The organism is Tsukamurella paurometabola, assembly GCF_900631615.1.
Taxonomy (GTDB): Bacteria; Actinomycetota; Actinomycetes; order Mycobacteriales; family Mycobacteriaceae; genus Tsukamurella; species Tsukamurella paurometabola_A.
Genome location: NZ_LR131273.1, coordinates 2,071,491 through 2,128,269, shown reverse-complemented (window position 1 = coordinate 2,128,269; position 56,779 = coordinate 2,071,491). Strand labels below are relative to the sequence as shown.

Annotated in this window: 53 protein-coding genes (2 of these 53 only partly in view); 35 read left to right on the top strand and 18 right to left on the bottom strand. The window is 71.5% G+C overall.

Going from position 1 to position 56,779, the window contains the following annotated elements; translation table 11 throughout:
* From pta to ELY19_RS10595, 4 genes are all read right to left on the bottom strand, one after another.
* Positions 1-623 carry the beginning of a phosphate acetyltransferase gene (gene pta / locus ELY19_RS10610; protein ID WP_126196166.1) on the bottom strand. The gene continues 1,501 nt to the left of window position 1, outside the view, so the window shows 623 of its 2,124 coding nt (coding positions 1-623); it begins with the start codon at positions 621-623; its stop codon lies off the left edge, out of view.
* A gap of 24 nt (positions 624-647) precedes the next feature.
* On the bottom strand, positions 648-1,658 hold the full coding sequence (gene fgd, locus ELY19_RS10605; RefSeq protein ID WP_126196165.1) for a glucose-6-phosphate dehydrogenase (coenzyme-F420): 1,011 nt from the start codon (positions 1,656-1,658) through the stop codon (positions 648-650).
* Between the two features lie 84 nt (positions 1,659-1,742).
* The gene (locus ELY19_RS10600; RefSeq protein WP_126196164.1) at positions 1,743-2,651 is read right to left on the bottom strand and encodes a SpoIID/LytB domain-containing protein; all 909 of its coding nucleotides are present in this window, start codon (positions 2,649-2,651) and stop codon (positions 1,743-1,745) included.
* 101 nt (positions 2,652-2,752) lie between these two features.
* Entirely contained in the window at positions 2,753-3,712 is a 960-nt protein-coding gene (locus tag ELY19_RS10595) for a dipeptidase (protein WP_126196163.1), read from the bottom strand.
* 101 nt (positions 3,713-3,813) lie between these two features.
* On the opposite strand from ELY19_RS10595, the gene ELY19_RS10590 reads away from it, so the two are divergent.
* Positions 3,814-5,682 carry an ABC transporter ATP-binding protein gene (locus ELY19_RS10590; protein WP_126196162.1) on the top strand — a complete coding sequence of 623 codons (1,869 nt, stop codon included), beginning with the start codon at positions 3,814-3,816 and terminating at the stop codon, positions 5,680-5,682.
* A gap of 10 nt (positions 5,683-5,692) precedes the next feature.
* On the opposite strand, the gene ELY19_RS10585 is transcribed toward ELY19_RS10590, so the two are convergent.
* Together ELY19_RS10585 and ELY19_RS10580 are read right to left on the bottom strand one after the other, a co-directional pair.
* A complete protein-coding gene (locus ELY19_RS10585) occupies positions 5,693-6,055 on the bottom strand; it encodes a VOC family protein (protein ID WP_126196161.1) in 363 nt (120 codons plus the stop codon).
* 1 nt (position 6,056) lies between these two features.
* Entirely contained in the window at positions 6,057-6,881 is an 825-nt protein-coding gene (locus ELY19_RS10580; protein WP_126196160.1) for a MerR family transcriptional regulator, read from the bottom strand.
* Positions 6,882-6,947: 66 nt separating this feature from the next.
* On the opposite strand from ELY19_RS10580, the gene ELY19_RS10575 reads away from it, so the two are divergent.
* Both ELY19_RS10575 and ELY19_RS10570 read left to right on the top strand, forming a co-directional pair.
* Complete coding sequence (locus ELY19_RS10575; RefSeq protein ID WP_126196159.1) at positions 6,948-7,439, top strand: nucleoside deaminase; 492 nt, start codon at positions 6,948-6,950, stop codon at positions 7,437-7,439.
* On the top strand, positions 7,436-8,170 hold the full coding sequence (locus ELY19_RS10570; protein ID WP_126196158.1) for an ankyrin repeat domain-containing protein: 735 nt from the start codon (positions 7,436-7,438) through the stop codon (positions 8,168-8,170). Before ELY19_RS10575 ends, ELY19_RS10570 begins: the two co-directional genes overlap by 4 nt.
* Positions 8,171-8,177: 7 nt before the next feature.
* Here ELY19_RS10570 and ELY19_RS10565 read toward each other — a convergent pair whose 3' ends face one another.
* Positions 8,178-8,741: a hypothetical protein gene (locus tag ELY19_RS10565; RefSeq protein ID WP_126196157.1), complete on the bottom strand. Its 564-nt coding sequence runs from the start codon at positions 8,739-8,741 to the stop codon at positions 8,178-8,180.
* A 49-nt stretch (positions 8,742-8,790) separates the two neighbouring features.
* A complete protein-coding gene (locus ELY19_RS10560; protein WP_126196156.1) occupies positions 8,791-9,753 on the bottom strand; it encodes an alpha/beta hydrolase in 963 nt (320 codons plus the stop codon).
* Between the two features lie 151 nt (positions 9,754-9,904).
* Between ELY19_RS10560 and ELY19_RS10555 the strand changes: the two genes are divergently transcribed.
* From ELY19_RS10555 to ELY19_RS10525, 7 genes are all read left to right on the top strand, one after another.
* Positions 9,905-13,813, top strand: coding sequence for a Pls/PosA family non-ribosomal peptide synthetase (locus ELY19_RS10555; protein WP_197716012.1), 3,909 nt, complete (start codon positions 9,905-9,907; stop codon positions 13,811-13,813).
* Positions 13,814-14,092: 279 nt separating this feature from the next.
* Complete coding sequence (locus ELY19_RS10550) at positions 14,093-15,076, top strand: hypothetical protein (protein ID WP_126196154.1); 984 nt, start codon at positions 14,093-14,095, stop codon at positions 15,074-15,076.
* Entirely contained in the window at positions 15,073-15,483 is a 411-nt protein-coding gene (locus tag ELY19_RS10545) for a GntR family transcriptional regulator (RefSeq protein WP_126196153.1), read from the top strand. Before ELY19_RS10550 ends, ELY19_RS10545 begins: the two co-directional genes overlap by 4 nt.
* A gap of 34 nt (positions 15,484-15,517) precedes the next feature.
* Positions 15,518-15,994: a GNAT family N-acetyltransferase gene (locus ELY19_RS10540; RefSeq protein WP_126196152.1), complete on the top strand. Its 477-nt coding sequence runs from the start codon at positions 15,518-15,520 to the stop codon at positions 15,992-15,994.
* 37 nt (positions 15,995-16,031) lie between these two features.
* Positions 16,032-17,396 (top strand): M1 family metallopeptidase, encoded by a 1,365-nt coding sequence (locus tag ELY19_RS10535; protein ID WP_164711710.1) that lies wholly within the window; start codon positions 16,032-16,034, stop codon positions 17,394-17,396.
* A 138-nt stretch (positions 17,397-17,534) separates the two neighbouring features.
* The gene (locus tag ELY19_RS10530; protein WP_227966731.1) at positions 17,535-17,906 is read left to right on the top strand and encodes a YciI family protein; all 372 of its coding nucleotides are present in this window, start codon (positions 17,535-17,537) and stop codon (positions 17,904-17,906) included.
* 34 nt (positions 17,907-17,940) lie between these two features.
* Positions 17,941-19,239, top strand: a complete 1,299-nt coding sequence (locus tag ELY19_RS10525; protein WP_227966730.1) for an RNA polymerase sigma factor — start codon at positions 17,941-17,943, stop codon at positions 19,237-19,239.
* Between the two features lie 27 nt (positions 19,240-19,266).
* On the opposite strand, the gene ELY19_RS10520 is transcribed toward ELY19_RS10525, so the two are convergent.
* Complete coding sequence (locus ELY19_RS10520) at positions 19,267-19,839, bottom strand: dTDP-4-dehydrorhamnose 3,5-epimerase family protein (protein WP_126196149.1); 573 nt, start codon at positions 19,837-19,839, stop codon at positions 19,267-19,269.
* Complete coding sequence (gene rfbA, locus ELY19_RS10515; protein ID WP_126196148.1) at positions 19,836-20,705, bottom strand: glucose-1-phosphate thymidylyltransferase RfbA; 870 nt, start codon at positions 20,703-20,705, stop codon at positions 19,836-19,838. Before rfbA ends, ELY19_RS10520 begins: the two co-directional genes overlap by 4 nt.
* A 65-nt stretch (positions 20,706-20,770) precedes the next feature.
* Here rfbA and ELY19_RS10510 point away from each other — a divergent pair, with 65 nt between their 5' ends.
* From ELY19_RS10510 to ELY19_RS10435, 16 genes are all read left to right on the top strand, one after another.
* Positions 20,771-21,835 (top strand): alpha/beta hydrolase family protein, encoded by a 1,065-nt coding sequence (locus ELY19_RS10510; RefSeq protein ID WP_126196147.1) that lies wholly within the window; start codon positions 20,771-20,773, stop codon positions 21,833-21,835.
* Positions 21,832-22,992: a saccharopine dehydrogenase family protein gene (locus ELY19_RS10505; RefSeq protein ID WP_126196146.1), complete on the top strand. Its 1,161-nt coding sequence runs from the start codon at positions 21,832-21,834 to the stop codon at positions 22,990-22,992. The genes ELY19_RS10510 and ELY19_RS10505 overlap by 4 nt, the downstream gene beginning before the upstream one ends.
* The gene (locus ELY19_RS10500; RefSeq protein WP_126196145.1) at positions 22,977-23,816 is read left to right on the top strand and encodes a PaaX family transcriptional regulator C-terminal domain-containing protein; all 840 of its coding nucleotides are present in this window, start codon (positions 22,977-22,979) and stop codon (positions 23,814-23,816) included. Before ELY19_RS10505 ends, ELY19_RS10500 begins: the two co-directional genes overlap by 16 nt.
* Positions 23,817-23,825: 9 nt before the next feature.
* Entirely contained in the window at positions 23,826-24,827 is a 1,002-nt protein-coding gene (rfbB, locus tag ELY19_RS10495) for a dTDP-glucose 4,6-dehydratase (RefSeq protein WP_126196144.1), read from the top strand.
* Positions 24,828-24,974: 147 nt separating this feature from the next.
* Positions 24,975-25,598, top strand: a complete 624-nt coding sequence (gene kstR / locus ELY19_RS10490) for a cholesterol catabolism transcriptional regulator KstR (protein WP_126196143.1) — start codon at positions 24,975-24,977, stop codon at positions 25,596-25,598.
* Positions 25,599-25,726: 128 nt separating this feature from the next.
* Positions 25,727-26,545 carry an MlaE family ABC transporter permease gene (locus ELY19_RS10485; protein ID WP_126196142.1) on the top strand — a complete coding sequence of 273 codons (819 nt, stop codon included), beginning with the start codon at positions 25,727-25,729 and terminating at the stop codon, positions 26,543-26,545.
* Entirely contained in the window at positions 26,545-27,405 is an 861-nt protein-coding gene (locus ELY19_RS10480) for an MlaE family ABC transporter permease (protein ID WP_126196141.1), read from the top strand. The genes ELY19_RS10485 and ELY19_RS10480 overlap by 1 nt, the downstream gene beginning before the upstream one ends.
* A 9-nt stretch (positions 27,406-27,414) precedes the next feature.
* A complete protein-coding gene (locus ELY19_RS10475) occupies positions 27,415-28,446 on the top strand; it encodes an MlaD family protein (RefSeq protein WP_126196140.1) in 1,032 nt (343 codons plus the stop codon).
* Between the two features lies 1 nt (position 28,447).
* On the top strand, positions 28,448-29,452 hold the full coding sequence (locus ELY19_RS10470) for an MlaD family protein (protein ID WP_126196139.1): 1,005 nt from the start codon (positions 28,448-28,450) through the stop codon (positions 29,450-29,452).
* Positions 29,449-30,441: an MlaD family protein gene (locus ELY19_RS10465; RefSeq protein ID WP_227967314.1), complete on the top strand. Its 993-nt coding sequence runs from the start codon at positions 29,449-29,451 to the stop codon at positions 30,439-30,441. The genes ELY19_RS10470 and ELY19_RS10465 overlap by 4 nt, the downstream gene beginning before the upstream one ends.
* Positions 30,441-31,523 carry an MlaD family protein gene (locus ELY19_RS10460; RefSeq protein WP_126196137.1) on the top strand — a complete coding sequence of 361 codons (1,083 nt, stop codon included), beginning with the start codon at positions 30,441-30,443 and terminating at the stop codon, positions 31,521-31,523. The genes ELY19_RS10465 and ELY19_RS10460 overlap by 1 nt, the downstream gene beginning before the upstream one ends.
* On the top strand, positions 31,523-32,548 hold the full coding sequence (locus tag ELY19_RS10455; RefSeq protein ID WP_126196136.1) for an MlaD family protein: 1,026 nt from the start codon (positions 31,523-31,525) through the stop codon (positions 32,546-32,548). Before ELY19_RS10460 ends, ELY19_RS10455 begins: the two co-directional genes overlap by 1 nt.
* A complete protein-coding gene (locus ELY19_RS10450; RefSeq protein WP_126196135.1) occupies positions 32,545-33,627 on the top strand; it encodes an MlaD family protein in 1,083 nt (360 codons plus the stop codon). The genes ELY19_RS10455 and ELY19_RS10450 overlap by 4 nt, the downstream gene beginning before the upstream one ends.
* Before the next feature lie 19 nt (positions 33,628-33,646).
* A complete protein-coding gene (locus ELY19_RS10445) occupies positions 33,647-35,737 on the top strand; it encodes an acyl-CoA dehydrogenase family protein (RefSeq protein ID WP_126196134.1) in 2,091 nt (696 codons plus the stop codon).
* Between the two features lie 44 nt (positions 35,738-35,781).
* Positions 35,782-36,567, top strand: coding sequence for a 2-keto-4-pentenoate hydratase (locus tag ELY19_RS10440; protein WP_126196133.1), 786 nt, complete (start codon positions 35,782-35,784; stop codon positions 36,565-36,567).
* A gap of 21 nt (positions 36,568-36,588) precedes the next feature.
* The gene (locus tag ELY19_RS10435) at positions 36,589-36,777 is read left to right on the top strand and encodes a ferredoxin (RefSeq protein WP_126196132.1); all 189 of its coding nucleotides are present in this window, start codon (positions 36,589-36,591) and stop codon (positions 36,775-36,777) included.
* Between the two features lie 73 nt (positions 36,778-36,850).
* Here ELY19_RS10435 and dmpG read toward each other — a convergent pair whose 3' ends face one another.
* Both dmpG and ELY19_RS10425 read right to left on the bottom strand, forming a co-directional pair.
* Positions 36,851-37,900, bottom strand: coding sequence for a 4-hydroxy-2-oxovalerate aldolase (gene dmpG, locus ELY19_RS10430; RefSeq protein ID WP_126196131.1), 1,050 nt, complete (start codon positions 37,898-37,900; stop codon positions 36,851-36,853).
* Complete coding sequence (locus tag ELY19_RS10425; RefSeq protein WP_126196130.1) at positions 37,897-38,805, bottom strand: acetaldehyde dehydrogenase (acetylating); 909 nt, start codon at positions 38,803-38,805, stop codon at positions 37,897-37,899. The genes dmpG and ELY19_RS10425 overlap by 4 nt, the downstream gene beginning before the upstream one ends.
* A gap of 149 nt (positions 38,806-38,954) precedes the next feature.
* Here ELY19_RS10425 and ELY19_RS10420 point away from each other — a divergent pair, with 149 nt between their 5' ends.
* From ELY19_RS10420 to ELY19_RS10410, 3 genes are read left to right on the top strand one after another with little or no spacing between them, the layout of a single operon-like run.
* Positions 38,955-40,172, top strand: a complete 1,218-nt coding sequence (locus ELY19_RS10420; RefSeq protein WP_126196129.1) for a cytochrome P450 — start codon at positions 38,955-38,957, stop codon at positions 40,170-40,172.
* Positions 40,173-40,177: 5 nt separating this feature from the next.
* Positions 40,178-40,744: a TetR/AcrR family transcriptional regulator gene (locus ELY19_RS10415; RefSeq protein ID WP_164711576.1), complete on the top strand. Its 567-nt coding sequence runs from the start codon at positions 40,178-40,180 to the stop codon at positions 40,742-40,744.
* A gap of 39 nt (positions 40,745-40,783) precedes the next feature.
* Positions 40,784-41,539 carry an IclR family transcriptional regulator gene (locus ELY19_RS10410; protein ID WP_126196127.1) on the top strand — a complete coding sequence of 252 codons (756 nt, stop codon included), beginning with the start codon at positions 40,784-40,786 and terminating at the stop codon, positions 41,537-41,539.
* Between the two features lie 97 nt (positions 41,540-41,636).
* On the opposite strand, the gene ELY19_RS10405 is transcribed toward ELY19_RS10410, so the two are convergent.
* The 3 genes from ELY19_RS10405 to ELY19_RS10395 are packed head-to-tail and all read right to left on the bottom strand — an operon-like array spanning position 41,637 to position 43,984.
* A complete protein-coding gene (locus tag ELY19_RS10405; protein WP_126196126.1) occupies positions 41,637-42,323 on the bottom strand; it encodes a nuclear transport factor 2 family protein in 687 nt (228 codons plus the stop codon).
* The gene (locus ELY19_RS10400; RefSeq protein WP_126196125.1) at positions 42,324-43,085 is read right to left on the bottom strand and encodes a glucose 1-dehydrogenase; all 762 of its coding nucleotides are present in this window, start codon (positions 43,083-43,085) and stop codon (positions 42,324-42,326) included.
* 8 nt (positions 43,086-43,093) lie between these two features.
* Positions 43,094-43,984: a 3-oxoacyl-ACP reductase gene (locus ELY19_RS10395; protein WP_126196124.1), complete on the bottom strand. Its 891-nt coding sequence runs from the start codon at positions 43,982-43,984 to the stop codon at positions 43,094-43,096.
* A 120-nt stretch (positions 43,985-44,104) separates the two neighbouring features.
* Here ELY19_RS10395 and ELY19_RS10390 point away from each other — a divergent pair, with 120 nt between their 5' ends.
* Genes ELY19_RS10390 through ELY19_RS10375 form a run of 4 tightly spaced genes read left to right on the top strand, consistent with a single transcriptional unit; the run spans position 44,105 to position 49,616 of the window.
* Complete coding sequence (locus tag ELY19_RS10390; protein WP_126196123.1) at positions 44,105-45,286, top strand: acyl-CoA dehydrogenase family protein; 1,182 nt, start codon at positions 44,105-44,107, stop codon at positions 45,284-45,286.
* A gap of 16 nt (positions 45,287-45,302) precedes the next feature.
* On the top strand, positions 45,303-46,385 hold the full coding sequence (locus ELY19_RS10385; protein WP_126196122.1) for an acyl-CoA dehydrogenase family protein: 1,083 nt from the start codon (positions 45,303-45,305) through the stop codon (positions 46,383-46,385).
* Positions 46,382-48,025 carry a GMC family oxidoreductase gene (locus ELY19_RS10380; RefSeq protein ID WP_126196121.1) on the top strand — a complete coding sequence of 548 codons (1,644 nt, stop codon included), beginning with the start codon at positions 46,382-46,384 and terminating at the stop codon, positions 48,023-48,025. Before ELY19_RS10385 ends, ELY19_RS10380 begins: the two co-directional genes overlap by 4 nt.
* A gap of 1 nt (position 48,026) precedes the next feature.
* A complete protein-coding gene (locus ELY19_RS10375) occupies positions 48,027-49,616 on the top strand; it encodes an AMP-binding protein (protein ID WP_126196120.1) in 1,590 nt (529 codons plus the stop codon).
* On the opposite strand, the gene ELY19_RS10370 is transcribed toward ELY19_RS10375, so the two are convergent.
* Entirely contained in the window at positions 49,602-51,119 is a 1,518-nt protein-coding gene (locus ELY19_RS10370; protein WP_126196119.1) for an ATP-dependent DNA ligase, read from the bottom strand. The genes ELY19_RS10375 and ELY19_RS10370 overlap by 15 nt on opposite strands.
* A gap of 100 nt (positions 51,120-51,219) precedes the next feature.
* Here ELY19_RS10370 and ELY19_RS10365 point away from each other — a divergent pair, with 100 nt between their 5' ends.
* Both ELY19_RS10365 and ELY19_RS10360 read left to right on the top strand, forming a co-directional pair.
* Complete coding sequence (locus ELY19_RS10365; protein WP_416222737.1) at positions 51,220-52,254, top strand: efflux ABC transporter ATPase subunit, DrrA-related; 1,035 nt, start codon at positions 51,220-51,222, stop codon at positions 52,252-52,254.
* Positions 52,251-53,072 carry an ABC transporter permease gene (locus ELY19_RS10360; RefSeq protein WP_126196117.1) on the top strand — a complete coding sequence of 274 codons (822 nt, stop codon included), beginning with the start codon at positions 52,251-52,253 and terminating at the stop codon, positions 53,070-53,072. Before ELY19_RS10365 ends, ELY19_RS10360 begins: the two co-directional genes overlap by 4 nt.
* Before the next feature lie 25 nt (positions 53,073-53,097).
* Here ELY19_RS10360 and ELY19_RS10355 read toward each other — a convergent pair whose 3' ends face one another.
* Both ELY19_RS10355 and ELY19_RS10350 read right to left on the bottom strand, forming a co-directional pair.
* A complete protein-coding gene (locus tag ELY19_RS10355; RefSeq protein WP_126196116.1) occupies positions 53,098-56,340 on the bottom strand; it encodes an AfsR/SARP family transcriptional regulator in 3,243 nt (1,080 codons plus the stop codon).
* 52 nt (positions 56,341-56,392) lie between these two features.
* Positions 56,393-56,779, bottom strand: the final stretch of a protein-coding gene (locus tag ELY19_RS10350) for a succinic semialdehyde dehydrogenase (RefSeq protein WP_126196115.1). It continues 1,194 nt past the right edge of the window; only the last 387 of its 1,581 coding nucleotides appear in the window; the start codon falls outside the window, past its right edge — the gene reads right to left on this strand; its stop codon occupies positions 56,393-56,395.

The following is a 56,779-nucleotide window of genomic DNA, read 5'->3' as shown; positions in this document are numbered from 1 at the left end:
GTGAGCACCGGCTCCTCCGGCAGCACCCAGACGGGCAGGCCGGTGTCGGCCTTGAGCGCCTCGCACACCGCGTCGAGCTGCTGCGGCGCACACCGGTTCGCGATGATCGACGCCGTGTGGGCGTGGTTGGCCCGGATCTCCGCCATCGACTGCTCGGCGACCGCGACCACCTGTTCGGGGGTCCGGTCGAGCGCCTTCACCGCCAGCAGGATCGACGAGCCGAGGTTCGCGGCGATGCGGGCGTTGAAGGACAGCTCCGTCGGCGTGGTCACGTCGGTGTAGTCCGAGCCCAGCACCAGCACGAAGTCGCACTTGTCGGCGACGGCGTGGAACCGGCTCACGATCTCGGCGATCGCGGCGTCCGGATCCTCGTGGACCTGCTCGTAGCTGACACCGACGCAGTCCTCGTAGTCGAGATCGGCGGTGGCCTGCTCGATGAGCAGTTCCAGGATGTAGTCGCGCTGCTCCCCCGTCGAGCGTGGAATCGGCCGGAACACGCCGATCGTCCAGCCCGTGGACGTGAGGAGGTTCATCGCGCCCAGCGCGATGGTGGACTTGCCGGTGTCCCCCTCGGGGGAGGCGATGTAGATGCTGGTCGTCTTCGGTGCTCGATCCGCGGCCATGGGCTTTACTATCGCAGCTGCGGCTCAGCCGAGCGCACGCAGGCGGGGCTCGAGATCGCGCTGGAAGTTGTCCAGGAACCGGCGCTGATCGTGGCCGGGCGCGTGGAACACGAGGTGGTTGAGGCCCGCGTCGACGTACTGCTTCACGGCGGCGACGGCCTCATCGGGATCGGAGGCGACGATCCAGCGCTTGGCGACCTGCTCGATGGGCAGCTCGTCGGCGAGGCGCTCCATCTCGGCACTCGAGTTCACCGAGTGCTTCTGTTCCGCGGTGAGCGACAGAGGTGCCCAGAAGCGCGTGTTCTCCAGCGCCAGCTCGGGATCCGGGTCGTAGCTGATCTTGATCTCGATCATCTTGTCGAGCGCGTCGAAGTCGCGGCCCGCGAGGCCGGAGCCCTCCTGCGCGGCGGGGATCAGCTTGTCGGTGTAGAGCTCCATGCCCTTGCCGGAGGTGCAGATCATGCCGTCGCCCACGCGCCCCGCGTACTTCGCCACGACGGGGCCGCCCGCGGCGATGTACACGGGCACCGGCTTCTCCGGGATGTCGAAGAGGACGGCGTCCTTGGTGTGGTAGTAGTCGCCCTCGAAGTTGGTGATCTCGCCGGACCAGAGCTCGCGCATGAGCCGCACGGATTCGCGGAGCCGGGCGAAGCGCTCCTTGAACTCGGGCCACTCGCCCTGGAAACCGGTGGCGTACTCGTTGAGCGCCTCTCCGGTGCCGGCACCGAGGAAGATGCGGTCGGGGTACATGCAGGCCATGGTCGCGAAGGCCTGGGCGATCACGGCGGGGTTGTAGCGGAAGGTGGGCGTCATGACCGAGGTGCCGATCTTCACGCGCTCGGTCCGCTCGCCGACGGCCGCCATCCAGGCGAGGGAGAACGGGGCGTGGCCGCCGTTGACGCGCCACGGCTGGAAGTGGTCGCTCACCGCGACCGAATCCATGCCCGCGGCCTCCGCCGCGACCGCGATCTCCACCAACTCGCGGGGCCCGAACTGCTCCGCCGATGCCTTGTACCCCAGCTGCAACTTCGCCATGTGACTCACACTACTGCGTCCCATCGGGCACCGTCAGCGCGCGGGGCGACCTGGGACTTCAGCGGCCGTCGCGGGTTTCGACGCCTACGGCGAGGCGGGATCGTCGGCCCGGGAGGCGCCGTACTCGGTCTCGAAGACGCGGCCGTCCTTGGCCATCACCAGTCCGTAGGTGCTGACGATGACGGCGTCGGTCCGCGGGTCCTCCTTGTCGACGCCGCCGTACACCTGCGACGCCTGGGTGTCGTCGAACGTCTCGCCGCGTTCCGCGCCGCGGACCAACACGTAGGAGCGCGCCGCGATCGCCTGCGCCTGGAGCGCGGCGACGCCACCCTGATCGGCCCAGCCGGGTGAGTTCTCCACGGGGACCACACTGCGCACGTAGTCCTCGATGCCCACCACGTTGAGCACATTGCCGCCGCGGGCGACGAGCTTGCCCCGGTAGCCGGCGTTGTCGCTGCAGAAACGCAGCACCTGGTCCTTGGGGACGCCCTGGTCGGCCGTCAGCGGCCCGACGGTGCTGTCCGGCGCCTCGACGGTGCCGAGCACCTGTCCCCCGCAGCCCTGCCGGATCGTCGCGGTGGTCCCGTCGATACTGACCGCCTGGCCCGGCGCGACCTGCTTGCCGCCGACGAGCGCGCCGGCCGGGGCGAGCACGTCGACCCGGTTGCGCTCACTGAGGCGCACGGTGACGGGGAGCCCCGTGTGGACGGTGCCGAGCGTGGTGCCCGGGTAGTAGTAGGCGAGGATCCGCTGGGCGTCCCACCCCTGCTTCGCGTACGTGAGCGCGCCGAGCTGGCTCATGCCGCGGCCGTGCCCACCGGCGGCACCGGGAGCGACGTCGCCCGGGGCGTCGACGAGCATCGTCTCCGGCAGGGCGCCCGTCCCCGCCAGGACACCACCGATCGCCAGGACGGGCACCGTCGCGACGAGTGCGGCGCGGAGGGCGCGGCTGCGCCGCGACCGCCTCGGGCCGCCGTCGATCCACACGGGCATCCTCGGGTCTCCTTCGTCGTCGGCCACGCACCGTGGGGCTGACGTGACTGTTGTTACTAATGAGACTCAAGTAAAGATCGAGGGTTGTCAAGCGGGCGGAGTCATCGGCGCGCCCAGGACCGCTCCGCGACCCGCAGGAAGTTGCCACCCGTCACGGCCTCGATGTCCGACGGCGACCAGCCCCTCCCCGCCAGGTGGGCACCGAGGCGGATGACGTCCTCCGGAGGCATCCACCGGATCGGGCCCCACCGCGTGTACGACTCGTCGAAGACGTCGGGGTTGGCGGCGAGCTCGGCGAGGAAGTCCTCGGAATCGAAGGAGTGGTCCGTGCTGACGCCGACGTGCTCGATGCCGATGAGTTCCACCGCGTACTCCAGGTGTCGTGCCATCGCCTCGAGCGTCGGGGTGTTCGGCCCGAGGAAGATCCCCACGCCCGTGATGCCCACGACGCCACCCGTCTCGGCGCACGCCCGCGCCTGGTCGTCGGTGATGTTGCGAGGATGCTCCCAGACGGCCGCCATGCAGGAGTGGCTGTACACCATCGGGCCGGACGTCGCGGCTGCGATGTCCAGCCCGGCCCGGCGACCGCAGTGCGAACCGTCGGGAACCACGCCCGACGCGTTCAGGCACGCCACCAGGTCCCGCCCCCATCGGGTCAGGCCCGCATCGGCCGCATCGAGGCAGCCCGAACCGGCCCGGTTCGCGGAGTTGTAGGTCGGCGCGACGGTGCGCACTCCCAGGTCCGCGAGCCGAGCCACGTTGTCGAGGTCGCCGTCGAGGGGAGCCGCGTCCTCGAGATCGAAGGCGACCGCGATCTCACCCGCGGCCCCCGCGGCCCGCAGTTCGTCGACGGTGCCGACCGTGCGGAGGCCGGCACACGCGTCGATCGACGAGCGGAAGGAGCCGAGCAGGGCCGCGGAGTCGGCGAACGACTGCGGCCGGTACCCGGCGTTGACCGAGACGTAGGTCGGCGAGGACGAGGCGAACCGCAGCAGCGGAGCGACGTCGGTTCCGACGGTGAGCGGCAGGCAGGCGTGCTGGTCCCACACGAGGCTCTTCATCGGTGCAGTCTCCCCCGGATCGACACCCTGGCGCGAGTGCGTATTCGCCCACGGCGAACGGACTGGACATCAACGTAACTTGAGGTCCTAGCCTTGTATGCATGAGCATGGAATCGGTCGCGTGGAGCACGCTGTATCAGACCAACCGGTCGCTGGACGCACCGTCGCGCCGCCCGAGCGAGACGCTGCGTCGGATGGGTCCCTTCGTCCGCCCGCACCGCGGGCGCCTGACCGCGTTCCTCCTGCTCTCCGTCTTCTCGGCGCTGCTCGCGGTCGCCACGCCGCTGCTCGCGGGCAAGGTGGTGGACCGGATCGTCGGCGGTGGCCCCACGAGCACCGTCGTCCGATTGGCGTTGCTCATCGCCCTCATCGCGATCGTCGGCGCCGGTGTGGACCTGCTCTCGCGATGGTTCTCGTCGCGCATCGGCGAGGGCCTCATCTACCAGCTCCGCACCGCGGTCTTCGACCACGTCCAGACGATGCCGGTGGCCTTCTTCACGCGCACCCGCACCGGAGCGCTGGTCAGCCGCCTCAACAACGACGTGCTCGGCGCGCAACGCGCCTTCTCCGACACCCTCGCCGGTGTCGTGACCAACGTGGTCACCCTGGCGCTCACGCTGGGTGTCATGCTCAGCATCTCATGGCAGATCACGCTGCTCGCGCTGGTGCTGCTGCCGGTCTTCATCATCCCGTCGCGCAGCATGGGCCGGAAGATCGCCGCGATGTCGCGCCGCGCGGCCCGGCACAACGCCTCCATGAGCGACCAGATGACCGAACGCTTCTCCGCTCCCGGCGCCACGCTGGTCAAGCTGTACGGCCGACCGGAGATCGAGTCGCACGAGTTCGCCTGGCGCGCAGGGGCGGTCCGCGACATCGGCGTCCGCACGGCGATGGCCCGCATGACCTTCGTGACCATGCTGACGCTGGTCAGCTCGCTCGCACTGGCCCTGGTCTACGGCCTCGGGGGCTTCTACGCGATCCGCGGCGACCTGCAGGCCGGCGCGGTCGTCGCCCTCGCGCTGCTGCTCACCCGCCTGTACGTGCCGCTCACCGCGCTCGCCAACGCCCGGGTCGAGGTCATGACGGCCCTGGTCTCGTTCGAGCGGGTCTTCGAGGTGCTCGACCTGGAGCCGATGGTGCGCGATACCCCGGACGCGCGCACCATCGCCAAGGGCCCGACGGAGCTGCGCTTCGACGGTGTCGACTTCGCCTACCCGTCCGCCGAGAAGGTCTCCCTCGCCTCGCTGGAGGAGGTCGCGCAGCTCGACACCCGCGGCGGCGAGACGGTGCTGCACGGCATCGAGTTCACGGCGGCGCCCGGCTCGATGGTCGCACTGGTCGGCAGCTCGGGCGCCGGGAAGTCGACGATCGCGCAGCTCGCCACGCGGCTGTACGACCCGGACGCGGGCTCGATCACCCTGAACGGCGTCGACCTGCGCGACATCACCGCCCGGAGCCTGCATTCCGCCGTCGGCCTGGTGACGCAGGACGGCCACCTGTTCCACGACACCATCCGGGCGAACCTGCTGCTCGCGAATCCGGACGCGACCGACGACGAGATCCGCGACGCCCTGCGCCGAGCTCGCCTCGAGGATCTCGTCGAGCACCTCCCGGACGGTCTGGACACCGTCGTCGGCGAGCGCGGCTACCGGCTCTCGGGCGGCGAGCGCCAGCGCCTCACGATCGCGCGACTGCTGCTCGCGCAGCCGTCGGTCGTGATCCTCGACGAGGCGACGGCGCACCTGGACTCGACGTCCGAGGCCGCGGTGCAGGCCGCGCTCGGCGAGGCGCTGGCGGATCGCACCTCCCTGGTGATCGCGCACCGGCTGTCGACGATCCGCGCCGCGGACCAGATCCTGGTGCTGGAGGCCGGCCGCATCGTCGAGCGCGGCACGCACGAGACGCTTCTCGCACGCGGCGGCCGGTACGCGGAGCTCTACCGCACCCAGTTCGCCGACCAGGCGGCCTGATCGGCCCGCCTCAATGTCCCGCGGCGGCCGCGACGCAGAACTCGTTGCCCTCCGGGTCCTGCAGCACGGTCCACTGGAAGCCCCACTCGTCGTGCTCCCGCACGGCGGTGGCGCCCAGTGAGACCAGGCGCGCGACCTCGGCGGCGCGGTCGTCGGCCACCAGATCCAGGTGCATGCGATTCTTCACGGTCTTCCCCTCGGGGACCGCGAGGAACATCATCCGCGGCAGCGCGGGGCTGCCGTAGCCGACGGTGCGCATGAAGGCGTTGCCGTCGTTCTCGTCGACGGGGACGCCGAGCGCCTGCGACCAGAACGCGGCCTGTCCGGCGACGTCGGCGCAATCGAGGTTGATCATCTGCAGGGTCAGGGCCATGTCAGCTCTCCTTCGTCGCGGCGGCCTGGACGGGCCACCAGATCTCGGTGCGCAGGTCCGCGGGGTCCGCGGCGGCGCAGGGGTCCACGAGGTAGCGCTCGATGATCGAGCCGCGCGCGTCGGTCGCATTGCGCGCGACCCAGGCACCGAGCTGGCCGTAGGTCTCGTCGAACCGCTCGTACGCGCCGTGGTGGACGGCGACGGCGCACAGCGCTCGGCCCAGCCGCCGGTTGCGCACCCGCCCCGTCGCCGCGCCCGGACCGGAGACCGGGATCAACGCCGCGACCTGCTCGACCTCGGCGACCTGTGCCGGGTACTCGGCGAGGGAGGGCCCCGTCACCGTCAGGCCCGCGGCGGCCGCGCACGCCTCCAACTCGTCGTAGGCGGCGTCGAGGAACTCGGCGAGCCGCGCGTGCTCGACCGTGCCGACGATCTCCAACGCGTCGACCGCCTCGAACTCGCGCAGGTGGGTCGGGGTGTGCGCGACGGGGGCGGTCGCGTCCTGCAGTGCGACGATGGCCCGCTCCAGGCCGGCGCGACGCTCGCGCAGCGTCGCCTCGTGCTCCGCGAGGATCTCGCGGGTCACGTCGGGGTCGCGCGCCTCGAGTACGCGGGCCACCGCCGCGAGCGGCACATCGAGGTCGCGCAGCCGGGTGAGCACCGCGGCGTCGTGCACCTGCGCCGCGTCGTAGTGGCGGTATCCCGTCGCGGGATCGATCGCGGCGGGCACCAGCACGCCCTGCTCGTGGTAGCGGCGCAGCTGCTTGACGGAGAGCAGGGTTGCGCGGGAGAACATCCCGATCGACATGAGGCCCGGTGTGGTCACGGGTCGAGTATGGGGTCTCCCCCCGAGGGGAGGGTCAAGTCCGGGACGGCGGGCTACGGTCGAACGATGATCGTCTCCGCGCCCACCACCGCCGACCTTCCGTACCTCCGCCGCTGCGTCGACCTCGCCCGCGCCGCCCTCGACGAGGGCGACGAACCCTTCGGCTCACTACTCGTCCACGAGGGCGTGATCGTCTTCGAGGACCGCAATCGGGTCTCGGGCGGCGATGCGACGCGGCACCCCGAGTTCGAGATCGCCCGCTGGGCGGCGGAGCACCTGACACCGGCGCAACGCGCCGCCGCGCTGACCTACACGTCGGGCGAGCACTGCGCGATGTGCAGCGCCGCGCACGCCTGGGTCGGACTGGGCCGCATCGCCTACGCGGGGAGCACGGAGCAGCTCGTCGCCTGGCACGCCGCGTGGGGACTCGCCCCGTCCCCGGTGACGCCGCTGCCGATCAACGCCGTCGCGCCGGGGGTGCCCGTCGCCGGCCCGGAGCCGTCCCTCGCGGACGAGCTCCGCGCGCTGCACGCCCGCGCCGCGGGCGTCGACGCATGAGGCGCCTCGCCGCGATCGGCGCCGCCGTGCTGCTCGCCGGATGCTCGGTCGAGCGCCTCCCACCGGCGCCCTCGAGCGCGCCGGCGGCCCCGTCGAGCCCGGTCGCGGCACCGTCATCGACGGTGCGCCCCACCCCGAACCCGGAGGCGACCCGCGCCCTGGTGCGCGCCGTGACCGGTGGTGACCTCGCGGCGACCCGCTCCGCCATCGCCGACGGCGCGGACCTGGAGGTCCGCATCACCCGCGCCCGGACGGCGGTCGTGGCGGCGACGAAGGCCGGCCACACGCAGATCGCGCTGGCGCTGCTGGACGCGGGCGCGGATCCGAACGCCAAGGACGACATCCAGGACTCGGCCTACCTCTACGCCGGCGCCGAGGGCATGACCGAGATCCTGGCCTCGACCCTGCGGCACGGAGCAGACGTGCGCAGCCTCAACCGGTACCGCGGCACCGCGCTGATCCCGGCGTGCGAGCACGGGCACGTCGAGAACGTGAAGCTGCTGATCGCGGCCGGGGTGGACGTGGATCACGTCAACGATTCGGGCTGGACGTGCCTGTTGGAGGCGGTGATCCTGGGCAACGGCGACGCGAACCACGTGGAGACGGTCCGCCTCGTCCTCGACGCCGGCGCCCGGCGCGACCTCGCGGACCGGCAGGGCGTCACGGCGCGCGAGCACGCCGTCGCGCGCGGGCAGAGCGCCGTCGTCGCGGAGATCGATCGCCGCCGCTGAAGGCGGATCAGGCGCGGCGGCGGCGCCACACCACGCTCGTGATGACGGCGATCGCGAGCACCGCCACACCGATGGCGAGTCCCTCGAACGTGAGCCCCGAGTAGAACCACGACATCGGCGGTCCGGGCAGGCGGTGTTCCTCCGCTCCCGGACCGGGCGGCGAGCCGGTCACGTCGGGCGCATCAGCGCGGCCGAGGACCGCGTTCGCGCACGTCGCGTATTCCCACCGTGGGCCACCGCGTTCGACGACCAGGCGGACCGTCTGTCCGTCGCGGAACTCGCTGCCGCACGACGAGCTGCTGCCCGACTCGGCGCGGATGACGGTCACCTTCTCCGCCGGCGCGCCGTACATCGACGTGACCTTGACCTGGATGTCGACGGTGCGCGCGCCCACCAGCTGTTTCTCGACCACTCCGTGGATCACGACGAGGTCCTTCGGGACCTCCAGGGCCGCGCACGAGCACGCGGAGGCGATGCCGCTCACGCCCGGTGCCACAACGCCGATCCCGAGAACCATGAACAGCATGGCGAGCGCCGCTGCCGGCCCTCGGACAGTCCATCGACCAGCCATGCGACGAGTTTACGATGAGCAATGATCGATTGACGATATTTCGGGAGTGTCAGGCCGCTTCGCTGCGCGACTCCTCGGCCTCGGTGAGGTGATCGGAGAGGAAGGCGACCGCGGTCTTGTACGCCGCCCACGACTCCGGTGTGAGGCCCGCGCTCACGACGAAGGCGTGGACCTGGCCGTCGTAGACGTGCACCTCGTTCTCGATGCCGGCGCGGTCGAGCGCCGCGTGCAGTTCCAGCGAGTCCAGCTCGAGCGCCTCGCGGCTCGCCGCGAACAGGATGCTCGGCGGGAAGTACCGGGCGGTGGCATCGGTGGTCATGTTCTCGGGGCCGCGCAGGTCCTCCGGGCCGCGACCCAGCACCCGGCGCAGTTTGCGGATCTTGCCGAGCGGGAGCATCGCGTCGTGCCGCGAGGTGCGCGGCAGCTCGGCGCTGATGTCGAGGAACGGGGAGAAGCCGGCGAAGGCCGTCGGCCCCTGGACGCCGGCCTCGGCCGCGTACTGGATCACCTTGGCGCACACGAAACCACCGGCGGAGTCGCCCGCCACCAGGATCCGGTCGAACTCGCCCGAGTCCAGCAGCTCGCGGTAGGCGGCGAAGCCGTCGGCGACCGACGTCCCGACGCCGCCGTCCGGGTACTGCCGGTACTCGACGTTGTAGACGGGCACGCGCAGGCCGCGGGCGAGCAGCACCGCGATCCGACGGTGGGTGTCCAGGTTGCAGCCGATGAACGCGCCGCCGTGGTAATAGACGAGGGCGGCACGAGGGTGCGGGTCCGCGTCACCGTCGGGAACGATCCGCTCGGTGGGCACGCCGCCGAGCGTGATCTTCTCGATCCGGACGCCGCGCACCGACTGGGGCACGCGGCTCAGATAGGGCTCCGCGGCGCGGAGGACCGGGAGCGTCCGGTCACTCATGGGGAAGACGCGGAACACCGTCTTCATCACGATCCGGACGAACCACAGCACGATCAGGGCACGCACACTGCGGCCGCGATGGGCGATGACGGCCATGTCGAGCACTCCTTGTTACTGGCCAGTAATCTATGTCTCCAGCTTAGCCCCGCCGGTCCGTGCTGCGGCATTCCTGTGACCTGACACAATCAACGCGAAGTTCTGTGTTCTCTGTCGTGCCCGTCTGCATAACCGGAGGAAGTCGGCCACCGTGGTCCCGAACGCGATCCCCCCGCAGTACCTGCTGTCCGCCTCGGCACCCGAGCCGCGGACCCTGATCGACATCCTCCGGGCGACCGTGGACGCCTTCCCCGAGGTGCCCGCCATCGACGACGGCGACGTCGTCCTCACCTACTCCGAGCTGTGGGAGGAGGTGCTCGAGGGCGCAGACTTCCTCGGCCGCAGCGGCGTGCAGGCCGGTGACCGCGTGGGCATCCGCATGCCGTCGGGGCACCGCTCGCTGTACGTCGCGATCCTCTCGACGCTCGCCGCCGGCGCGGCGTACGTCCCGGTCGACGCCGACGACCCGCAGGAGCGCGCCGACCTCGTCTTCGGCGAGGCGCACGCCGCGGCGATCTTCACCGGCGACGGGCTGTGGCGCGCACCGTCGACCAAGGAGCGGGCGGCCGCGATCGAGGCCGGCACCGTGGAGCCCGGCAACCGGCTGCCCGTGCCCTACGACGACTCCTGGATCATCTTCACCTCGGGATCCACCGGCACCCCGAAGGGCGTGGCCGTCACGCACCGCAACTCGGCGGCCTTCGTCGATGCCGAGGCGCGCCTGTTCCTGCAGGACGAGCCGTTGCGGCCCGGCGACCGCGTGCTGGCCGGGCTGTCCGTCGCGTTCGACGCGTCCTGCGAGGAGATGTGGCTCGCGTGGCGTCACGGCGCCTGCCTCGTACCCGCGCCGCGGTCGCTGGTGCGGTCCGGAATGGACCTCGGGCCCTGGCTCGTCTCGCGCGACATCTCCGTGGTGTCGACGGTGCCGACCCTCGCCGCCATGTGGCCCGCCGAGGCCCTGGAAGCCGTGCGGCTGCTCATCTTCGGCGGCGAGGCCTGCCCGCCCGAACTGGCGCAGCGGCTCGCCGTGGACGGCCGCGAGGTGTGGAACACTTACGGCCCCACCGAGGCCACCGTCGTGGCGTGCGCCGCACCGCTGGACGGTAAGGGCCCCGTCCGGATCGGCCTGCCGTTGCAGGGCTGGGACCTCGCGGTCGTGGACCCGGCCACATCGCTGCCGGTGGCCGTCGGCCAGTCCGGCGAGCTGGTGATCGGCGGCGTCGGCCTGGCCCGCTACCTCGATCCGGCCAAGGACGCCGAGAAGTACGCGCCCATGGACACTCTCGGCTGGGAGCGCGCCTACCGCTCGGGCGATCTCGTGCGGCTCGAACCCGAGGGCCTGCTGTTCGAGGGGCGCGCCGACGACCAGGTCAAGGTCGGCGGCAGGCGCATCGAGCTCGGCGAGGTCGACAACGCGCTGCAGAACCTGCCGGGCGTGTCCGCCGCGGCCGCGGCGGTGCGGAAGAACTCGGCGGGAACGTCGATGCTCGTCGGCTACCTCGCCTCGACGGATCCCGCCTTCGACCTGAAGGCCGCCCGCGAGCTGCTCGCCGAACAGCTTCCGGCCGCGCTGGTCCCGCGCCTCGCGCTCATGGACGAGCTGCCGACGCGCACGTCGGGCAAGGTCGACCGGAACGCGCTGCCCTGGCCCCTCCCCGGCGCCGACGAGACCGATACCGGCGATCTCGTGGGTACCGCGGCGTGGGTCGCGGAGCGCTGGTCGGGAATCCTCGGCGCGTCGATCACCAGCGAGGACGCCGACTTCTTCGCCGAGGGCGGCGGATCGCTCAGCGCGGCCCAGCTGGTCACGGCGCTGCGCGAGCAGTACCCGTCGGTCACGGTCGCAGACCTGTACGACCACCCGCGGCTCGGCTCGCTCGCCGCGTACCTGGACTCGCTGCGGCCCGCGGAGGTTGCCGAGCCGCGCGAGGTGCGGCCGACGCCGCGGTCGACGGGGATCGCGCAGATCCTGCTGTCGGTGCCGCTCACCACCCTCACGGGCCTGCAGTGGCTCACGTGGATGGCGATCGCCAACAACGTCTTCGCCTGGGCCACGGGATCGACGCTGCTGCCCACGCTCAGCTGGTGGGTCGTGCTCGCGCTGTTCCTGGTCTTCATCACACCCATCGGGCGCATGGCCCTCTCGGTGATCGCGTGCCGCCTGTTGCTCGGCGGGCTCAAGCCCGGCGTCTACCGGCGCGGCGGCCCCGAGCACCTGCGGCTGTGGATCGCCGAGCGGTTCACCGCGGCGTCCGGCGCCGAGAACCTCTCCGGCGCACCGTGGATGATCTACTACGCGCGCGCCCTCGGCGCCACCATCGGCCGCGGTGTCGACCTGCACGCCCTGCCGCCGGTGACGGGCATGCTCGAGCTCGGCGACCACGCGTCCGTCGAGCCCGAGGTCGATCTGGCGGGCCACTACCTCGACGGCGACGAGCTGCACATAGGCGCGATCAGCGTCGGCGAGGAGGCCTCGATCGGGGCGCGCTCCACGCTCCTCCCCGGCGCGAAGATCGGCCGCCGCGCCGAGATCGGACCGGGCTCCGCGGTCTTCGGCAAGGTCAAGGCGAAGCAGCACTGGGCCGGCTCTCCGGCGGAGAAGATCGGCAAGGCCGAGCACCCCTGGCCCGCGGACCGGCCGCCGCGCAAGCCGTACTGGGTGTGGATCTACGGCGTCAGCTCCGTGCTCCTCGCTGGCCTCCCGATGGTCGCGATCGGGGCCGGCCTGGCCCTCCTCGGCTGGATCGTGCGCGACGATTCGAACCTCGAAGAGGCGGCGCTGCACGCCCTTCCGGCGCTGCCCATCGCCGTGATCGTCTCGCTCACCGTGTACGCGCTCCTCACGCTCATCGCGGTGCGCCTGCTCGCGGTCGGGCTCAAGCCCGGGTACCACGCGGTGCGCAGCCGCGTCGGCTGGCAGGTGTGGGCGACCGAGCGTCTCATGGACGCCGCGCGCACCTTCCTGTTCCCCCTGTACGCGTCGCTGCTGACGCCGATCTGGTTCCGCATGCTGGGTACCAAGGTGGGCAAGGACGCCGAGATCTCCACGGCGATGGTGATCCCGAAGTTCACGACGATCGGCGACGGCTCGTTCCTCGCCGACGACACCATGGTCGGTAGTTACGAACTCGGCGGCGGCTGGATGCGCATCGACGAGGCCAAGATCGGCAAGCGCGCCTTCCTCGGCAACTCGGGGATGACGGGGCCGGGCCGTCGCGTCCCGAAGGACGGCCTCGTGGCCGTGCTGAGCGCCACCCCGTCGAAGGCGAAGAGCGGCAGCTCGTGGCTCGGCTCTCCCCCGGTCCGCCTGCGCCGCACCGCCGGCAACACCGATTCGACGTTCACCTACAACCCGTCGTTCGCGCTGCGCGTCGCGCGCGGCTCGGTCGAGACGGCGCGCCTGCTGGCGGTCTTCGTCAGCTTCGGCCTGGGCCTGGCGACGCTCGTCGCACTCAACTACTTCGTGATCAACGTGGGCTGGTGGCTCGCCGCCCTGCTGTCCGGCGTCACGCTGCTCGTGGCCGGCGCGATCGCCTGCTGCGTCGCCGCGGCCGCGAAGTGGCTGGTGGTCGGCCGGATCGGCCGCGAGGAGCACCCCCTGTGGTCGAGCTTCGTCTGGCGCAACGAGCTGTCCGACGCTTTCGTCGAGTGCGTCGCGGCGCCGTGGTTCGCGCACGCCGCCACCGGCACGCCGATCCTCAACCTGTGGCTGCGGATGCTGGGCGCGAAGATCGGCCGCGGCGTCTGGTGCGAGACCTACTGGCTCCCCGAGGCCGACCTGGTGACCCTCGGCGACGCCGCCACCGTCTCCCGCGGCTGCGTCGTCCAGACGCACCTCTTCCACGACCGGATCATGGCGATGGACACCGTGGTGCTCGGCAAGGGCGCCACGCTGGGCCCGCACTGCGTCGCGCTCCCCGCGTCGTCCGTGGGCGACGGTGCCACCGTCGGCCCGGCGTCCCTCGTCATGCGCGGCGATTCGGTGCCCGCGAACACCAAGTGGCAGGGCAACCCGATCTCGCCGTGGGTCTTCAACGAGGGCAAGCGCAAGCGCGATTAGCCGCGCGGTCCGTGCCCGACGGCGCCTTCCGCCCCCGCGCCGCTCGCCCCGGAAATCTCCCCTCGCGGTCCGAATCTCCTGGCGCTACGCGCATCCTCGTAGCGCCAGGAGATTCCAGTAGCGACCGGCGAAATCTGCAGCGCGCCCCTACCCACGACGGCCGGACTCGCGCGATCGCTTCGTGACTCCGACGCACCTTCCAGCCACTTGAACCAGTCGATTGACACAAACGCAGCTGCGTTCTAGTCTTGTGCCAGTCCACTGACACAAGGAGTTCGGATGCCGATAATTCCGTTCGTCGGCCTCACGGTCGTCGCGACGCTCGTGGCCGTCACCTACGTCATCACCCGCACCCTGACACCGGACGACTCGGCACCGCAGTCGGAGAGTTACCGCGCCTACCGGGCGACGATGCGCTCCCGGCTGAAGGTCGCCTTCCTCGTCCCTGTTGCGGCCGCCGTCGTGGGGGCGATCTACGGGATCATCGCCACGGCCCTCGATCCGACCAATCCCTCCCCGACCTATCGTCCCGTGAGTCTGGTCCTCGGTCTGCTCTGGTGGCCCGGCATCTTCCTGTTCCCGCTATTGGCGATGTTGCTCACCGAGAAGACAACCCGCCCGTCGGGGCCGCGCGTAGCCACGCTCGCGCCGCGGGGCGTCCGCGAACTGTTCCCGCGCTGGCTGCTGATCGCGTTCGGCTCGGTCTTCGCGATCGCCGCGCTCACGCCCTTGATCCTGGGTTCTCCGATCGCCGCCGATCGCACCCTGCGCAGTGCGAGCAATCCGCCCACGCACGAGTACTCGGTGGACCCGTCGGGGATGTGGATCGCATACGGCACGTTCCTCATCGCGGCCGTATTCGTCCTCTGGGTGATCCTCTCCGCCACTCGCCGGCCCGATATCGACCCGATCACGGGCAGCGACAGCTGGGGGCGCAGCGGCACATCCGTCCGCGCCTTGTGCCTGCTCTACATTCCGGCGACCTACGTGATCATCGACGGCCTCGAGATTCCCCGAGACGCGGCGATGGCCTACGTCGATCACACGCGCGCCGGCGGCGAAGCGGTCGACGGGTGGCCCCTGTGGTTGAACTCGACCACCATCCCGCACATCACCGACGGCATCAGTGCCCTACTGATGCTCGGCATCGTCGTCGTACTGGTCGTCTTCGCCCGACCGCCGGTGCCCCGCGCCCTCACTGCAGCTGCGGCCCGATCCGCCGATACAAGGGAGGACTCCGACGACGAGGCCACTGCACAGTGACGGCACCCCGCATCGGCGTCGACGAATCCGACCCGACCCCGGCGTTCGAGCAGATCCGACGGCAGATCACGGGACACATCGCATCGGGTGCGCTGCCGGTCGGCGCCAAGCTGCCACCGCTTCGACAGCTCGCCCGTGACCTGGGCATCGCGGTCGGCACTGCGGCGCACGCGTATCGGGAGCTGGAAGCCACCGGCCTCATCGAAAGCAGACGCGGCGGCGGCACCCGCGTGATCGCGCTGCCGTCGCCGGACGCGGCGTCAACCTTCGACGCGGGGGCGCTGCGAGAGGCGGCGGCGCGGTACGTCGCCGCCGCCCGCCGGCTCGACGCGCCACCGCAGGCCGCCCTGGACGCGGTCATGGCCGCGCTCCGCGGCGAGAACGACGGTGCCGGCCCCGCCGACTAGGGTGGGCACCGACACCCCCGACGAAAGGTCCCCCGTGAGCGACGGGCTCGAGATCACCCCGTTCCAGCCGAGCGACGTGGCGGAACTGCTCGTCCTGCAACGGTGCTGCTGGGTGCAGGAGGCGATCGCGAACGACAGCCTGGAGATCCCGCCGCTCACCGAGACGCACGAGGACATCCTGCAATGGGCGACGCAGTGGGCGACGTTCGTCATGCGGCTCGACGGTCGGCTGATCGGCGCGGTGCGCGGCCGGGCGGAGCCGAACCACCGGTGGCACATCGGCCGCGTGATGGTGGCGCCCGACCTGGCCGGTCGCGGACTCGGCACCGAGCTGATCACTCTCATGGAGTCCCTCGCCCCGCCGGCGACGGAGGAGTTCATCATGTTCACGGGTGCGGGCAGCGCCCGCAACATCCGGACGTACGAGCGGGCGGGCTACGTCGTCTCCGAGCCCGAGCCCGCGCCGCACGGCGGCGTACCCACGGTGACGCTGCGGAAACCGGTAAGGTAATCCCCCGACCCCCGAGCGAGAAGGAAGTGGATCCGTGGTGCGCAAATCGGCAAAGCCGAAACTCGTCGCCGCACCGAATCCGCAGCACGCCCGCGCGGTGGACCCGTACATCCCCCGCCACGGCAACCCCGGCTACCGGGTCTCGCGGTACGACCTCGAATTGACGTACAAGGTCGAGAGCAACCGCCTCGACGGCAAGGCCGAGATCACGGCGACGACGAACGAGCCGCTCAAGCGGTTCGCTATCGACCTCTCCGACGCGCTGACCGCGTCCAAGATCACGATCAACGGCCGCCGCCCGCAGCGCTACACGCAGCGCGGAGGCAAGCTCGAGCTGACCCTCGCCCACGAGGTTCCCGCCGGCGCGGCGATGACCATCTCGATCCGGTACGCGGGCACGCCGAAGCCGATCCGGTCCACCTGGGGCGAGGTCGGCTGGGAGGAGCTGTCCGAGGGCGTCATCGTCGCCTCGCAGCCGAGCGGCGCACCGTCGTGGTTCCCCTGCGACGACCATCCGGCCTCCAAGGCGTCGTACCGCATCGCCATCACCACCGACTCGCCGTACCGGGTGGTGTCCAACGGCAAGCTCGTCTCCCGCAAGGTCTCGGCCGCGCACACCACCTGGGTCTACGAGCAGGCCGCGCCGATGGCCTCCTACCTCGCGACCATCCAGATCGGCAGCTACGACCTGCTCAAGGTCGCGGACAAGCCGGTGCCGATCCGCGCCGCCGTGCCCGCGCGCCTCACCTCCGACTTCCAGCGCAGCTTCGGCAACCAGGAGCGGATCATGCGCGCCTTCACCCGCTGGTTCGGCCCGTATCCCTTCCCCGAATACACCGTCGTCGTCACCGACGACACCCTGGAGATCCCCGTCGAGGCGCAGACCGTCTCGATCTTCGGGGCGAACCACTGCGACGGGACGCGGCACGCCGAGCGCCTCGTCGCCCACGAGCTGGCGCACCAGTGGTTCGGCAACTCACTGACGCTGACCCGGTGGAAGGACATCTGGCTGCACGAGGGCTTCGCGTGCTACTCCGAGTGGCTGTGGGCGCAGGAGTGCGGCGAGGCGACGACGCAGCAGATGGCCGCCCGCTACTACGCGAAGCTGGCGGCCTCGCCGACCGACATCGTGGTCGGCGATCCGGGGCCGGACCTGATGTTCGACGACCGCGTCTACAAGCGCGGCGCGCTCACGGTGCACGCCGTCCGGGTGGCTCTCGGCGACCCCGCGTTCTTCTCGATGCTCCACGAGTGGACCGCCGAGTTCGCGCACCAGTCGGTGACGACCGAGGATCTCATCACGCTCGCGGCGAAGTACAGCCCGGAGCCGCTGCGCAACCTGTGGCGCACGTGGCTGTACGAGACGGCGCTGCCGCCGCTGCCGGTGCTCACCGCTCTCTGACCGGTTCCGCTGACGTCCGACCGCGGGGCGGCGGAAACTTTCTGTGGGGACGATGTCGAAACGGGGTCGTCCCGTTCGACGCCTGTACGAGACACGCTCACCACCACAGAAGAAGGACTGATCGATATGCCTCGTTTCATGGGATTCGTGCGGATGGCGGAGGGCCCCGAGGTCGGCGCGCCGCCCAAGGCCCTCTTCGACGCCATGGACGTCTACATCGGGGAACAGGCCGCGAAGGGCCACTTCCTCGACGGCGGCGGCCTGTACGGCTCGGAGGACGCCGTCAACTTCGTCGTCCGCAAGGGCGAGATCACGCGGGTCGACGGCCCCTACGCGGAGTCGAAGGAGATCGTCGGCGGCTGGTCGCTGCTGCAGTACGACACCCTCGAGGAGGCGATCGCCGCATCGGAGGAGTTCGCGCAGCTGCACGCCACCCACTGGCCCGAGCTGAACATGGTCTCCACGCTCCGGCAGATCGCCGACGAGCCGCCCACCCTGGCGGACGACTGACGCACCGGCGGTGGTCCCGCCTACGCTGGTCGACGTGCCAGCCGGGACCACCGCCGACGCCGGGAACGACGCGAGCGGGTCGAATTCAGCCGAAGCGATCACCGCCACGTGGCGGGCCGAATCCACGCGCCTCGTCGGCGCGCTCACCCGCATGACCCGCAGCATCCAGCTCGCGGAGGATCTCGCGCAGGACGCGCTGGTCGCCGCGCTGGAGCAGTGGCCGGAGACGGGTGTCCCGAACAACCCGGCCGCGTGGCTCATGACCACCGCGAAGCGCCGCGGCGTCGACGCGATCCGCCGCGCGGAAACCCTGCGCCGCAAGACCGAGGAGATCGGTCGCGGCCTGCGGGAGGACGACGGTATGCCCGACCTCGATGCGCAGGTCGACTTCATCGAAGACGATGCGCTGCGCCTGATCTTCCTGTCCTGCCACCCGGCGCTCACGCCCGAGTCACGGGCGGCCCTCACGCTGCGCGTGGTCGGCGGCCTCACCACCGGCGAGATCGCCCGCGGCTTCCTGGTCCCCGAGAAGACCATGGGCCAACGCATCTCCCGCGCCAAGAAGACGCTCACGACCGCCCGGGCCGAATTCGAGCTCCCCATCGGCGAGGAGCGCACGCGCCGCCTCGACGACGTGATGGCCGTGATCTACCTGATCTTCACCGAGGGCTACTCCGCCGCCGCGGGCGATGATTGGATGCGGCCGGACCTGGCACGGGAGGGCATCCGGCTGGCCCGCATGCTCGCCGAGCTCGCGCCCGACGAACCCGAGGTCCACGGCCTGCAGGCGCTCGTCGAGCTCCAGGGCTCCCGCATCGACGCCCGCACGGACGCCGGCGGGGCGCCCGTCCTCCTCGACGACCAGGACCGCGCCCTGTGGGACCGGCTCCTCATCCGACGGGGCCTGGCCGCGCTCCGCCGCGCCGACGAGCTCGCGGCCCGCGGTGTTCCCGTGGGCCGGTACTACCTGCAGGCCGCGATCGCCGCGCAGCACGCCCGCGCGGCGACGCCGGCCGATACCGACTGGACGCGGATCGCCCGCCTGTACGACGCGCTGGCCCAGGCCGCACCCGGCCCGGTCGTGGAGGTCAATCGCGCTGTGGCGCACGGCCGGGCGTTCGGCCCCGAGGCGGGCCTGACGGTGCTCGACGCCGTCGACCCGGTCGCGCTCGGAGATGCGCCCCTCGTGCCGAGCGTCCGCGGCGACCTCCTGGAGCGGGCGGGGCGCCCCACCGAAGCGGCGGAGCAGTTCGACGAGGCCGCGCGCCGCACCCGGAACGAAGCCGAACGCTCCCTGCTCCGGGGACGGGCCGCTGAGAACCGAACGGGGTGACGGATCGCTCTCAGACGTGGCGGGGCTTCACGGCGCCTGCCACACGGGCAGGGCCCCGGCGGCGAGCGCCTCCGCCAGTGACGGTGCGGCCGTGTCCTTCTCGGAGAGGATCGGCGGCGCCGCATCGGGCCACGCGATCGCCAGCTCCGGATCCAGCGGGTCCACGCCGTGCTCGGCGGACGGGTTGTACTCGGAGGAGACGTGATAGGCCACGACGGCGCCCTCGGTCAGTGCGCAGAACCCGTGTCCCAGCCCCTCCGCGAGATAGACGGTGCGCCGCGTCGCATCGTCCAGTCGGACCGTCTCGACCGCGCCGAAGGTCGGCGAACCGACGCGCAGGTCCACGATCACGTCGAGCACCGCGCCGTGCAGGCAGGCGACCAGTTTCGCCTGCCCCGGCGGTACATCGGCGTAGTGGATGCCGCGCACGGCGCCCATCCGGTTCACCGAGACGTTGGTCTGCGCGACGACGAGCTCGTGCCCGGTCGCCTCGCGGAACGCGGAGCCCTTGAACAACTCGAAGAACTCGCCGCGCGCGTCCGGGCGCACGACCGGGTCCAGGACGAAGGCGCCGGCGATGGGCAGCGGCACGACGTTCATCGCCCCTCCTCCAGCAGTCCGTGCAGGTAGGCGCCGTAGCCCGACTTGTGGAGCCGGTCGGCGTGCTCGCGCAGTTGCGCGTCGTCGATGAAGCCGCACCGCCACGCCACCTCCTCGGGTGCTCCGATCTTGGTGCCCTGCCGCTGCTCCACGGCGCGGACGTAGCCGGTGGCATCGGCGAGGGCGTCGAAGGTCCCGGTGTCGAGCCAGGCGGTACCGCGCGGCAGCACCTCGACGGTCAACCGTCCCGCGGCGAGGTAGTGCCGGTTGACGTCGGTGATCTCGAGTTCGCCGCGCGCCGAGGGCTTCAGATTCCGGGCGACCTCGACCACCGAGGGGTCGTAGAAGTACAGGCCGGGTACCGCGTACGGCGACCGGGGCTGCTCCGGCTTCTCCTCGAACCCGATGGCGCGGCCGGCACCGTCGAACTCGATGACCCCGTAGGCGCGCGGGTCGGCGACCCGGTACGCGAAGACCGCGCCGCCGTCGACCCCGTCGAACCGGCGCAGCTGCGTGCCGAGGCCGGGGCCGTAGAAGATGTTGTCGCCCAGGATCAGCGAGACCGTCTCGTCGCCGATGAAGTCGGCGCCGAGAACGAAGGCCTGCGCCAGGCCCTCGGGGCGGGGCTGGACGACGTACTCGATCCGCAGGCCGAACTGCGCGCCGTCGCCGAGGAGCCGCCGGAACTGATCGGCGTCACCCGGCGTCGTGACCACCAACACCTCCCGGATGCCGGCGAGCATCAACGTGGAGAGCGGGTAGTAGATCATCGGCTTGTCGTAGACGGGGAGCAGCTGCTTACTGACGCCGACGGTGATCGGGTGAAGCCTGCTGCCCGTGCCGCCGGCCAGGATGATCCCTCGCATGGCCCGACTCTATCGGATCCCAAAACTATCTATTTAGCTACGGTCGTCCTTGATACGATAGTTTCATGGGAAAGAAGACCTGGGCTTTCGCGGCCCTCGCACTCGTCGTCGCTCTGGCGGTGCCTGTCGGCGTCCGTATCGCGGTGGCGAACACCTTCGCCTTCGATCAGCGGCCGGTGAGCATCCCCGTCACCGACGCTGTCGCGGCGGGCGGGACCGCGGCGGACGCACACACCGGCGGCCGCCTCGACGGGGTACTGACCACCCCGAAGGGCAGGCCCGGCCGACACGGGCTGATCGTCTTCGTGCACGGCGACGGACCGGCGAACGCCAGCCGCGACGACGCCTACCTCCCCCTCTGGGAGGCGTTCGCGAGGGCCGGGTTCGCCACCCTGTCGTGGAACAAGGCGGGCGTCGGAGGATCGCCGGGGAACTGGCTGGACCAGTCACTCGCCGACCGTGGTGCCGAAGTCGCCGCAGCCCTCGACTGGGCCCGCACCCGCTCCGAGATCGACACCGGGCGCATGGGCGCGTGGGGCGTGAGCCAGGGCGGCTGGGTCCTTCCTCCCCTGGCGGCGCGCCGCCCGGATCTTCGCTTCCTCGTGCTCGTCGGTGCCGCGATCAACTGGCTCCGCCAGGGCGAGTACCACACCCTCGCCGGGCTTCGAGGCGCCCCCGAGCAGGAGAAGCGGGCCGCCCTCGACGCGCGCGCCGAGAACGTCGCCCTGCTCGAGCGGGGTGCGACCTATCCCGAGTACCTCGCGGCGAAGGTCGACACCACGCCGATGACCGCGGATCGATACGGCTTCGTCCTGCGCAACTTCCGCGCCGACGTCACGCCCGACCTCGCGCGCATCGCCGTGCCCACCCTGCTGCTCCTCGGCGGCGCCGACCGCAACGTGGACACCGCCGAAACGGCGCGCGTCTACGCGGAGAGGGTGCGGCCCGGGCTGCTCACCGAGCGCACCTTCCCCGGCGCCACGCACAGCCTCACCCGCGACGACATCGAGTACCGCAGCGAGGATCCGTGGGTGATCGCCCAGGCCGTTCTGGCACCACGCGACATCTACGCGCCCGGCTACCTCGACGCGCTCACCGACTTCGCGTCGCGACAGCGGGCCGCGCGATGAGGGTCGCCGTCCTCGGCGCGGGCGCGATGGGCGCCCGCGCCGCCCGCACCCTGGCGGGGTTGCACGGAGTCGACTCGCTGATCGTCGCGGACCGCGACCCGGACGCGGCCGTGGCGGTCGCCGCCGCGCTGCCCTGTGCCACGGCCCAGCGGGTCGACGTCACCAACGCCGCCGGCCTGCGCGCCGCGCTCGCCGACGTCGACACGGTGCTCACCACCGTCGGGCCCTTCTACCGGTTCGGCACCGCCGTCCTCCGCGCGGCGATCGACACCGGCACCGACTACGTCGACATCTGCGACGACTGGGAGCCGACCCTGGAGCTGCTCGAGCTCGACGGTGCCGCCCGCGCGGCCGGCGTCTGCGCCGTGATCGGCGCCGGTGCCAGCCCGGGGCTGAGCACGCTGCTCGCGAGTGCCGCGGCCGCACGGCTGCACCGGCTGCGCGACCTCCACACCGCGTGGTCCGTCGACACGACGGCGCCGCGCACCGCAGCGGACACGGCGATGGCCGGTGCCGCGGGCGTGCATTGGATGCACCAGTGCAGCGGCGAGGTGGCGGAGGTCGCGGGAGGCGCCGTCGTGCGCCGGGCCCCGCTACGCCCCGTCGCCCTGCGACTCCCCGGCGGACGACGCGGGACCGGCTGGACCGTCGGTCATCCCGAGCCGGTCACCCTGCACCGGACGGCGGCACCGTCGGGGGAATCGGCCTGCCTCATGCTGCTTCGGCCCGGCACCGTCGCGTACCTCGACGTTCTCCGTCGCGACATCGACGCCGATCGACTCACGCCCGACGATGCCGCCGCCCTCCTCGATCCGCCGTCCCGGTGGCGGGCGCTCCGGTCCGTGCCGGGTGCGTTCATCCGGCCCGGCCCGGGGGATCTACCGGCCTTCTTCGCCGCGGCGGACGGCACCGTCGACGGGCGGCCCGTCCGGGTCTGCGCGCGCCTCGAGACCGACGGTGCGCTGCTGCACGACATGGCCGCCGTCACCGGCGTCCCCGCGGCGCTCGCGACGGCGCAGCTCCCAGCGGTCCGCAGGCCCGGCGTGCACCCGCCCGACGCCCTGCTCGACGGTCCGCGGCTGTTCGCGGACCTCGCGGTAGCGTTTCCGGGCACGCGCGTGATCATCGAGGAGGAGGCCGGATGGCTGACGGACTGATCTCCACGCGCTCGCTGATCGAGGCCATGCTCCGCGAGGACGCGACGATCGATGCCGGCGAACTGTACGCGGTCGCCGAGGCCCTCGGCATGGGCGATCAGCAGGTGCGCCTCGCCATCAAGCGGCTCGTGACGGAGGGCCGGTTCACCGTCGACGGGCGGGGCCGGGGCGCGGTCCTCACCGCGACCGACGCGACCCGCGCGGGCATCGAACCCGACCGCGCGCACGTCCGGCTGATGTACGCGCAGGACCGCGGCGAGGCGCCCTGGGACGGGGTGTGGCACCTCGCGGGATTCGCGGTGCCCGAGGCGCAGCGGGAGGCGCGCGGCGCGCTCCGCGACGCCATCGTCGCGCTCGGCGGCGCGCCCGTGCAGGGCGGCCTGTACGCGTCCGCGCACGCGTGGGAGGACTCACTGCGAGTCACCGCCCGCACGACGGGCGCCGACGCCTACCTGACCACCCTCAGCTGCACCGACCTCGACGTCGGCGGCGCGCGCGGCGCCGCCGCCGCGGCCCGGCTGTGGCCCCTCGACGAACTGGCCGACGGACACCGTCGGCTCGCGGATCTGGCGACGCGGGCGCTCGACCGGACCGCGGAGGCGGAGCACGCCGAGCGGCTCGCACTGACGGTCGCCCTCGTGGCCGAGTTCACCCGCGCGCACGAGCCCGATCCGCTGCTGCCGCCGCAGTTGTTGCCGCCGGACTGGATCGGCGTGCACGCACGGGCTCTCGCCGCCCGCGCGTGGTCCGCACTCGCCGAGAGGGAGGCCGCATCGCCGCTGCGGCTCCTGCGCTGGTTCGACGCGCCCTTGCAACCCCACTAACCTGATCCCATGCACATCGTGGTCACCGGCGGCGCCGGCTTCATCGGCGCGAACTTCGTCCGGCGCACCGTCGCGACCCGCCCGGACGTGCGGATCACCGTGCTCGACGCGTTGACCTACGCCGCGAACGAGTCCTCGCTCGACGACCTGCGCGAGCGGATCGACTTCGTCAAGGGCTCGATCGCCGACCCGTCGGTGGTCGACGAGGTGGTCGCGGGCGCGGACTCGGTGGTGAACTTCGCCGCGGACACGCACAACGACAACTCACTCAGCGACCCGTGGCCGTTCCTGGACACCAACATCCGCGGCACCGCCGTGCTCCTCGACGCGGTGCGCCGGCACGACGTCCGGCTGCACCACATCTCGACCGACGAGGTCTTCGGGGACCTGCCGTTGGACTCCCCCGAGCGGTTCACCGAGGACACACCGTACCGGCCGTCGAGCCCGTACTCGGCGTCCAAGGCCTCGTCCGATCACCTGGTGCGGGCGTGGGTCCGCAGCTTCGGCGTGCGGGCCACGATCTCCAACTGCTCCAACAACTACGGCCCGTACCAGCACGTGGAGAAGTTCATCCCGCGGCAGATCACGAACATTCTCGCGGGTGAGCGGCCGAAGCTCTACGGGGCGGGCACCAACGTCCGGGACTGGATCCACGTCGACGACCACAACGACGCCGTGTGGGCGATCCTCGACCGGGGCACGATCGGCGAGACCTACCTGATCGGAGCCGACGGCGAGCGGTCGAACCGCGATGTGCTCCGCACCCTGCTCGAGGTGATGGGCCGTCCCGCCGACGCCTTCGACACCGTCCCGGACCGGCCCGGCCACGACCTGCGCTACGCCATCGACTCGAGCAAGCTGCGGCGCGAGTTGGGCTGGGCACCCGCGCACGCCGACCTGGACGCCGGCCTGCGGGCCACGGTCGCCTGGTACCGCGACAACCGGGCCTGGTGGGAGCCGGGCAAGGCGGGCGTCGAGGCCGCCTACGCGCGCCGTGAAGCCACGCCCTGACGAGCGCCGATCGTGTGATCTTCAACCGAACCGGAGCGGAAAGCACAGGTCCGGCACGAAAACCTGTTTCAATTGTCGCGACATCAACATGTGAGCCGACCGTCCGGACACCCGCCGGCGGCCGAAGAGATTCCGAGGTGACCACCCATGCCGCCCGAAGGCACCCCCGCCGCCACCGCCACCGCTCCCGCGTCGTCGCGGGAGGACCTCGACACCGCGGGTCAGCGCGAGCGGCGCAAGCGCATCATCGACGCCACGCTGGCGCTGGCCCGCAAGGGCGGCTACGACGCGGTCCAGATGCGCGCGGTGGCGAAGAAGGCCGACGTGGCGCTGGGAACCCTGTACCGCTACTTCCCGTCGAAGGTGCACCTGCTCGTGGCGGGGCTGGTCAGCCAGTTCGAGCGCGCGGGTGAGCGGATCGGGAAGGTCCAGGTGCCGGGTGACACCCCGGCGGAACGCCTGATGTTCGTGCTCGACCGCAATACCGAGGCCCTGCAGCGCGCCCCGCTGCTCACCGAGGCGATGGTGCGCGCCTTCATGTTCGCCGATGCGACGGCGGCGGCCGAGGTGGAGCGGGTCGGCCGCCTCCTCGAGGGCATGTTCGCCCACGCGCTGGGCGTCGAGGATCCCGACGAGCGCCAGCGCGATACGTTCCATCTGATCGCCGATGTGTGGATGGCGAACCTGGTCGCCTGGGTCACCCATCGCGCATCGGCCGCCGAGGTCCAGAAACGGCTCTCCGTGGCCGTCGATCTCCTCATCAAGGACTAGCAACACCGCAGGTCACATCGGGTCAGCCGAGCAAAAACTGAAACACGTACTAGTTTTGCCCCGGCAGTTGATACGCTCCTCTCGAAAATGAGGAGAGGACATCCGATGGTGGTATTCGGAGGCCGGGCGTGAGGGCCGCGGCGCTGTACCGGTTGTACCGGTTGGCCGCGATCTTCACGAAGAGCCTGTCCACGATCGGACGTTCGGTGGTGCTCGCCGGCGAGATCATCGCGTGGACGGTCCGCGGTGTCCTGAAGCGGAACTTCGCGGTCGGCGAGATGGTCACCCAGTCCGTCACGCTGCTGCGGGTCACCACGCTCCCGGCGGTGCTGGTGGCGATCCCGTTCGGCGCGGTCGTGTCGGTCCAGGTCGGTGCCCTCGTCGACACGGTCGGCGCGAACTCCCTGGTCGGTGCCGCGTCGGGCATCGGCATCATCCGGCAGGGCGCCCCGCTCGCCACGGGCGTGCTCCTGGGCGGCGTCTGCGCCTCGGCCATCGCCGCCGACCTCGGCTCCCGCACGGTCCGGGAGGAATTGCAGGCCATGCAGGTCATGGGCGTCGACCCGATCGCGCGCCTCATCGCGCCCCGCATGCTGGCGCTCATGATCATCGCGCCGATGCTGCTCGTCGCGATCGTCGCCGTGGCGATGGTCGTCGCGCTCACGGTCTCGGTGTGGCAGTTCGGGCTCAGCTCCGGCGGATTCTGGTCCTCCTTCGGCGCCTTCTCGGCACCGTCGGACCTGGCCTTCGCCGTGCTCAAGGCCGAGACGGGCGCGATGATCGTCGGTCTCGTCGCCGGCCTCCGCGGCCTCGAGGCCTCCGGCGGCCCGCGCGGCGTCGCCGACGGCGTGAACTCGTCGGTCGTCCTGTCGATCACCCTGATCTTCCTGGCCTTCCTCGGTCTCACCCAGCTGCAGACGATGTTCTTCCCGAGTCAGGTGGCCTGATGACCACCACGAACCCGCCCGCGCCGGCGCAGCCGAAGAAGACCTCGGCGCTCGACTCGAAGCCCGCGAGCCTGATCGCGCGGATCGGCGAGGCCGTCGTCTTCGTCGCGCAGTCCATCTACCTCGTGCCGGTCGCGCTCATGAAGTACCGCGGCGAGACCTCCCGGGTGCTCAAGCAGCTCGCGTGGGGTCGCGGGTCCGTCGTGGTCGACGGTGGCGTGGTGGTCATGATGGTCATCCTCGGCGCGGCGAGCGGCGCGGCGGTCGCCATCGAGGCGTACGCGGGCCTCAACCTCATCGGTTTCGGCCCGCTCACCGGCGTGATCGGCGGCCTCGCGAACATCCGCGAGATGATCCCGATCTCGGCCGGGATCGGCTTCGCCGCGCAGGCCGGCTGCCGCATGACGGCGCAGATCGGTTCCATGCGGATCGCGGAGGAGATCGACGCCGTGGAGGCCCTCGGCATCCGGTCGATCCCCTACGTGGTCAGCACCCGGCTCATCGCCGGCATCGTCGTGGTGATCCCGGCGTACCTGCTCACGCTGCTGCTCGCCTTCCTCACCTGCAAGCTGATCGTCGTCGTCTTCCACGGGCAGGCGCTCGGTACGTACAACCACTACTTCGAGCAGTTCCTCAGCCCCGGCGACATCGCGCTGTCGACACTCAAGGCCGTGGTCTTCTGCGCCGCCGTGACGATCATCCACTGCTACTACGGGTACTTCGCCAAGGGCGGCCCGGAGGGCGTGGGTCTCGCCAGCGGGCGGGCGGTGCGCGCCAGCCTCGTCTCCGTGCTCACGCTCGACTTCATCCTGACCATCATGTTCTGGGGCATTGCCCCCACGATCATCTTCAAGGGCTGAGGGGGACCGATGTACGAACTGCTCGGTGGCACACCCGGTCGCCAACAACGCGTCTTCTTCACGGTCGGCATCGCGACGATCGCCGTGATCCTCATCGCGGTCCTCGCCGGCGTCATCTCCTCCCGCATCCCCGCCTCGGATCCGCGGCTGGCGCTCACCGTCGAGTCCGCCGACGTCGGTCCCGGGGTGAAGGCCGGAACCCGGGTCACCCTGCGGGGCGTGCCCGTCGGCGAGGTCGAGTCCGTCGTCATCCCCCGCGCGGGCCAGGCGCGCGTGGCGATCAAGCTGGACCGCGGCAGCCTCCGCGGCCTCACCGACGCCCTGTCCGTCCGGTACCAGCCCGGCAACTACTTCGGCGTCACCGAAATGGCGCTGGTACCCGGCCGGGGTGGCGCCGACCTGCGATCGGGCAGCACGCTGCGCCCCCGCTCGAGCAACGACACGATCTCCGACCTGCTCACCCGCAGCGCGGTGTCCGTCTCGGGCGTCATCACGCCGAAGCTCATCGAGGTGACCAAGAAGGCGACCGAGTACACCCAGGCGATCACGCCCCTGCTGCAGGTGGCGTTCTCCGTCGAGCAGCAGAACGCGCGCTCGGTGAAGGTGCCGATCGGGACCACGCTGCGCACCGTGCGCTCCACGCTCGACGGTGCGCCGGGCCTGGTCGAGGGGGCCTTCGAGGGCTGGTTCGTCCCGCAGATGCGGGGCGGAGAGGCTGCGGGAACGCTCGACTACACCGTCAACAACTACGACAAGATCGACAAGACGACGACGCTGCTGGGCACCGGTTTCTTCACCCCGCTCGCCGACATGTTCGGCTCGCACGAGGCCGAGTTCACCCCGGGCACCGTCATGCTCCGGGTCATCATGGACAGCACCACCAAGGTGATGCGCACCGTGAGCGTCCCGCGCCAGATCGTCCCCCTGATCACCGGCGTCAACAACGCCTTCATCACCGTCCCGGAGGGCACCGCACTGCGTATGAACGTCGTCGCCGACCGACTCCCCGGCGCCGCCTCGGTCCTGGAAGGGGGCCGATGACATGCGCGCCACCAACACCCGGGCCACCATCACGCTGGCCATCGCCCTGGTCATCACCCTGGTCATAGCGCTGGGCATCTTCGCGGCGCTGCGCAACCCGGCCGGCGGGGAGACCCGCGACTACGAGGCGCACCTGTCCGACGCCTCCGGTCTGCGAGTCGGTAGCGACGTGCGGCTGCGTGGCGTGCTCATCGGGAAGGTCACGGCCGTGGACGTGCGCGGCACCGCGGACGGGAACGGCAACGAGGCCGTCGTCGGATTCTCCGCGCAGAAGGATCACCCGGTCACGTCGACCACCCGGCTCGCGGTCAAGTACCGGAACCTGACCGGCGAGCGGTTCATCGAGATCCAACCCGGGAGCTCGTCCGGCGGCACGCCCACCACGTCGATCCCGATGTCGCGCACCACCCCGTCGTTCGACATCACCACCCTGTTCAACGGCCTCGCGCCGGTGCTGCGCACACTCAGCCCGGAGGACGTCAACGAGCTGACCCGGAATCTGCTGGGGCTGTTGCAGGGCGACGACACGACGGCGGCGCAGACGTTCGGCGCGATCGACCGAATCACGGCGAACCTGGCCGACCGGCAGACCGTCATCAAGACGCTGATCGACAACGTCACCCGCGTCGCCAACATGATCAACGACTACTCGCCGCAGGTCGTGGAGTTCATCCTCAACTTCGACCTGCTGCTGACGAAGGTGCTCGAGAACCTCGACGAGTTCCGGCGCACCGCCACCTACGGCCCCGGTTTCGGTGCCGCGACCAACCGGGTGCTCACCGCACTCGGCCTGTCCAAGGACCTCGATGTGGAGAAGTTGATGCGCACCGCCTTCCAGGACCCGGGTGCCGCGGTGCAGGCGATGGGCAAGCTTCCCGGCCTGTTCACCGGTGTCGCGGCACTCCTCGGCGCCCCGCCCACGCCCTGCTCGAAGGGCGCGGCGCAGCTTCCGAACAAGGTGACCGTGCTGACCGGCGGTACGAATGTGACGGTGTGCCTGAAATGATCTTCACCGGACGTCCGCCCTGGCGCGGACTCGTCAATCGCAGCACCAAGCTCGGTGCGATCGCCGTCGCGGTCGCGCTGCTCATCACGGCCGCACTGGCTTTCGTGTATCTGCGCCCGCCGGGCCAGAAGGAGCTGACCTTCGTCACCCAGGACGCGGCGCTCATCAAACCCGGCGTGGAGGTGCGCGCCTCGGGCGTGCGCATCGGCTCCGTCTCCGCCGTCGACCTCCGCAAGGACGACGTGCAGGTGACCGCGCGCATCGACGATTCGGTCTTCGTCGGGGACCAGACCTCCGTCGCCGTGCGCATGCTCACCGTCGCCGGCGGCTTCTACGTGGCGGTCACCTCCGCGGGCCGGGCTGCCCTGGGCGACAAGCCGATCCCCCGGAACCGGGTGAGCCTGCCGTACAGCATCGGCGACCTGCTGCAGGACACTCCGGAGAAGCTCGAACCCGTCGACCGCACGCAGCTCGCGTCGTCGATCAAGGCGCTGAGCACGGGCCTCGACTCGAACCCCGGCTCCGTCGACAACATCGTCGAGGGAGTGAACTCCCTGGTCGGCCAGCTCACGGAGCAGCGCGACCAGATCGGCCGCATCATCAACATCAGCACCCAGTACGCGACGGGCTTCGCCGAGCAGCGCGAGACGATCATGAACATGATCCACAAGGCGTCGCTGGCGATCGTCACGCTGGACCAGACCGCCGCCAACTTCGGCATCGCATACCAGGGGCTCGCCGGGATGTTCGGCAAGATCAAGCCCTTCCTCGATCTGTACTGGAAGTACCGCGACACCCTCGGCGATGCCTTCGCGAAGATGGAGACCGCGTTGAAGACGACCGACGTGACGATCCCCGCCATGATCGGCGAGCTGCAGAAGGCGATCGACACCATGCAGGCGAGCCTGGAGAAGCAGGGGAAGCCGATGTCGCCCGACACGGTGCTCGCGAGCCGCCTCTGCTTCCCGACGGCGACGGTGAGCTGCTGATGCGCCCCGCGAGGATCTCCCTGCTCGCCGCGGTCGCCGTGCTCACGGCGCCGCTCGTCCCCTCCACGGTCGGCACGGCCGCCGCCGCGTCCAGCACCCAGTGCGCGTACCTCGCGGACGGGATCGGCCTGTACCCCGACAACGACGTGACCCAGATGGGTGTGAAGATCGGCTCCGTCCGGACCGTCGAGCCGTCCGGCGACGGCGTGAAGGTCACCTTCGACGTCTCCGGCCGCACGCTGCCCGCCACGGTGAAGGCGGTGACCCGGTCGACGTCGATCCTCGCGGACCGCTCTCTCGAGCTCGTGGGGAACTACTCCTCGGGGGCGACACTGAAACCCGGCACGTGCATCTCCCGGGAGAACTCGGCGACCCCGAAGTCGATCTCCGAGACGACGTCCGCGGCGACCCGCCTCGTCGACTCGGTCACCGAGGGCGGCGCCTCGGCCGACCTCGGGAAGCTGCTGACCCGGCTCGACACCGAGGTCGGTCCGTCCGTGCCGCCGCAGGCGGCGCGTTCACTGACGAATCTGTCCACCCTGCTGAGCGATCCGGCGGGCTTCCTCGGCGACGTGACCACCGTGGTGAGCAACGTCCGGCCGCTGATGCAGAGCATGGACCAGCAGTGGGGCGAGCTCCTGCTCACCCTGCAGCACGTCGGGAACGTCCTCGACCAGTACGGCAAGGTGACCTTCCCGGCGGTGTCCGAGATCTTCCAGACCCTGCCCGTGTTCTTCCTCGTCGGCGACGACATGATGCGCCGCTACGGCCACATCCTCCGCCCCGGCGGCACGATGGCGGCGGACGCGGTCAAGCTCGCCGCGACGGGCGTGAAGTCCAACGAGGCGCTCGCCCGCATGCTGCCGGTGTTCGGATCGCAGATCGCGCCGTACCTCCCCCGCGGCGACGAGGCCCCCGCGACGGTGGCGGGCGTGCCCGTCACCACCGTCGCCACGCGCGACCCGAACGCCCTGTGCGCGCAGATCAATGCGCAGGCACCGGGCGCCTGCTCGGTGGTCGCCGGTCAGGCGCAGACCGCCACCGTCGACCTCGCCCAACTGCCGTTCCAGGGAGGCCGCTGATGTCCCGCACCCGCAGCGCAGTGCGCTGGCTCCCGCGCCGCGTGTCCGCCGCGATCGTCGTCGGTGCCGCCGTCGTGCTCGCCGGCTGCGGCGTCAGCCCGGCGAACATGGACATGCGCAACCCGCTGAGCGACGGCGACCAGTACGAGCTGCGACTCCAGTTCGCCGACGTGCTCAACCTGCCCATCGGCGCACGGATCTCGCTCGGTGGCCTGACCGTCGGCCGGGTGAAGGCCGTCGACCTCGGCGAGGACGCGGCGACGGTCACGGTTCGCGTGGACAAGACGGTTTCGCTCCCCTCGGACATCCACGCCTCGGTGCTCCAGGACACGCTCCTCGGGGAGGCGTACGTCCGCCTGGAGGCGCCGGAGAAGTCCACCGGCGAGGCGGCGCCGCTGCGCGCCGGTGCGGTCCTGCCGCTGAGCCAGACCAGCCCGCCCCGGTCCGTGGAGAGCACGCTCACCATCCTCGCCGACTACTTCGGCAGCGGCTCGGTCCAGGACGTCAGCAAGACGATCACCCGACTGAACACCGCTCTGCCGAAGGATCGCCCGCAGTTCGACCTGCTCTCCGCGCAACTCAACCGCGACGTGACGGGCATCGGCGCCAACACCACCGAGGTGAACCGGCTGCTCGACTCCGCGAGCGAGATGGCCGACCGGATCGCCAAGCAGGAGAAGAACTTCAAGGACACCCTCTCGCCGTACCACATGAAGTACTGGTCCAACCAGGGCAAGCTCATGTCGAACATCGGCGTGCTGCTCCCCGCCGTGGGCGGCATGCTCCAGCAGGGCTCCTGGCTGATCCCGCTGATGAACTCGTCGTCCGACCTGTTCGAGTTGCTCACCGCCGACATGGTCTCGCTGGGCTCGGCGATCCACGGCGGCTCGATCCTGGTGAACAAGAACCTCGTCCCGTTCCTGCAGAAGCCGGTGGTCAAGATCGACTCGGTGACGAACACCGCGGGTCAGGACGTCTCGCCCGGCGCGCTCAAGGTGCTGCGACTGATCGGACAGGCCCGATGACGCGCTCCGGTATCGCCTCGACCCTCGGCCTCGTCGCGCTGGTCGTGGTCTCCGTCCTCCTCCTGGGCAACCAGGGTGTGCAGTGGTTCTCGCCGTCGGGCGACCGCACCGCGTACATCCGTCTCACCGACGCCAACGGCCTTCAGGAGGGATCCCGGGTCCTCGACCGCGGCGTCGAGGTCGGCACGGTGCGCGGGCTGACCGTCGACGCCGACCGTGTCGAGGTGGAGGTCCGCTACGCGAAGGACACCCGCATCACCTCCGGCGCCAAGGTCCGGGTGCAGAACCTCTCCGGATTGGGCGAGACCTACCTGACCATCGCTCAGGGCGACGGTCCCGCCGTGCCCGACGGGGCGCACCTCGAGGGCGTCGTGGACACCGCCGACTCCACCGTCGGGGCGCTGTCGGCCTCGCTGTCACGCCTGATGAAGCAGCTCGACCCCGCGACGGTCCAGCGCCTGCTGGCGCGCGCCGACGACGCGCTCCCCGATGGTGAGCAGACGGTACCGACCATCGACGCGGGCGCCGTGCTCACCGCCACGTCGATCCTGCGCCAACTGCCCGACATCAAGGACCTGCTCCAGTCGTTCAACTCGATCACGCCACGTGCCGGCGACGTGGGCGCGCTGCTGCTCAGCCTCGACCAGCCGCTGCGCACCTTCGGCAAGGGCTACGGCGAGATGGCGCCGCACTCCGTCTCGTACATCAGTCAGGGCGACTACCCGAACGTGATCAAGGACGGCATGCTCGAGCTGTTCAAGGTCATCCAGGGCTTCGAGGACGGTGCGGCTCCGAGCGTGCAGTACCTGTCCCAGTTGATGCTCCCGTCGGTCCGCGCGATCGCCGAGCCGCTCTCCACCATCAACGGTGGACAGTTGCTCGACACGGCCCTGGCCTCGGTGCGCGGTCGCTCGGGCGCCGTCACCCTGCGAATGGCGCCCTCGGACACCCGTCCCGCGAGCCCGTCCTCGGCGAAGCCCTCCGGCGCGAAGCCCTCGGGCACACCGTCGACGAGCTCGAAACCCGCGGCCCCGTCCGGCCGCACCGCACCGTCCAGCAGCCCCGCGCAGCCCCGCTGACGCGGGCCGAAGGAGAACCGTGGCCCTCGCGATCACCGATGTCCAGACCGCTCTCGCCGAGTCGATCCGCGACTGGGCGGACCGAGCGCACCCCGTCGAAGCGGTCCGCTCCGGCGACCCCGGCGCGGTCGAGAAGGCGTGGCGGGGGCTGGCGGACATCGGAGTCTTCGGCATCACTCTCAGCGAGGACCTCGGCGGGTTCGGCGGTACCGCGGACGACGCCGCGGCCGCCGTCGAGGCGGCGACATCCGTGCTGGCTCCCGGCCCCATCAGCGGCACGATCGCCGTCGGCGTCCTCCTCGAGCGCCACCTCGGCGGCACCGACCGGCTCGGCGCCCTGCGTGCGGAGCTCGCGGCCGGAGAGGCGCGGGCCGCTCTCGTGGTCGACGGCGACGGCTCCCTCGCCCCCGACGCGACCCCGCGGTCCCACCTCCTGATCGAGTCCCCCGCCGGCGGCTGGCACCTCCTCCCGCCGGATCATCCGGGCGTCACCGTCGAACCGCTTCCCGGCCTGGACATCTCGCGCCCCCTCGCCCGGATCCACTTGGACGCACCGGAGTTCGAGGCGGCGACCGAGGTCCCGGGACTGACCGCCGACGACGCCCGTGCCGCCCTCGCGGCCTTCGCCGCCGCGGAGGCCGCCGGCGTGGCCGCGTGGAGTCTGCGCACCGCCGCGGAGTACTCGAAGGTGCGGGTGCAATTCGGAAAGCCCATCGGTTCCTTCCAGGCGATCAAGCAGATCGTGGCCGACATGCTGTGCCGCGCCGAGCAGTCCGCGGCGCTGGCGTGGGACGCGGCCCGGTCCATCGGCTCCGGCGCGGAGCACCACCTGGCGGCCGCGGTCGCCGCGGCGGGCGCGCTCGACGCCGCCGTGGAGAACGCCAAGGACGCGATCCAGGTGCTGGGCGGTATCGGGTTCACGTTCGAACACGACGCGCATCTGTACCTGCGGCGCGCGACGGCACTGCGGATGCTGCTCGGGGACACCCCCGGATGGCGCACGCGCGCGGCGGAGCTCGCACTCCGCGGCGTGCGCCGCGGATTGGACTTCCACGTGGAGGGGGACCACGGAGCCGCCGCCGCGGAGGCCGAGCGGATCGCGGCGTTGCGCCCCGGCGAGCAGCGCCGCGCGCTCGCCGAATCGGGACTGCTGGTGCCGCACTGGGACGCGCCGTACGGACGCGGCGCCGGCCCCGCCGAACAACTGGTCCTCGACGGCGCGCTGGAGGCGGCGGGCGTCGAGCGTCCGACGCTGGTGATCGGCGCGTGGGCCGCCCCGACGATCCTGGAGCACGGCACGCCGGAACAGGCCGAACGCTTCGTCTGGCCCACCCTGCTCGGCGAGATCAGCTGGTGCCAGCTCTTCAGCGAGCCCGAGGCGGGCTCCGACCTGGCGTCGTTGCGGACCCGGGCCACGCGAGTCGAGGGCGGCTGGTCGCTGACCGGCCAGAAGGTGTGGACCTCGCTCGCGCACGAGGCCGACTGGGCCATCTGCCTCGCCCGCACCGACCCGGATGCGCCGAAGCACAAGGGCATCACCTACTTCCTCGTCGACATGCTCTCCGACGGCATCGACGTCCGCCCGCTCCGGGAGATCACCGGCGACGTGCGGTTCAACGAGGTCTTCCTCGAGGACGTCTTCGTACCGGACGACTGCGTCGTGGGTGAGGTGAACGGCGGCTGGCGCCTGGCTCGCACCACCCTCGCCAACGAGCGGGTGGCGATGAGCGGCTCGGGCCTGGGCGCGCGCCTGGAAGCCCTCCTCGCCGACCCCGGGCCGGAGCCCGATCTGCCTGCCCTCGGCGGGTTGATCGCCGAGGCGGCCTCCTGCACCCTCCTCGACCTGCGCGCCGTCATCGCGAGCGTCGGCGGGCAGGATCCGGGCGCGGGGTCCAGCGTGCGCAAACTCGTGGGCGTCCAGCACCGTCAGGCCGTCGCGGAGGCCTGCCTGCGCCGCCTCGGGCCCGACGGTGCCGTCGCCGGCCCGGAGGATCCGGCCGATCCGCGGTACGAGTTCCTGCTGTCCCGCTGCCTGTCGATCGCGGGCGGCACATCGCAGATCCTGCGGAACGTCGCCGCGGAACAGCTCCTCGGGCTGCCCCGCTCCTGAGTCGTTCCGCACCGCTCGACTGAAACCTGTTCTAGTATTCGAGCATGGACGATTCCGCTGTCTCCGCCGCCGCCGACGCGCTGCTCGGCGCGTACGCCGCGTGTGCGCCGATCGACCCGATCATCGGCATGTACCCCGACGCCACGATCACCGACGCCTACCGGATCCAGCAGGAGCAGGTGCGTCGCTGGGAGGCCTCGGGCGATGCCGTCAAGGGCCACAAGGTGGGGCTCGCCTCACCGGCGATGCAGCGCCAGATGAACGTCTTCGAGCCCGATTTCGGTCACCTGACGGCGTCGATGTTCCACGTCGAACAGATGCCGATCGACACCTCGTCGTGGATGCAGCCCAGGATCGAGCCGGAGATCGCCTTCGTCCTCGGCCGTGAGCTCCGCGGCCCGGGGGTCACGGTGGCGGACGCGATCCGCGCCGTCGACTTCGTGGTCCCCGCGCTCGAGGTGGTCGACTCGCGGATCAAGGACTGGAACATCTCGATCGTCGACACCGTGGCCGACAACGCGTCGTCGGGCGGCGTGATCCTGGGCAGCCGGCCCACACGCCTGACGGACGTCGACCTGCGCACCGTGGGCTGCACGTTCCGGATCAGCGGGGAGCAGGTGGGCACGGGGGCGGGCGGCGCCGTCCTCGGTTCGCCGATCAACGCCCTCGTCTGGCTCGCGAACACGGTCGGCCCGCTCGGCACCGTGCTCGAACCCGGCCACGTCGTGCTGCCCGGGTCGATGACGCGCGCCGAGCCGGTGCGCGCCGGAGACATCGTCGTCGCCGACATGGGCCCCCTGGGTTCCGTGACGGCGGTCCTCGCCCCCTGACCGAACCGAACGGAGAAGAACATGAAGATCATCATCGGCGACGCGTGCACCGGCTTCGGCGTGTGCGAGGGCATCCGCCCGGACGTCTTCGAGGTCAACGACCAGGGCTTCGCGGAGGCCACCGACGAGGGCCTGACCGACGCCGACCGCGAGGACATCGAGTACGCGGTCAGCCAGTGCCCGACGCAGGCCATCCGCATCGAGGAGTGACTCCACTCCCGCCCGCCCGACGACGTCGGCCCGCACCGAAACCCGCAGGTGACGGTACGGGCCGACGCTGTCGTCAGACCTTCTGCGCCTCCGACATCTCCACGGCGATGGCGATGATCATGTCCTCCTGGCCGCCCACGTAACCGCGGCGACCGCACTCGTAGAGGATCTCGTGCGCCGGAACCCCGTAGCGTTCGGCCGCGCGCTCCGCGTGCAGCAGGAAGCTGGAGTACACGCCCGCGTATCCCTGCACGATCGAGCTGCGGTCCATCACCGGCAGCCGGGTGATGTACGGCTTCACCACATCCTCCGCGGCGGCCATCAGCGCGTCCTTGTCGGTGCCAGTACGGATGCCGAGTCGCTCGAAGGCCGCGGACAGGATCTCCGTGGGCGAGTTCCCGGCACCCGCGCCCAGGGCGAGCAGCGAACCGTCGATCTGCTTCGCGCCGGCACGGTACGCCAGAACGGAGTTGGCGACCCCGAAGCTGAGGTTCTGGTGCCCGTGGTAACCCACCTGCGCATCCTCGCCGAGCTCCGCGACCAGAGCGGCGACGCGCTCGCCGGCGTCCTCCAGGATGAGTGCGCCCGCCGAGTCCACGACGTACACGCACTGGCACCCGGCGTCCGCCATGATCCGCGCCTGCTTCGCCAGCGCCTCGGGCGTGGACATGTGCGAGAGCATGAGGAAGCCGACGGTCTCCAGTCCCAGTTCCCGTGCGGCACCGAAGTGCTGGATCGAGACGTCCGCCTCGGTGCAGTGGGTCGCGATGCGCAGCGCGCCGGCCCCGAGGTCGGCCGCCACCCGGATGTCCTCGACGGTGCCGAGCCCCGGGAGCATGAGCACGGCGATCTTCGCCTGCTGCGCCTCGTCGACCGCGGCGGCGATGAGCTTGCGCTCGTCGACCAGGGAGAAGCCGTAGTTGAAGGTGCTGCCACCCAAGCCGTCCCCGTGGGTGACCTCGATGAGGGAGACCCCCGCGTCGTCGAGGGCCCGCACGGTGTCGCGCACGTTCTGCTCGGTGAACTGGTGCGCCATCGCGTGGCTGCCGTCGCGCAGTGACGTGTCGACGATGCGCACGTCCCGGTTCGGGTCGCTCCAGAGGTCGCCGTTGATGCCGGTCATGCGTTGACTCCGTCCAGGATCCGCTGCGCGAGCAGCTCGCCGGCCCGTGCGGCGGCGGCGGTCATGATGTCGAGATTGCCCGCGTAGGTGGGCAGGTAGTCGCCGTTGCCGGCGACCTCCAGGAAGACGGCGACGCGGGCCTTGCCCTCCCAGCCGGGCCGGGGCTCGTCGTACTGCGGCGGGGCCTTGAGCGTGTAGCCCGGAACGTACACCTGGACATCGGCGACCATCTGCTCGATCGAGGCGGTGATCGCTTCACGGTCGGCCTCGGGGTCGATGGCGCAGAACACCGTGTCGCGCATGATCATCGGCGGCTCGACCGGGTTGATGATGATGATCGCCTTGCCCTTGGCCGCACCGCCCACCTCCTCGATCGCGCGCGCGGTGGTCTGGGTGAACTCGTCGATGTTGGCGCGGGTGCCCGGTCCGGCGGACCGCGACGACACCGACGCGACGATCTCCGCGTAGCTCACGGGCGTGACCCGGCTGACGGCGTGCACGATCGGGATCGTCGCCTGTCCGCCGCACGTGATCATGTTGACGTTGGGGGCGTCCAGCTGGGACTCGAGGTTCACCACCGGGCACGCCAGCGGGCCGACGGCCGCGGGGGTGAGGTCGACGGCGACGATGCCCGCCTCCGCGTACCGGGGAGCGTTGGCGCGGTGCGCCTTCGCCGACGTCGCCTCGAAGACGAGCTGCGGCGGCTCGGGCCGCGCGAGCAGCCAGTCCACTCCCTCGGCCGAGGTCTCGAGCCCGAGCTCGGCGGCGCGCCTCAGGCCGTCCGACTCCGGATCGACGCCCACCATGTACCGCACGTCCACGTGCTCGCTCCGTCGCAGTTTGGCCAACAGGTCGGTGCCGATGTTGCCGGGCCCGACGATGGCCGCAGTCACTTTCTCCGTCATGCCGACATCGTCCGGCCGCCGAGCACCCACGTCCACGCTCATGTCCCGCTCAGCGGAACGCTCATCATTTCAGCCCGCCTGTTGACAATATCTGTCTATCGACTTACGTTCGAGACATTGATCGCATTTTGTCTCGTTCGGAGGACGATATGCCCGCACCCGTCTTCGTTCCCCGCTCCGCCGAGACCTGGGACGATCCGTTCCCCCTCTACCGCTCCCTCCGCGCGGCCGGCGCCGTCCACCGGGCCGAACCGCTCGACGGGGAGGAACTCGAGTACTACGTCCTGCCCCGGCACGCCGACGTGTGGCACGCATTGCGCGAGCCGGGCGCCTTCTCCTCCGCGCAGGGGCTCACCTTGCACTACGGCGAACTCGAGAAGATCGGCCTCCAGGACGACCCGCCGATGGTGATGCAGGACCCGCCCGTGCACACGGCCTTCCGGCGCCTGGTCGCGCGCGGTTTCACCCCGCGGCAGGTCGCCGCGATCGAACCCGACGTCCGCACCTTCGTCGTGGAGCGCATCGAGCGCCTGCGCGCACGGGGCGGCGGGGACATCGTGGAGGAACTGTTCAAGCCGCTCCCGTCCATGGTGGTCGCGCACTATCTCGGCGTCCCGGCGGCGGATCGCGGCCGGTTCGACGGCTGGACCGAGAGCATCGTCGCCGCGAACTCCGGTGGCGGTGACCTCTCCTCGATCGTCGACACCGCCGCCGACGCGGTCGGCGATCTGATGGCCTACTTCGCGGCGCTCATCGAGCGACGGCGCACCAAGCCCGAGGACGACGTGGTCTCCCACCTGGTCGCCGCCGGCGTGGGTGCGGATGGAGACCCCGCGGGCGTCGTCTCGATCCTCGGGTTCACGTTCACGATGGTGGCCGGCGGCAACGACACCACCACGGGCCTGCTCGGCGGCGCCGTCCAGCTCCTGCACCGGCACCCCGACCAGCGGCGGCTCCTCGCCGCCGATCCGGCGCTGATCCCCGGCGCCGTCGAGGAGTTCCTCCGCCTCACCTCGCCGGTGCAGGGGCTCGGGCGCACCACCACCCGCCCCGTGGACGTGGACGGAACCACGATCCCCGCCGACCGCCGCGTGCTCCTGCTGTACGGCTCGGCGAACCGCGACGAGAGCGTCTTCGGCGACGACGCCGACGACCTCGATGTCACGCGGAATCCGCGCAACATCCTCACCTTCGCGCAGGGGGCGCACCACTGCCTGGGCGCCGCCGCCGGGCGGATGCAGTCCAGGGTCGCGATCGAGGAACTGCTCGCCCGCATCCCGGAGTTCGCCGTCGACCTCGACGGGGTGCGTTGGGCGCCGGGCGCGTACGTGCGCCGCCCGACGACGGTGCCGATCTCCGTACCATGATCGTCATGACGTCCGCAGCGAGGAGCACCTGGTCCGAGGCCGCCCGGTCCGGGGCGGCGGAGCGCATCCTCGACGCGGCGTCCGGCCTGTTCGCCGAGCACGGCGTCGCGGCGGTGGGCATGGACGACATCGCGCGGGCCGCGGGCTGCTCCCGGGCGACGCTCTACCGGTACTTCGCCAACCGCGACGTGCTGCGGTCCGCGTACGTACTGCGCGAGATGTCCAGGGCCCTCGACCACCTCGCATCGACCGAGGCTCCCCCCGGATCCGCCCCCGAGCGGCTCGTCGCCGTGATCGAGGCGGCCGTGGCGTACGTGCGGGACCGGCCGGAGCTGCTCGCCTGGTTCGCCTCGGAGGACTTCGCCGTGGGTCCGGTCCTCGCCGAGAACGCCGGCGCGCTCTCAGCGGCGGCGTCGCGGTCGCGCGTCGCGGCCGACCTCCCGGCGCTCGCCGACCCGCAGGTCTTCGACTGGGTCGTGCGCGTGATCGTCGGCCTCCTGGCGCATCCCGGCGCGAGCGCCGCGTACGAACACGATCTCCTCGTCCGGTTCGTCGGGCCGATCGTTCGCTGATCACCGCCCGGCGGTGCCCGGGCCTGGCACACTGGCTGCATGTGTCCCGCTGAGCGGAACGACGGGGCGACCGTCGACCGCATCTCCGCCCTGCTGTCGGCGTATCGGCCCGGCGACGGCGGCCTCGGGGTGTCCGAACTGGCGCGGCGCACGGACCTGCCCAAGTCGACGGTGCACCGTCTCACCGGCCATCTCGTGGCTGCCGGGCTCCTCGAGCGGGCCGGGAGCGGCCTGCGATTGGGCCTGCGCCTGTTCGAGATCGGTCAGCTCGCCACGGGCCACCGCGATCTCGTGGACGCGGCGCGGCCGGTGCTCGCGGATCTGCGGTCCGCCACCCGCAACACGGTCCACCTCGCACGCCTCGAGGGCACCGAGGTCGTCTACTTCGAGGTCCTGCCCGGGCCCGACGCGCCGGATCTACCGTCGCGGGTGGGAGGCCGCATGCCGGCGCACGCGACGGGCGTCGGCAAGGCGATCCTCGCGTTCTCCGACGCCGCCGTGGTCGACGGCGTGATCGCCACGGGCCTGCCGCGGCTGAGCACCCGCACCATCACCTCGCCCGCGATCCTGCGCCGGCAGCTGCAGCGGGTCCGCGACGAGGGCGTGGCGTACGAGCGTGAGGAGTCCGGCACCGGCACCGTCTGCGTGGCCTGCCCCATTCTCGACGCCGACGGCGCCCCCGTCGCCGCGATCTCGGTGGCGGGCTGGAGCGCCCGCATGCGCCCGGAGCGTGTCGGTCCCGCCGTCCGCGCCGCGGCACTCACGCTGTCGCGCGTCGCCGGATCGCGCGATTAGGTCGAGCCCACCTCGATCACGACCGTGCCGCGTACACCTCCGGCCTCCAGCCGCGGTCCCGTGCTCCGGCTCCGCCCGCTCCTGAACGCCGAGAGCGCTACAGGTGCAGGGCCAGGCGCGGCTCCCCGGGACCGCTGAAGTCGACGACGGCGAGGCCGCGGCGGTCACCGTCGTAGACGGTGGTGGTCACGGTCCGCCCCGCGGCGAGGACCTTGCCCACCTGGAGACCGCGCAGGTGCAGCAATTCCGCGGCGCGTCGGCGGCCCCGCCCGCCGACGCCGCGGACGCCGCCGAGGAACCCCAGCGCGGCCCGGGGCCCCAGGGTGCGGAACAACCGAGGTCCGAGGAGCGCCCCCGCGGCAAGGCCCCGTGGCCCGGAGAGCAGGAGGGCGGCGATCATCCCCCGCAGCTCCCAGTGCGCGTACAGGCCGGTGATCGCCGGGCCGTCCGGACCGTCGGCGACCGTGTACCGCAGGTGCATCGGGATGTGCAGCGTCACGCCGGTGCTCATCGTCGTGTGCACCGTGAGGTCGCGGATCATGAGGCCGACGCCCTCGCCCTGGACGATGAGATCGTGCTCCACGTCGAAGACGATCCGATTGGGCGCGATGAACATGTCGTAGAACCGCGCGATCGCCGCGGGGTTCGTCTGCGGCGGTGGGCCCACGGGGTCGTGGACCGCACCGTCGGGGGCGAACAGCGCGGTCCACGCGGCCCTGTCGTGCGCGGCGACGGCGGCGGGCGAGGCCTCCACCACGCGCCGGATCGCTTCCGTGCCGGGCATCTACAACTTCAGCGCGTGCGTCGCGGTGGCGCCGCCGTCGGCCACGAACTCGGCACCCGTGCTGTAGCTCGCCTCATCGGAGGCCACGAAGAGCACCAGCGCGGCGATCTCGTCGGCGCTCCCCTGTCGCCCGATCGGGAGACGCTGCTTGAGCCAGTCGGTGGGTGGCTCGTTGCCGCCCAAGGCGTCCGCCACCATCGCGGTGTCGATCATGCCCGGGTGCACCGAGTTGACGCGGATGCCGTACTGCCCCAGCTCCATCGCCGCCGACTTGGTCATGCCGCGGATCGCGAACTTACTGGCGGTGTAGGCGGTGAGGTAGGGCATGCCGCCCAGGCCCTCGACGGAGGACGTGTTGACGATGGCCCCGCCGCCCGCGGCCCTCATCGGCTCCACGGCGGCCCGCATGCCGAGGAAGCACCCGAACTGGTTGATCCGGATCACCCGCTCGTAGTCGGCGAGGGCCGTCTGTTCGAGCGCCGAGAAGAACAGCACGCCCGCGTTGTTGACCAGGATGTCGAGTCCACCGAAACGCTCGGTCACCTCGCCGATCGCGCCCGCCCAGTCGTCCTCGCTCGTGACGTCGAGGTGCCGGTACGCCGCGGCGTCACCGAGCTCCGCGGCGAGCGCCTCGCCCTGGTCGTCGAGCACGTCCGCCAGCAGCACCTGCGCACCTTCCGCGACGAACCGTCGCGCGACGGCGGCGCCCTGACCCCGGGCGGCGCCTGTGACGAGTGCCCTCTTCCCCTGCAGTCGTGCCATGAGACCTCCTAGCCTTCCAGCTGTGCTGCGACGAACATGCGGTCGTCGCGGTCCGCGAAGTAACCGCCCACGGCGGCCGCGAGGTCCGCCTCGTCCCACTGCCCTCCGTCGGCGTCGAATCGCCTCTCGAGGCTCGGCGGCGCCATGAGGGCGACCATCCCACCGTGGACCACGAACACCTGGCCGTTGATCCTCTCCGCCTCCGGTCCGGCGAGGAACCGCACGAAGCGGGCGACGTGATCGACGGACAGCGGGTCGACCGCACCGTCGGGGGCGTCACCGAAGACGCCCTCCGTCATGGCGGTCCGGGCCCGCGGGCAGATGGCGTTGGCGCGCACCCCGTACCGGCCGAGGCCGCGAGCGGTGGCGATGGTCAGCGCGGCGATACCCGCCTTCGCGGCGGCGTAGTTGGGTTGCCCCACCGAGCCGAAGAGGAAGGCCTCGGACGACGTGTTGACCACGCGTCCGTAGACGTCGCTTCCCGAGGCCTTCGCCGCATCGCGCCAATAGGCCGAGGCGTTGCGCGACAGGAGGAAGTGCCCGCGCAGATGCACCCGGACGACCGAATCGAACTCCTCGTCGGACATCGAGAAGATCATCTTGTCCCGGCAGAAGCCGGCGTTGTTCACCACGACGTGCAGCCCGCCCAAGCGCTCCGCCGCAGCCACCAGCGCGTCGGCCGTCTCCCGGTCACCCGAGTCGCCCAGCACCAGCTCGGCCCGGCCCCCGTCCGCCCGGATCCGCTCGACGACCTCCTCGGCCGCGGGCGCCACATCGCCGACCACGACGGCGGCGCCGCTCCGGGCGAGCGCGAGCGCCTCGGCGCGGCCCAGTCCGGCGCCCGCACCGGTCACGATCGCGACCTTGCCGTCCAGGCTCGCCAGCTGTCCCTGCGTCATGTGCAACCCTTCGATTTCGAGAACGTGTTCACCATGGGGCACGTGCCCCTCTCAGAACGAAAATAGTGCCGAGAGCGCGGTTCCGTCCCACTTTTCTAGAACTTGTTCTACAGTAGCGCCATGCGGATCGACTATGCGCCGGAACAGCAGGAGCTGCGCGCCGAGCTGCGCGCGTACTTCGCGAAGCTGATGACGCCCGAGCGCCGGGAGGCACTGCTCGGGCCGGGCGGCGAGTACGGCGACGGCGAGGTGTACAAGGAGATCACCCGCACCCTCGGCAAGGACGGCTGGCTCGCCATCGGCTGGCCCCAGGAGTTCGGCGGCCAGGCGCGCCCGATGCTCGACCAGTTGATCTTCACCGACGAGGCCGCCATCGCCGGCGTCCCCGTGCCCTTCCTCACCGTCAACACCGTCGGCCCCGCGATCATGGCCGGCGGCACGGAGGAACAGAAGGCCGAACTGTTGCCGGGCATCGCGGCGGGCGAGACCCACTTCTCCATCGGCTACTCCGAGCCGGAGGCCGGTACCGATCTCGCCGCGCTGCGGACCCGTGCCGTCCGCGACGGCGACGACTTCGTGATCAACGGCCAGAAGATGTGGACCTCGCTCATCGAGTACGCGGACTACATCTGGCTCGCCGCGCGGACCGACCCGGAGGCCCAGCGCCACCGTGGCGTCTCGATCCTCGTGGTTCCCACCACCGCCGAGGGCTTCTCGTGGACCAAGGTGCACACCGTCGCCGGGCCCGGCACCTCCGCCACCTACTACCAGGACGTGCGCGTGCCGGCCACCTCGGTCGTCGGCGAGCTGAACGGTGGATGGAAGCTCATCACCAACCAGCTCAACCACGAGCGCGTGGCCCTCACCTCCGCGGCACCCCTGCTCGACTCCGAACGACAGGTGCGGCACTGGGCGCAGAACACCAAGCTGGCCGACGGCACGCGCGTCATCGACGCCGAGTGGGTACGGACCCACCTCGCCCGCGTGTACGCCCACGCCCAGTACCTCAAGCTGCGGAACTGGAAGATCGCCTGGGCCGCCGATCACAGTGAACTCGGTCCCGCCGACGCCTCCGCCACCAAGGTCTTCGGCACGGAGTACGCGACCGAGGGCTACCGGCTGCTGATGGAGGTCCTCGGCAGCGCCGGCATCGTCCGCGCGAACTCACCGGGCACGCTGCTGCGGGGCAGGATCGAGCGGCTGCACCGCAGCTCGCTCATCCTGACGTTCGGTGGCGGCACCAACGAGATCCAACGCGACCTCATCGCGGGTGCGGGACTGCACCTGCCCGTGAGCCGCTGAGGCGAAGGAGGCATCCATGGACTTCACCGTTCCCGAGGCGCAGCGCGACCTCGCCGCCCTCACCCGGCGCATCGCCGCCGACTGGTCCGAGAAGAACCCACGACCGGGCGATTCGGGGTTCCACCGTGACCTCTGGAGGACGCTCGCCCGATCCGGCGTGCTCGACGCCGCGCTTCCCGAGTCGGTCGGCGGCGGCGGCCTCGGGGTCACCGCGCACGCAGCAGTGCTGACCGAGCTCGGCCGCGCCGTCGCCCCCGCCCCGTACCTCGACACCGTCCTCGTCGGAGCCGAGACCATCGCCGAGTACGGAACCCCGGAGCAGATCGAACGGTGGCTGGTGCCGGTGCTGCGGGGGGACGACACGGTCGCCGTCGTCCTCGGCGACGAGCACAGCGGCTTCACCGCGAAGAACTCCGCCGACGGATGGCGTCTGAACGGCGCCCAGACCGCGGTCTCCTCGGCCGCGTTCGCCGACACCGTGCTGATCGAGGCGAGCACCCCGGAAGGCCCCGCGCTGTTCCTCCTGCCGCGGGACGCACAGGGCCTCACCATCACCCGCCAACACGTCGTGAACGGCTCCGACGCCGCGCTCGTCGAGGCCGCGGCAGCACCGCTCCCCCGCGAGGCCCGGCTCGCCGGCGACGACGCACCGGCCCGCGCCAGGCGGCTCGCGACCATCGGTTGGTGCGCCCTCCAGGCGGGAATCACGGAGCGCGCCCTCGAACTGACCGCCGACTACGCTCGCACCCGCGAGCAGTTCGGGAAGCAGATCGGAAGCTTCCAGGCGGTTCGGCAGCGCCTCGCCGACGCCTACATCGACGTCGAAGCCATCCGACTCACCGTGCTGGAGGCGGCCTGGCGCGAAGCCGAGGGCCTCGACGCGGCCGCCGAGATCGCCACCGCCAAGTTCTGGGCCGCCGACGCCGGACACCGTGTGGCGCACACCGCCGTCCACGTGCACGGCGGCGTCGGCATCGACACCGATCATCCCACCCACCGCTATTTCGTGGCGGCCAAGCGCGCGGAGTTCGCGCTCGGCGGCGCGACGGCCCATCTCCGCGCCCTCGGCGCGACCCTCGCCGGAAGGAACCCCGCATGATCCGCAAGCTGTACAAGACCGCGACGACCCCGCTGTCGCCCGACGAGGCCGTCGATTACGTCGTGATCGGTTCGGGCAGTGCGGGGTCCGTGGTGGCGGGCCGGCTCGCCGACACGGGGGCCACCGTCGCGCTGCTCGAAGCGGGCAAGGCCGACAACACCCGCATGACGCAGGTTCCCGGCATGATCACGATGGTGCACACCGTGCCGCAGATGAAGGCGCGCGTCGCGTGGAAGCAGTACTCCGTGCCGCAGAAGTTCGCCAACGACCGCAGGATCCCCATGACCCGGGGCAAGATCCTCGGCGGCTCGAGTTCCATCAACGGCATGCTCTTCGTCCGCGGCAACCGCGCCAACTACGACTCGTGGGCCGCGGAGGGCGCCACCGGCTGGGACTACGAGGGTGTGCTGCCCGCCTTCAAGCGACTCGAGAACTGGGAGGGCGGCGGCAGCGAGCTGCGCGGCTCGGGCGGCCCCATCGAGGTGACCCGACAGCGTGACCTCACCGAGGCCACCACGTCCTACATGGACGCCCTGTCCGGCACCCTGGACACCCCGATCATCGACGACTACAACGGCCCGTCGCAGGAAGGCGTCAGCATCTTCCAGCAGAGCGCGGCCGGGGGCACCCGCTACAGCTCCGCGCAGGGCTACCTCCGCGAGGCTCGCCCCAACCTGCGCGTCCACGTGAACGCCCACGTCAAGCGCGTCGTCATCGAGAACGGCCGCGCCACGGGCGTCGAGGTGCTCGACGGGAACTCGGTCACCACCATCCGCGCGAAGCAGGAGGTCATCGTCTCGGCCGGTGTCATCGGCACGCCGCAGATCCTCATGCTCTCGGGCGTCGGGCCCGCGGCGCACCTGCGCGAGAAGGGCATCGACGTCGTCGCCGACCTGCCCGTCGGCCAGAACCTGCACGATCACCTCTTCGTCCCGATGACGTTCCTCATGAAGGACGCGGTGAACAAGGGCACCCCGGCGTACTTCGCGAAGGGCCTGGCGGCCGAGGTCCGCCGGCCCGGCACGACGTGGATGGCACGCACCGTCTTCGACGCGGCGGCGTTCGTCCGCACGTCGTACGCCAAGGACATCCCGGACCTGCAGATCCACTGCCTCCCCTGGAACTACCCGGTGCCCAATCAGGACGCCGACAAGCTCCACATGGTCGATCCCCGGCCCGGCCTGACCATCCTGCCCACGCTGATCTACCCCCAGAGCCGGGGCGAGCTGCGTCTGAACTCCGCGAACCCGTTGGAGCAGCCGTCGATCGATCCGGGCTACCTCAGCGACCCGCAGGACACCGAGGTGCTGATGGAGGGCATCGGCATGATCCGCGAGGTGATGCAGCACCCGTCGGTGCGCGGCAAGGTGAGCGAGGAGTTCACCCCCGGCGCCTCGCTCATGGACGAGACGGCGCTGCGCCGCGAGCTCCCGAACCGGGTGCACTCGGTGTACCACCCGGTGGGCACCTGCCGGATGGGGGTCGACGAGCGGGCCGTCGTCGACCCGGAGCTCAAGGTCGTCGGCGTCGAGGGCCTCCGCGTCGCGGACGCCTCGATCATGCCGTCGATCACGGGCGGCAACACGAACGCCCCGTCGTACATGATCGGCGAGATGTGCGCGCGGTTCCTCGGCGCCTGAGATGAGCGGCGCACTCTCGCAGTCGCTTCCGACGGTCGCCGACCTGCTCCGCGCCCGCGCCGACGACCCCGGCGCGGGCCTGCGGGCCGGCGACCGAACGTGGAGCTGGGCGGAGCACGTCACCGAGTCCTCGGTCCGCGCCGCCGTCCTGCGGGAGCTTCTGCCCGACGCCGCCGGAGGCGGCAACGGTGGCGGAGCTGCGCCCCGGCACGTCGGGGTCCTCGCGGACAACGTCCCCGAGTTCTCCCTCCTGCTCGGCGCCGCGGCGCTGTCGGGCGCGGTCGTCGTGGGGCTCAACCCCACCCGCCGCGGCGACGCGCTCGCGCGCGACGTCGCGCTCGCCGACTGCGCTGTCGTCCTCACCCAGGGCCGGCACGCGGCGCTGCTCGACGGGCTCGACCTCGGCGTCCCGGTCCTCGACCTCGACGGTCCGCAGTGGGCCGCGCTCCTCGGCGCGCACGCGGGCGCGCCGCTGCCGACCGCCGACGTCACACCCGAGACCCTGCTCGCTCTCGTCTTCACCTCCGGAACCAGCGGCGAGCCGAAGGCCGTGCGGGCCACGCACGGCAAGTTCACCGGCGCCGGAATCATGCTGGCGCAGCGGTTCGGCCTGAGCGGCGACGACACCGCCTACATCGCGATGCCCCTGTTCCACTCCAACGCGCTGCTCGCCGGCTGGGCGGTGGCGCTCGCGGCCGGCGCGACCATCGCCCTCGCCGAACGATTCTCGGCCTCCGGCTTCCTCGGCGACGTCCGGCGGTACGGCGCCACCTACGCGAACTACGTGGGCACACCCCTGTCCTACATCCTCGCCACCGAGGAACGCCCCGACGACGCCGACAACCCGCTGCGCGTGCTCTACGGCAACGAGGGCCGCGCCGAGGACATCGCCGCCTTCGCCCGGCGCTTCGGCTGCCACGTCCAGGACGGCTACGGCTCCTCGGAGAACGGCGTCGCCATCGCCCGTACGCCGGACACTCCGCCCGACGCACTGGGGCCACTGCCCGACGGAGTCGCCGTGTGGCGGCCCGGCACCTCGACCGAATGCCCCCGCGCGGAGACGGCCCCGGACGGGACGCTCCTCAACCCGGACGAGGCGATCGGCGAGCTGGTGAACACCGCCGGCACCGGCGGCTTCTCGGGCTACTACAACGATCCCGCCGCGGACGCCGCGCGCTCGGACGGCGGCGTCTACCGCACGGGCGATCTGGCGTACGTCGACGAGGCGGGGTACGTCCACTTCGCCGGCCGCACCGGCGACTGGCTGCGGGTGGGCGGCGAGAATCTGGGCGTCGCACCGATCGAGCGCGCGTTGCTGCGCCATCCCGCTGTCGCGGATGCCGCCGTGTACGGGCTCCCGGACCGGATCGGCGATCAGGTGGCGGCGGCGGTCGTGGTCGTGCCCGGCGCGGAACTCACTCCCGACGCCCTCGCCGCGTTCCTCCGCGCACAACCCGATCTGGGGCCGCGGCAGTACCCGCGCCGCTGGCGGGTCGTGGACGAGCTGCCCCGGACCCCGTCGTTCAAGGTGCTCCGCCGCGCACTCATCGCCGACGGGATCGACGCCACCGCACCGCTACCCGGGCAGTAGCGCCCGCACGGCGCCGATCGTGTCCGCATCGGCGGCGTTCTTGTCCGGGCGGTACCGCAGCACACGGGCGAAGCGCAGCGCGACCCCACCGGGGTACCGGCGCGAGACCTGCACCCCGTCGAGCTCGATCTCGACCACGATCTCGGGCCGCAGGTACACCGTGTGCGCGTCACGAGCGCGCTCATGGTGCGGGAACTCCTCCGTCTGCCAGCGGAGCAGGGCGTCGGTCAGCCCCTTGAAGGTCTTGCCCACCATGATCGGATCTCCACCGTCCGGGTCCCGCGCGCCGAGGTGCAGGTTGGAGAGCATGCCGGTGCGGCGGCCGTATCCCCACTCGGCACCCAGCACCACCAGGTCGAGCGTGTGCGTCTGCTTGACCTTCTGCCATGCGCGGCCCCGGCGCCCCGCGGCGTAGGACGAGGCGAGCGCCTTGACCATGACGCCCTCGTGTCCCGCGGCGAGGGCGGCCTCGTAGTGGGCTGCGGCTTCGTCCGGGGTGGGCCGGGTCAGCGCGGGGATGCGCAGCTCCCCGGCCACTGCCCGCAGCGCGTCGAGCCGGACCGACAGCGGCTCGTCCAGCAGGTCACGGCCGTCGAGATGGAGACAGTCGAAGAAGTAGGGACGCAGTACCGTCTCACCGGACTCCGCCGACCCGAACCTGCTCATCGTCTCCTGGAAGGGCCGCGGCCGGCCGGCGTCGGTCAGGGCGAGGGACTCCCCGTCGAGCACGACGGACCGGCACGGCAAGTCCCTGGCCAGCGCGACGATCTCGGGCACCGCATCGGTGATGTCGCGGAGCGTACGGGTGTAGACGCGCACCTCGTCGCCGAGCCGGTGCACCTGGATCCGGGCGCCGTCCAGCTTGAACTCGACGCTCACCTCCGATCCCAGGTCGGCCAGGGCGGACGCGACGTCCTCCGCCGGCGAGGCGAGCATCGGCGAGACCCCGCGCAGCACCTCGAGGCCGAACCCCGCGAGTTCCTCGGCGCCGCCGCGCAGGGCCGCGGCGGCCGTATCCGGCAGCGAGCCGGACAGCATGGCCGCGCGGCGCACCGTCTCGAGCGGCACCTCCGCGGCGCGCGCCACGGCATCGGTCACCACGCCCGCGAGAGCACCCTGCCGCAGCTCACCGGTGATGAGCCCGACGAGGAACCGCTGCTCCGCCGCCGTCGCGCGCCCGAACAGACCGGTGAGGACGGCGTCCCGTCGGGCGACGGACCCCGCGCCCGACGTCCCGGCCAGCTCGTCCAGCGCGGCCGTGACCTCCTCGACCGTCAGGGCCGGCTCCGCCGCGGGCGCGAGCGAGTCGACGGTCCGCGCGACGGTGCGCCATCCCGCGCCGAGGCGCCCCTGCAGGAGCTCACCCGACAGCCACGCCACGACGGGGCGCACGTCCCCGGGCCCCGCGGCGCGGATCACGGCGGCGAGCGCGGTGATCTTCGCGGTACGCGAGCGGGTGCCCGCGACCTCGGCGGACACGGCGACGACCTCGGCGAACAGCACTCCGTCATTGTGGCGCACACCCCTGACATGCGGGGCGGCGGCGCACGACAGTCCGCGTCAGCGGCACGACAGCCCCACGACAGCGACGCGATGCATCGTGATGCCCATGACGATCACACAGATGAGGACCGGCCAGAGCCCGTCCTCCCCCACCGACCTCGCGATCGACGCCCGCGGCCTGGTCAAGCACTTCGGTGCGACCCGCGCGGTCAATGGCGTCGACCTCCAGGTGCCCACGGGCACCGTCTACGGCGTTCTCGGCCCCAACGGCGCGGGCAAGACGACCACCATCAGCATGCTCGCGACCCTGCTGCGGCCGGATGCGGGCAGCGCCCGTGTCTTCGGCCACGACGTCGTGGCCGAGTCCACCACCGTGCGCTCGCTCATCGGCGTGACGGGGCAGTACGCCTCGGTCGACGAGGACCTCACCGCCCGGCAGAACCTCGTGCTCTTCGGCCGGCTGCTCGGCAGGAGCCGCGCCGCCTCCCGGTCGCGGGCCGAGGAACTGCTCGGAGCGTTCGGTCTGGAGGACGCCGCGAACCGGCCCCTCAAGGAGTTCTCCGGCGGCATGCGGCGGCGGCTCGACCTCGCCGCCAGCCTTATCGACACCCCACCGCTGCTGTTCCTCGACGAGCCGACGACCGGCCTCGACCCGCGCACCCGTTCGCAGATGTGGGACACCATCCGCGACCTCGTGGCCCAGGGGTCGACGGTGCTGCTCACCACGCAGTACCTCGACGAGGCGGACCAGTTGGCCGATCGGATCGCCGTGATCGACCACGGGCTCGTCATCGCCGACGGCACCGCCGACGAGCTCAAGGCCTCGGTCGGCAGTTCGACGCTGCAGCTCACCCCGGCCGACCGCGCGGATGCTCCCGCCGTCGCGCGCACCGTCGAGCGGATCCTGGCCGAGCCGGCCGCGCTCAGCCCCGAGGCGGCCCGTGTCACCGCCCCGCTGCACCGGCCGGATCTGGTGCCCGACCTGCTCATCGCCCTGCGCGAGCAGGGTGTCGCCGTCGAGGAGATCACCGTCTCCAAGCCGAGCCTCGACGAGGTCTTCCTCACCCTCACCGGTCGCCCGGACGCCGGCTCCGACGGCGCGACCCCCACCGATCCCGCCCAGGAGGCGTCATGACCACCACGCTCACCCGCACCCCCGGCCGCACGCCGGACCGGGCCGCCCCCAACCACATCGGTCTCGCCGAGACGATCCGGCAGTCCTTCACGATGGGCTGGCGCGGCGTGCTCAAGATCCGGCACAACCCCGAGCAGCTCTTCGACGTCGTTCTGCAGCCCGTCGTGTTCACCCTGATGTTCGCGTACATCTTCGGCGGCGCGATCAGCGGCGACGTCCACAGCTATCTGCCGGTCATCATTCCCGGCATCCTCGTGCAGACCGTGATCGTCGCGTCGATCGTCACCGGAACCCAGCTCCGCGAGGACATGAACAAAGGTGTCTTCGACCGTTTCCGGTCGCTGCCGATCGCCCGGATCAGCCCGCTCGCCGGCGCGCTGCTCGCCGACGTCGTGCGCTACCTCATCGCCACCGTCATCACCTTCGTCGTGGGCATCGCGATGGGCTGGCGGCCCGACCCGCTCGGCGTGCTCGCCTCCACAGCACTGATCCTGTTCTGCAGCTTCGCCGTCTCCTGGATCTTCGCGCTCATGGGCTGCCTCATGCAGAAGGCCACCTCGGTACAGGGCGTGTCGATGATGATCATGTTCCCGCTCACCTTCCTGTCCAACGCCTTCGTCCCGGTCGACACCATGCCGGGGTGGTTGCAGGCCTTCGTGAACGTGAACCCGATCAGCCACCTGGTGTCCGCGATCCGCGAGCTCTGCAACTCCGGCCACGCCGGGGTGCACGTGACGTGGAGCCTCGTCGGCGCGCTCGTGATCATCGCGGTCTTCGCGCCGCTCGCGGTGCGCGCCTACATCCGCACCGCCCGCTGACCCGCCGTCGGCCACGGCCGCCGCGCTACGCCCTCCGGCGCAGCGCGGCGGTCGTGTCGCGAAGGAGGCGCACCGCACGCGACCGGGACAGCGCGGCGATGCGATCCACCTCTGCCCGCCAGGCCTGCGCCGGCACCCCGTCCGGTGGCACCTGCAGCCGCTGCATCGCCGCGTGCATCACCGGATAGTCCTGGCGCGCACCGAGCCTGCGGGCGAGGCCCACCAGGATCGGTGCCGCCTCGGACGCCGGATCCGTAGCGACCAGATACGCCCCGACGGCGAGCGCCATGGTCGCGGCCTGGGGCAGGTCCCAGTAGCCCGTGACTCCGAACATCGCCTCGTCACCCGCGATCAGCGCGTCGACGAGCGTCCTGCCGGTCTCCGGCGCGCCACACGCCACGACACCGAGCAGCGCGATCGCGACCAGCATCTCCCCGCCGGGGTCCCTGCTGCCGTTGGGGATCCGGCGCACGAGGAGCTCGCCCGCCCGTCGGTAGAGGGCCGCGTCCGGTGCACCCCGCAGGCGCGCCAGCTCGGCCGCGCCGATCATCATGGCGGCCACCGCCTCCGGCCCGCCGTCCGGATCGGGATCCGATGGCGACCAGCCGTCCTGCAGGGGCCGGTGCAGGGCCTCCGCCTCGTCGATCCGGCCGAGCGAGCACAGGCTCGCAACGAGGTACGCCGTGGCCTGCTTGGCATCCTCGTCGGCACCGATCGACGCCAACTTCTCCACCGCGGTGCGGTACCGCTGCTCCGCCTCCGACCAGCGCGCCTGCTGGCCGTAGATGCTCGCGGTACTCATGGCGAGCATCGCCTCCGTCCAGGCGTCGCCGTGTCCGCCGATCGCCGCGATCTCGACGGAGTCCTCCAGCGCCCCGGTCAGATCGCCGCTGTTCTCCCGCAGATTCATCCGGGCCGCGAGGGCGTGCAGCCGCACGTCGTCCACGGGCGACGCCACACCGGCAAGAACCAGGCGCAGGAGGCCGTACACCGAATGCTGCAGGAAGGCCGAACTGAAGTACTCGGCCGGATCCAGGAGCGCCCGCTCGGGCCGGTGCAGCCGCCGGATCATCGTCCGGCCCCGGACGACGTGCCGCGCTTTCGGATTCGCGCCGGGTGCCGCACACGCCGCGAGCACCGTCGCCTGCCACAGTTCCCGGTCCTCGTCGGACAGCCCTGCGGCGAGCGCCTCCCGCGGGTCGGGGAGCGCGTACACGATCCGGATTCCGAGCTCCTGCACCTGCGCGTGCAGGCTCCGCATCGACCACAGGCCGGCGAGCAGCGGGAACACCCGGATCACCGTCCGGGCCGCGGCGCGCTCACCACCGGCCAGGTCGTCGACGGCGCCGCGCAGCACGAAGGCGAGGTTCTCGAGGTCGTCGGCGAGCCGGGCGATCACCCCGTGACCGCCGACGGACCGGTACTCGCTCCACATCCCGGCCGCGAGCGTCGCCGCCCACGACGCCATCGCACGGTCGACGGCGGCACCCTCGGTCGTGCCGTCGGCGGCGACCGGGGCCTCGGCGAGGCGTTCCTCGCCGAACTCGCGGACCGTCTCCAACATCCGGTAGCGCGTGCGACCGCCGCTCTCCGCGACGTGCAGCAGGGACTGGTTCGCCAGCGAGATCAGTGCGTCGTCGAGCGCGATGGTGTCGAGGCCCGTGACCGCGCTCGCGGCCTCGGTGTCGAAGCCCGCGGGGAACCGGCACAGCCTGCGCAGGGTCCACTGGGCGTCGGGCTCCAACAGGTCCCAGCTCCACGCGATCACCGCGTACAGGGTGCGGTGCCGGTCGGGCGCGGAACGGTCGGCCGACCGCAGTAGCGCGAACCGCTGCGCGAGCCGATCGGTGATCTCCTCCACGCTCAACGTGCGCACCCGGGCGGCGGCCAGCTCGATCGCGAGCGGCAGTCCGTCGAGGCGGCGGCAGAGCTCGGCGACGGCGTCCTCGGGCAGCGCCACGTCGGGCCGGACTGCGCGGGCGCGCTGCGCGAACAACTCCACCGCAGCGGAGTCCGCGCCGGCGGTCGCCAGGACGGGCAGCGGATGAACCCGTTCCGCGCGGATCTGCAGGGGCGAGCGGCTGGTCGCGAGCACCGTGACGCCCGGGGCGCCCGACACGAGGTCGGTCACCACATCGGCGCACGCGTCGATGACCTGCTCGCAGTTGTCGAGGACGACGAGGCATCGACGGCGCCCGAGCGCCTCCAACACGCGCGCGCCCAGGTCGCGGACGGACCTGCGCGGCATGCCGTCGGGGCCGAGGTCCGACTCCGCCAACCCCAGCACGCGCGAGACGGCCGGCAGGACGCCCCCGCCCGATCGGACCGCGGCGAGGGGCACGTAGTAGACCGCGGTTCCGGCGTCCGCGACCGCGGCACCGACGGCCTCCGCGATCCGCGTCTTCCCCACGCCGCCCGGTCCCAGCACGGTGACGACGCGCGCCTCGTCCACCGCCCGCACCAGCTCGGCGACCTGGTCGGCCCGGCCGACGAGCGGCGTGACCTCGGCCGGGAGGCCCACCGCCGCGGCGCGCGGTGCCGGTGCCGTCGTCGGACCGGCGGGAACGGGGGCGGCGCCCGCCAGCAGCTCGCGATGGAGCCGGGCGGCCTCATCGCCCGGTTCGGCGCCCAGCTCGGTGATCGAGACGCGGCGCAGGTCCGCGTATGCGGCGAGGGCCTCGGCGGTCCGCCCGGCGCCGGCGAGGGCGCGCATGAGCAGAACGCGGGCCGGCTCGTCGAGCGGATCCGCGGCGATGCGCCGCTCGGCGATCGCGCGCGCCGTGTCGACGTCGCCCGCCGCCAGCGCCTCCGCGGCCACGCGGGCCTCGAGTCGGTGGAGCGCATCGGCGGCGCGGCGCGCGAGTTCGGCCGCCGGGCCGCCGTCGTCGAGGTCGTCGCCGGGGATGCCGCGCCACAGGCGCAGCGCCTCCGCCGCCCCGCTCCCGTCGCGCAGCGCCGCCTCGGCACGGGCGAGATCGGACTCCGCCTCGAGGCGGTACCCGCCGGCCACGGCCTCGAGCCGGGCGGGGCGCACGACGGCGCGCACGCGCGATACCTGTGTGTGCAGCGCCGCGTGCGGCGATTTCGGCGGGGCATCGCCCCACACGTCGTCGACGAGGCGGTCGGCGCTCACGGGCCGGCCGTCGGCGAGGACCAGCGTGACGAGGAGCCGCCGGGCCCGCACCCCGGGCACGGGCCGACCGCCGGCGACGACCGGTCCGAGGACGCCGATCATCGCCGCATCGTCGGGGGCGCTGCCGTCGTGCACCCGGCCAGCGTAGTCGCGGGCGGGCCGCCGGCCCGCCCTCGCGGTGACGGGATCAGCGGATGCGCAGCTTGCGCATCCAGCGCAGCACCTGCTTCGTCTGCCGGGTGTACTGCTCGTAGGTCTGCCCCGGGCGCGGGTTGTACACCTGCTGCTTGAGGGTCGCGAGGTTGGTGGTGTCGGTGTACTTCAGGAGGCCCGCGTCGCCGTGGCGCACGCCCACGCCCGAGGCCTTCCACCCGCCCGACGGGGTGCCCTTGCTCGCGAAGGACGCGGCGAAGCCGTCGTTGATGTTGACGTTGCCCGCCTCCAGCTGTGCGCCGATCCGCGCCGCGCGGCGCAGGTCCTTGCCCCACACGCTGGCGTTGAGTCCGTAGCGGGTGTCGTTGGCGAGGCGGATCGCCTCGTCGTCGCTCGCGTAGCGGAACAGGGAGACCACGGG

Coding starts and splice junctions, on each gene's coding strand:
- fgd (WP_126196165.1), bottom strand. CDS start 1,658: ATGGCGAAGTTGCAGCTGGGGTACAAGGCATCGGCGGAGCAGTTCGGG.
- ELY19_RS10600 (WP_126196164.1), bottom strand. CDS start 2,651: ATGCCCGTGTGGATCGACGGCGGCCCGAGGCGGTCGCGGCGCAGCCGC.
- ELY19_RS10595 (WP_126196163.1), bottom strand. CDS start 3,712: ATGAAGAGCCTCGTGTGGGACCAGCACGCCTGCCTGCCGCTCACCGTC.
- ELY19_RS10590 (WP_126196162.1), top strand. CDS start 3,814: ATGAGCATGGAATCGGTCGCGTGGAGCACGCTGTATCAGACCAACCGG.
- ELY19_RS10585 (WP_126196161.1), bottom strand. CDS start 6,055: ATGGCCCTGACCCTGCAGATGATCAACCTCGATTGCGCCGACGTCGCC.
- ELY19_RS10575 (WP_126196159.1), top strand. CDS start 6,948: ATGATCGTCTCCGCGCCCACCACCGCCGACCTTCCGTACCTCCGCCGC.
- ELY19_RS10570 (WP_126196158.1), top strand. CDS start 7,436: ATGAGGCGCCTCGCCGCGATCGGCGCCGCCGTGCTGCTCGCCGGATGC.
- ELY19_RS10565 (WP_126196157.1), bottom strand. CDS start 8,741: ATGGCTGGTCGATGGACTGTCCGAGGGCCGGCAGCGGCGCTCGCCATG.
- ELY19_RS10560 (WP_126196156.1), bottom strand. CDS start 9,753: ATGGCCGTCATCGCCCATCGCGGCCGCAGTGTGCGTGCCCTGATCGTG.
- ELY19_RS10550 (WP_126196154.1), top strand. CDS start 14,093: ATGCCGATAATTCCGTTCGTCGGCCTCACGGTCGTCGCGACGCTCGTG.
- ELY19_RS10530 (WP_227966731.1), top strand. CDS start 17,535: ATGGGATTCGTGCGGATGGCGGAGGGCCCCGAGGTCGGCGCGCCGCCC.
- ELY19_RS10520 (WP_126196149.1), bottom strand. CDS start 19,839: ATGAACGTCGTGCCGCTGCCCATCGCCGGCGCCTTCGTCCTGGACCCG.
- rfbA (WP_126196148.1), bottom strand. CDS start 20,705: ATGCGAGGGATCATCCTGGCCGGCGGCACGGGCAGCAGGCTTCACCCG.
- ELY19_RS10510 (WP_126196147.1), top strand. CDS start 20,771: ATGGGAAAGAAGACCTGGGCTTTCGCGGCCCTCGCACTCGTCGTCGCT.
- ELY19_RS10505 (WP_126196146.1), top strand. CDS start 21,832: ATGAGGGTCGCCGTCCTCGGCGCGGGCGCGATGGGCGCCCGCGCCGCC.
- ELY19_RS10500 (WP_126196145.1), top strand. CDS start 22,977: ATGGCTGACGGACTGATCTCCACGCGCTCGCTGATCGAGGCCATGCTC.
- rfbB (WP_126196144.1), top strand. CDS start 23,826: ATGCACATCGTGGTCACCGGCGGCGCCGGCTTCATCGGCGCGAACTTC.
- kstR (WP_126196143.1), top strand. CDS start 24,975: ATGCCGCCCGAAGGCACCCCCGCCGCCACCGCCACCGCTCCCGCGTCG.
- ELY19_RS10480 (WP_126196141.1), top strand. CDS start 26,545: ATGACCACCACGAACCCGCCCGCGCCGGCGCAGCCGAAGAAGACCTCG.
- ELY19_RS10475 (WP_126196140.1), top strand. CDS start 27,415: ATGTACGAACTGCTCGGTGGCACACCCGGTCGCCAACAACGCGTCTTC.
- ELY19_RS10470 (WP_126196139.1), top strand. CDS start 28,448: ATGCGCGCCACCAACACCCGGGCCACCATCACGCTGGCCATCGCCCTG.
- ELY19_RS10465 (WP_227967314.1), top strand. CDS start 29,449: ATGATCTTCACCGGACGTCCGCCCTGGCGCGGACTCGTCAATCGCAGC.
- ELY19_RS10460 (WP_126196137.1), top strand. CDS start 30,441: ATGCGCCCCGCGAGGATCTCCCTGCTCGCCGCGGTCGCCGTGCTCACG.
- ELY19_RS10455 (WP_126196136.1), top strand. CDS start 31,523: ATGTCCCGCACCCGCAGCGCAGTGCGCTGGCTCCCGCGCCGCGTGTCC.
- ELY19_RS10450 (WP_126196135.1), top strand. CDS start 32,545: ATGACGCGCTCCGGTATCGCCTCGACCCTCGGCCTCGTCGCGCTGGTC.
- ELY19_RS10440 (WP_126196133.1), top strand. CDS start 35,782: ATGGACGATTCCGCTGTCTCCGCCGCCGCCGACGCGCTGCTCGGCGCG.
- ELY19_RS10435 (WP_126196132.1), top strand. CDS start 36,589: ATGAAGATCATCATCGGCGACGCGTGCACCGGCTTCGGCGTGTGCGAG.
- dmpG (WP_126196131.1), bottom strand. CDS start 37,900: ATGACCGGCATCAACGGCGACCTCTGGAGCGACCCGAACCGGGACGTG.
- ELY19_RS10425 (WP_126196130.1), bottom strand. CDS start 38,805: ATGACGGAGAAAGTGACTGCGGCCATCGTCGGGCCCGGCAACATCGGC.
- ELY19_RS10420 (WP_126196129.1), top strand. CDS start 38,955: ATGCCCGCACCCGTCTTCGTTCCCCGCTCCGCCGAGACCTGGGACGAT.
- ELY19_RS10415 (WP_164711576.1), top strand. CDS start 40,178: ATGACGTCCGCAGCGAGGAGCACCTGGTCCGAGGCCGCCCGGTCCGGG.
- ELY19_RS10410 (WP_126196127.1), top strand. CDS start 40,784: ATGTGTCCCGCTGAGCGGAACGACGGGGCGACCGTCGACCGCATCTCC.
- ELY19_RS10405 (WP_126196126.1), bottom strand. CDS start 42,323: ATGCCCGGCACGGAAGCGATCCGGCGCGTGGTGGAGGCCTCGCCCGCC.
- ELY19_RS10400 (WP_126196125.1), bottom strand. CDS start 43,085: ATGGCACGACTGCAGGGGAAGAGGGCACTCGTCACAGGCGCCGCCCGG.
- ELY19_RS10395 (WP_126196124.1), bottom strand. CDS start 43,984: ATGACGCAGGGACAGCTGGCGAGCCTGGACGGCAAGGTCGCGATCGTG.
- ELY19_RS10390 (WP_126196123.1), top strand. CDS start 44,105: ATGCGGATCGACTATGCGCCGGAACAGCAGGAGCTGCGCGCCGAGCTG.
- ELY19_RS10385 (WP_126196122.1), top strand. CDS start 45,303: ATGGACTTCACCGTTCCCGAGGCGCAGCGCGACCTCGCCGCCCTCACC.
- ELY19_RS10380 (WP_126196121.1), top strand. CDS start 46,382: ATGATCCGCAAGCTGTACAAGACCGCGACGACCCCGCTGTCGCCCGAC.
- ELY19_RS10375 (WP_126196120.1), top strand. CDS start 48,027: ATGAGCGGCGCACTCTCGCAGTCGCTTCCGACGGTCGCCGACCTGCTC.
- ELY19_RS10365 (WP_416222737.1), top strand. CDS start 51,220: ATGCCCATGACGATCACACAGATGAGGACCGGCCAGAGCCCGTCCTCC.
- ELY19_RS10360 (WP_126196117.1), top strand. CDS start 52,251: ATGACCACCACGCTCACCCGCACCCCCGGCCGCACGCCGGACCGGGCC.